The organism is Blautia hominis, assembly GCA_002270465.1.
GTDB classification, from domain to species: Bacteria; Bacillota; Clostridia; order Lachnospirales; family Lachnospiraceae; genus Blautia; species Blautia hominis.
Genome location: NQOF01000005.1, coordinates 346,028 through 403,698, shown reverse-complemented (window position 1 = coordinate 403,698; position 57,671 = coordinate 346,028). Strand labels below are relative to the sequence as shown.

The window sequence follows — 57,671 nt, the reverse complement described above, 5'->3', positions numbered from 1 at the left end:
GAACCGGACTTCACTTTAAGTTCCCGTTTGTGGACCGTATTGCAAAACGTGTGAATTTAAAAGAGCAGGTGGTGGACTTTGCGCCCCAGCCGGTTATCACAAAAGATAATGTTACAATGAGGATTGATACGGTTGTATTCTTCCAGATCACAGACCCGCGTCTCTTTGCTTACGGCGTCGAGAATCCGATCATGGCTATTGAGAATCTGACTGCCACCACACTGCGTAATATCATTGGTGATATGGAACTGGATTCCACCCTGACATCAAGGGAGATCATCAATACAAAGATGCGTGCATCACTTGACGTGGCAACAGACCCGTGGGGGATCAAAGTAAACCGTGTGGAACTGAAGAACATCATTCCTCCGGCAGCCATCCAGGAAGCCATGGAGAAACAGATGAAGGCAGAGCGTGAGCGCCGTGAATCCATTCTGAGGGCAGAAGGTGAGAAGAAATCAACCATTCTGGTAGCAGAAGGTAAGAAAGCATCCATGATCCTGGATGCAGAAGGTGAGAAGCAGGCGGCTATCCTCCGTGCAGAGGCGGAGAAGGAGAAGATGATCAGGGAAGCGGAAGGACAGTCCCAGGCAATCCTGAAGGTGCAGCAGGCGAAGGCAGACGGTATCCGTTTCATCAAAGATGCCGGTGCGGATGAGAGTGTACTTACCATCAAGAGCCTGGAGGCATTTGAACAGGCTGCTGACGGCAAGGCAACGAAGATCATCATTCCGTCCAACATTCAGGGGATCGCAGGACTTGCAGCGTCTCTGAAAGAAATTGTTACGGACAAGGAAAACTGAAAATACCCGGGACAGTAGATGATTCAGGATGTACTTCTATTGACGGGAATTAATATGCAGAGGGGCGGTTGCAGTTATGTGACAGCCTCTCTGCGGCATTTTACCCGAAAGTAATTTGGAGCCTGAGGCTGTGCGCAGGCATACAGCAGCCGGTCATAGTGCCGGTCACTGGGGTTCATCACAGGTAAGAGGAGGCATCACTCATATGAAACCGGTAATTGACCTAACAAAAGAATATGGCCTGGTCCTGGAAGGCGGAGGCGCAAAAGGCGCGTATCAGATAGGTGCGTGGAAGGCCATGCGGGAAGCTGGCGTGAGGATAAAAGGTATTGCAGGCACCAGTGTGGGAGCATTGAACGGTGCCCTTATCTGTATGGATGATCTGGCTAACGCGGAAAAGGTCTGGGAAACGATCTCTTATTCCAGCATTATGTCCGTGGAGGATGAGAAGATGGAGCTTTTGTTCCAGCAGAAGAAGCTGGATGTGGATCTGCTGAAGAGTGCCTTTGATTTTATGAAGGAAGGCGGCATTGATGTGACGCCCCTGAAAGAACTCATAGCGGAATGTATTGACGAGGAAAAGATCATCAGCTCCCCCGTGGATCTGTATATCCTTACGTTTAATGTGGATGAGAAGAAGGAGCTTGATATTGATGTGAAACAGTGCAGGCCGGAGCTCATAAAGGACTTTTTACTGGCAAGCGCTTATATTTTTCCGCTGTTTAAGAATGAACGTCTTCACGGTAAACGGTATATTGACGGCGGAGCCATCAATAATGTGCCCCTGGGTTCTCTTGTGGACCGCGGATATGAGAACATTATTATGGTAAGGATTTTCGGGATCGGACGGGAGAAGAAGGTAAAGATTCCCGATGGGACCACAATTTATACAGTGGCTCCCAAGGTAAGCCTGGGAAGCATCATAGATTTTGACAGAAGAAAAAGCAGACGCCATATGAAACTCGGGTATTATGACACCATGCGGCTTATATATGGGCTGAAAGGAAAAATATATTATATTGATGAATCCGAAGAAGAGTGTTATTATTTAAAGCAACTGACAGATTTAGATGATTTGGTCTGTGAATATCTCATGGATACTTACCAGCTTTCCAGAGACCCCAAGCTGTTCCTGCGCAATATGACGGAGGTGATCCTTCCGGTTCTGGCGGAGGAGATGAAGCTTTCCAAGGAATGGGATTACCGGGAACTGTATCTGAGTATGCTGGAAGCCACTGCAAAGTTGTGCAGGGTGCCAAAATACAGGATATATACCTTGTCCCAGCTTCAGGATGCGGTATATGGGAAACTGTACCGGCTTCACGGTACGGATGTCCCTTCCTTTGTACAGGTGATCTCCAGGGATGTTCTGATCTGACAAAAGAGATGCGCGGCGGGACCGCGGCAAATGAGGAGGAAAAGTAAGATGGATTTAAAAGGACGCAGTTTTCTGACACTGAAAGATTTTACGGCAGAGGAAATTGAATATCTCATTGATCTGGCTGCTGAACTGAAAGAAAAGAAAAAACAGGGTGTTCCTGTAGATACCTTGAAGGGCAGAAATGTAGCGCTTATTTTTGAAAAGACCAGCACCAGGACCCGCTGCTCCTTTGAAGTGGCAGCTCATGATCTGGGTATGGGGACCACATATCTGGATCCCAAAGGTTCCCAGATCGGTAAAAAAGAAAGTACCCGGGATACAGCCAGGGTTCTGGGAAGGATCTATGACGGGATTGAATACCGCGGCTTCGGGCAGGAAATTGTGGAGGAGCTGGCAAAATACGCAGGTGTTCCTGTGTGGAACGGCCTGACAAACGAATATCATCCAACACAGATGCTGGCTGACCTTCTGACTATCCGTGAACATCTGGGCAGAGTGAAGGGGGTTAAGCTGGTATACATGGGAGATGCCCGCTACAACATGGGGAATTCCCTGATGATCCTCTGTGCCAAGATGGGTATGCACTTTGTTGCCTGTGCACCGAAAAAATATTTCCCCAATGAAGCTCTCGTAAAAGAATGTGAAGCATTTGCAGAGGTGTCAGGAGCCACCATCACGCTCACAGAGGATGTGGAGGCCGGTACCAAAGGCGCTGACGTTATTTACACAGATGTATGGGTATCCATGGGTGAGCCGGACGAAGTATGGGAGGAGCGTATCCGTGAGCTGACCCCTTACAAGGTGACAAAGAAAGTTATGGAGAATGCCGGAAGCCAGGCGATCTTCCTGCACTGTCTGCCGGCGTTCCATGACCTGGAGACTGTGATCGGTAAAGAGATGGGACAGCGTTTCGGCCTGACAGATATGGAAGTGACGGATGAGGTGTTTGAATCCGCCCAGTCCGTTGTCTTTGATGAGGCAGAGAACCGTATGCATACGATCAAGGCAGTTATGGCAGCAACGCTGGGGGCATAAGGAGCGATGGAATTAAAGACCAAATGGCTTGGAAAGCCGTGGAACTTTGCAGAGGAAACAGATTCCACCAATGACTGGGCAAAAAGAGAAGCCGGGAAAGGCGCGCCAAGCGGTGCGGTTTTCCTGGTGAGGAACCAGACAAAAGGAAAAGGAAGAAGGGGCAGGAGCTGGGCAGATCCCAAAGGGAGCGGCCTTGCCATGTCCCTGCTTCTGCGTCCGGATATGGCTCCGGAGCGCGCGCCCATGATGACAGTGCTCATGGGACTTTCCGCAGCCCAGGCGGTTGCGGATGTGACAGGTAAGACAGCGCTGATCAAGTGGCCCAATGATCTTGTCATGTCCGGAAAGAAGCTGTGCGGGATCCTGACAGAGATGTCCATGCAGGGGTCGAAGATCGCATATGTGGTCATAGGAATCGGCATTAATCTGACTGTGGAGAAGTTTCCGGAGGAGATAAAGGACAAGGCCACATCCCTGAAACTGGAATGCGGCGAGGCACCTCATGTGGAAAGGATGGCAGCAGCGGTCCTGGAACGTTTTGAACAGAATTATGAGCGCTTTCTGGCAGCCGGTGATCTGAGTCCTTTCAAGGAGGAATATGACAGCCTTCTTGCCAGCAGAGGACGTGAAGTGAAGGTTCTGGAAAAGGGACGGGAACTTGTGGGCACCTGTCTGGGGATTGATGAGGCAGGGGAGCTTCTTGTGCGGACACCCGGCGGGGAGTGTAAAACTGTTTTTGCCGGGGAGGTGTCTGTGCGGGGATTGTATGGATATGTGTAATAGTATAAGGAGAGTTTATGTATAAGGATAAAATTGTACTGTGCGGTGCCAATGCGTACGAGAAAAAATATTATTTTAATGAAGACTTTTCAGCACTTCCTCAGTCCATACAGGACGAGCTGCACATTATGTGCGTACTTTATACAGAGGAGATCAGCGGGGTCCTTACCCTGGAATATGATGAGGATGGCAGTCTGGAATTTAAGACAGAGGCTCTTGAATCAGATGCCATGTACGATGAGATTGGCAGTGTGCTGCGTATCAAGCAGCTGCGGGCAGAGAAACAGGAGCTTTTGGAATCCCTGGAACTGTATTACCGGGTATTTTTCCTGGGGGAAGATGCAGAGGAGACACGGAAGGAAGCGGAGGAATAGGACATGCTGTTAGTTATTGATGTGGGGAATACCAATATCACCCTGGGGGTGTTTGACGGCGAAGCGCTGAAGGGAACTTTCCGTATGACCACCAGACAGAACAGGACTTCGGATGAGTATGGGATCCTGATGTGCAACATGCTGGAATACAGAGGGATCCCCAAAGATGCAGTAAAAGATGCGATCATCAGCTCTGTTGTGCCGGATGTGATGCATTCTTTGGCAAGCGGTGTCATAAAATATTTTAACACCTATCCCATCCATGTGGGACCGGGATGTAAGACAGGCATCCGCATTACGTCTGTGAACCCAAAGGAGATTGGCGCGGACAGGATCGTGGATGCTGTGGCTGCCTATGAGCTGTACGGCGGGCCGGTCCTTGTACTGGACTTTGGGACAGCCACCACCTATGACCTGATCACAGAGGACGGCTGCTTTGCGGCAGGCATCACCTCCCCCGGTATTGAGATCAGTGCCAAAGCCCTGTGGCAGGATGCAGCCAAGCTGCCCAAGATCGCCATAGAGAAGCCGGAATCCATACTGGCAAAAGAGACCATCAGCAGTATGCAGGCAGGACTTGTGTACGGCTATATCGGGCAGGTAGAGTATATTATCAGAAAAGTCAAGGAAGAGTCAGGGATTGAGAACCTGAAAGTGGTGGCAACAGGAGGTCTGGGCAAGATCATTGCGGATGAGACAGAAATGATAGATGTGTACGATACACAGCTTACGCTCACCGGCCTCAGGATCATTTTTGAAAAAACGAAGAAGAGCAGAGGTTAATATGAAACTCACGATCGGAAATGTAACCCTTGAGAACAACCTGATACTCGCACCCATGGCAGGAGTCACGGACCTGCCATTTCGTTTGCTCTGCAAGGAGCAGGGTGCAGGGCTTCTGTGTACGGAGATGGTCAGTGCAAAAGCCATTTATTTTAAAAATAAGAATACCAGGAGCCTGATGCAGATCCTGCCTGAGGAGCGGCCTGTGTCCCTTCAGCTTTTTGGGTCGGAACCGGATCTGATGGGACTGATCGCCCGGCAGATCGAGGAGGAGCCATTTGACATTCTGGATATTAACATGGGCTGCCCGGTGCCGAAAGTGGTCAACAACGGAGAAGGCTCCGCACTGATGAAAAATCCAAAGCTTGTGGGGGAGATTGTACGGAAGGTATCCTCCTCTATCAAAAAGCCCCTGACTGTAAAGATCAGAAAAGGATTTACCGGGGAGACCGTCAATGCGGTGGAGATAGCAAAAATCATAGAGGATGCAGGCGCTTCCGCAGTTGCGGTCCACGGAAGGACCAGAGAACAGTATTATTCCGGCAAGGCGGATTGGGATATCATCCGCAGGGTGAAGGAGGCGGTATCCATTCCCGTGATCGGCAATGGGGATGTGGACTCGCCTGAGAGTGCCCGGCGCCTTCTGGAGAAAACGGGATGTGACGGTATCATGGTAGGCCGTGCGGCCAGGGGGAATCCCTGGATCTTTGGCAGGATATCCTCTTATCTGGAGAATGGTACAATGCCTCCGGAGCCATCCATCCCGGAGGTCCGTGATATGATCTTGAGACATGCACAGCTTCAGATCGAATACAAAGGGGAATATACCGGTATGCGGGAGATGAGGAAGCATGTTGCATGGTATACAGCAGGAATGCCCCACTCAGCAGCAGTCAGGCGTCAGGTCAATGAAGTGGAGACTTATGAGCAGCTGGAGCGGCTGGTGGAGACTTTTTACTGAGAAAAGTAACCGGAAATCTGCGCACAGCAGGCTTTTTTACGGGAAACAGAAGATATTTGCCGGGAATGGCAGATTGTTCTTGACATTCTGATAGCTTTTTCTTATAATATTATGACTGTTAAGGTTTATGGAACCTGAAAAAGATGGATTATACTGGGAGAAGAATCTGGGACGCTGTCGGGCCTTTGGTCATGACAGGCCCTCTTCTTACTTTATAATATAGAAGAAAGGGTGTATAAAAAATGGAAGAGAAGAAAAATATTCTAACGTATGCGGGACTGAAAAAATTAGAGGATGAGCTTCATGATCTGAAGGTAAACAGAAGGAAAGAAGTAGCCGGAAAGATCAAAGAAGCCAGAGAGCAGGGAGACCTGTCCGAAAATGCAGAGTACGATGCTGCAAAAGATGAGCAGCGTGATATTGAAGCAAGGATAGAAGAAATTGAGAAAATCTTGAAAAATGCTGAGGTCGTAGTGGAGGATGAAGTGGACCTGGAGGCTATCAGCGTTGGATGTAAGGTAAAAGTATTTGATGTGGAATTTGATGAGGAAATAGAGTTTAAGATTGTAGGTTCCACAGAGGCAAACAGTCTGGAAGGCAAGATCTCCAATGAATCTCCGGTAGGCAAAGCGTTGATCGGAGCAGGCAAAGGACAGACTGTACAGGTGGAAATGCCATCCGGAACTATGGAATATAAAGTTTTAGAGATTGAAAGAAATATTTAACAGCAGTATCATCCGCCTTAAGTTTGTGCGCGGAATGACGGTTAAAAAATAAGGAGAGTGTGAAAAGTGGCAGAGCAGTCAAAGAATGTACAGGAGCAGGACATCAACCAGTTATTGAAGGTCCGCCGTGAAAAATTAGCTGATTTACAGGCAAACGGAAAAGATCCGTTTCAGATCGTCAAATTTGATGTGACCCATCACAGCCAGGAAATCAAAGATGCTTTTGAGGAACTGGAAGGAAAATCTGTAACTATGGCAGGGCGCATGATGTCCAAACGTGTTATGGGCAAAGCATCCTTCTGCAATGTTCAGGATTTACAGGGTAACATCCAGTCTTATGTTGCACGTGACAGTATCGGACAGGAGTTCTACCAGGATTTCAAGAAAATGGACATCGGTGATATTGTGGGCATCACAGGCGAAGTCTTCAAGACTAAGACAGGTGAGATCTCCATCCATGCTTCAGCGGTGACACTGCTCTCCAAGAGCCTTCAGGTTCTTCCGGAGAAGTTCCACGGCCTGACCAACACAGATTTGCGTTACCGTCAGAGATATGTGGACCTGATCATGAACCCGGAAGTGAAGGACACTTTCATCAAACGTTCCAAGATCATCAGCAGTATCCGTAAATACCTGGACGGACAGGGATTTATGGAGGTGGAGACACCTATGCTGGTGGCAAACGCAGGCGGTGCTGCGGCAAGACCTTTTGAGACGCATTTTAATGCGCTGGATGAGGATTTCAAGCTGCGTATTTCCCTGGAGCTGTACCTGAAGAGACTGATCGTAGGCGGCATGGAGCGGGTATATGAGATCGGACGAGTATTCCGCAATGAGGGCCTGGATACCAGGCATAACCCGGAGTTTACGCTGATGGAGCTGTATCAGGCTTTCACAGACTACAAGGGAATGATGGACCTAACAGAGAACCTGTACCGCCATGTGGCACAGGAAGTCCTGGGAACCACCACCATTACTTATAATGGTGTGGAGATGGACCTGGGCAAACCTTTTGAGAGGATCACTATGCTGGATGCTGTCAAGAAGTATGCCGGTGTTGACTTCAATGAGATCCATACACTGGAAGAGGCCAGAGCCGCTGCAAAAGAGCACCATGTAGAGTTTGAGGAGAGACATCAGAAGGGTGATATTCTGAGTCTGTTCTTTGAGGAGTTTGCAGAGGAACATCTGATCCAGCCTACGTTTGTTTGTGACCATCCTATTGAGATCTCTCCGCTGACCAAAAAGAAACCGGAGGATCCGGAGTATACGGAGCGGTTTGAATTCTTCATGAACGGCTGGGAGATGGCAAATGCTTACTCTGAGCTGAACGACCCCATTGACCAGAGGGAGAGGTTTAAAGCCCAGGAAGCACTGCTGGCACAGGGTGATGAAGAGGCCAATACAACGGACGAGGATTTCCTCAATGCCCTGGAGATTGGTATGCCTCCTACCGGCGGTATCGGATTCGGAATTGACAGGATGGTCATGCTGCTCACGGATTCGGCTGCGATCAGGGATGTGTTGTGCTTCCCGACGATGAAGAGCATTGGCGGTTCTGACGCTTCTAAAAAAGCTGCTGCATCGGAAAGAACAGTGGCTGCCGAGGCTGAGAAAGCGCCGGAAAAGATTGATTTTTCTAATGTAAAAATCGAGCCACTTTTTGAAGAGATGGTAGATTTTGAGACATTCAGTAAGTCTGATTTCAGAGCTGTTAAGGTAAAAGCTTGCGAGGCTGTACCGAAGAGCAAGAAGCTTCTGAAGTTTATTCTTGATGACGGAACAGATGCTGAACGCGTGATTTTAAGTGGTATTCACGAATATTACGAGCCGGAAGAGCTGGTTGGTAAAACTTGTATCGCAATCACAAACCTGCCTCCAAGGCCGATGATGGGAATTGCTTCTTGTGGAATGCTGATTTCAGCAGTACATGAGGAAGATGGCAGAGAAGGTCTGAATTTATTGATGGTAGATGACAGGATTCCGGCAGGAGCGAAGCTGTACTAAGAGGCTTTGAAAATAAGTATCTGAGTGGTGAAAAGTGTACCATTGTACCAACCAGAACAGAAAATATGTAAAGTTATGTAGATTTAGGGAAATAGAAACGATTTTTTATTCAATCCTCAGAGGTATAGTGCTTCTGAGGATTTTTTAATGTTAGGGGAATAAAAGCAGAGCTTTAGAATATTTAAAAAACCCCTGTTTTCATGCGCTGACGGAAAGGTTTGTGTATACTCAGACGCAGAGCGGGGTCGGGCTGAGAAAGTCCTGCAAGGAGGAGGACTGCCCGGTCACGGGAGTCCTGGGCAATCTCACTTATATAATCGAATAAGATCCTTCACAAATATTTCTCCATTAGTAAATTGAATTTTGTTATTACTTAAAAATCCCTCCAATGATTGAATTGTTTTTTCCATAATAGAAATTTTCCATTTTTTCTTTAGATCTTTTTTAAAACTGATATAAATTTCATTTTTTGATGGATCATACACGATTGAACACAAAGTATTTTCCTGACTAGTTTGACTTAAAACTTCAAAGGCTTCATTTATTCCAAACCTATGAATATTATTGTCGATATATTCATGAGCACAGATATATCTGTCAGCACCTATACCATATACTTTATTATAATTCGCTTCCTTAAAATCCCCATTAGGAAAATTTGTCATAATAATAAAATCATTATGGATAGGGGTTACTATATTTGTGTCATTTCCTTCTTCCAGAATGACTGCATCACCGGTTTTATCAGCGATTATAGTATGTAACCCTAAATCCGGGTATAATGGGTTTCTGGGATATGAGAGTACTCGATTATTAAGAACTCCGGAAAATTCAGATGTTCTTCTTGTTTTCTTTAGTGCTTCATCAAAAATATCAAAAGCAGTCCAATCATTTTCGTCACAACTTGATCTAAAACCTGAGCCGTATTTTACTGCTTGCGTACAGATAAAAAGACCCTCACTGTTAAATCCGGCGATATCCCTGTATTGATTACCTGCTAAGGCTGCAAAGTAAAATAAGGTCATATCATTATAACCATTGACTTTTAGCTGTAGATCAATTTCCTCAGTATCAAAATTCATACCGTAAATAGCTTTTTCTTGACTGTATACTGCAAAACATGTGCACATTTTGAAACCTCCCTTTAATAAATGGCCCGGACTGATATGATTTGCATTCATACAGTGACACATTAGGCCATTCTTCACAAATTTAAAATTGCTTAATTATATCATAGTTAAGAGTATAAATAAAGCACTGTATATTACTCCCTGCAATTATAGTGGACGGCCCGTCACTATTCACGGCCACTGTCCCGGGAAGCGTTTTCATGCCGGAAGCAAGAAAATCCCGAGGCGGCCGGCGCGCTATGGGGCAGAATGCTCAATATCTGTGCATTGCAAAGCGTATTACTGGACACGGAGTGAGCAGTAACGACGGCCCTTGCCGGAGATGATACTTGCTTCACGACAAAGCGATGCAAGGGTTCGGACGTTATGGCTTGAATACGGTGTTGTCAAGTGTTATACTTATATTACACTAAACGTAATAAAGAGGGAAAGAGGATGCGCGAATGCGGAAATGAAACATTAACAGAGATCTCATATTTAGTGCTGTTAGCCTTCTACAGACCAAATCACGGGTATGGAGTCATGCAGTTTCTGGAAGAGTGCACGCATGGCAGGGTGAGGCCTGGAGCGGGGACCTTATACGGGGCGGTCAATACTCTGATAAAGAAGGGATGGATCGCATTATATGACCGGGATGAGAGAAGAAAGACATATTTGATCACAGATAAGGGAAAAGAGATCCTGGAAAAAGAGGTGGGGAGGTTAAAGCAGAATTTAATATTGGGACAGCAGATCATGAAAGGCGGAAGAGGATGAAGGACAACAAAACAATTGACTATTACGACCAAAATGCACAGTCTTTTGTGGAAAACACCATAAATGTGGACTTTAAAGATCTCCAGGACGATTTCCTGTCGTGGCTGCCAAAGGCGGGGGCGATTTTGGATTTTGGCTGTGGTTCAGGGAGAGATACCAAATATTTTCTTGAAAAGGGATACAGAGTAACCGCCATTGACGGTTCTGCCGTATTATGCAGGATGGCATCAGAATTTACAGGGATTGAAGTAAAGCAGATGATGTTTGATGAGCTTAATGAGCAGGAGGCTTATGACGGTATCTGGGCTTGCTCCTCTCTGCTTCACGTCCCGGCAGATGAGCTGAGGGATGTATTGTTAAAAATGGCGGCAGCTCTGAAAGATTCCGGTATTGCCTATATATCTTTTAAATATGGCGAATATGAGGGGGAGCGCAGCGGCCGTTTTTTCCTGGATATGACGGAGAATAGTTTCCGGGAATTACTTGCGGAGATTCCGGCATTCAAAATAGAACAGCAGAAGATTACCACAGATACCCGCCCTGACAGGGATGAGAAGTGGTTGAATCTGGTTTTACGGAAAGTGTGAGCAGGTAAGTAAAACACAGATCACATAGCCCGTTAGATAATTCGGACAGCAGACAGAAACCAGGGAGGGATTGCTAAATGACAGAAAAAGTTTTGTACGAGGAATTATGCCCCGCGGAATTTCAGGAGCGGCTGCAGGCCTGTCCTGTGGCTTATCTGCCGCTGGGGACTTTGGAATGGCATGGGCCTCATCTGCCCCTGGGAGCGGATGGGATCCAGTCACAGGAATTGTTTATGCGGGCGGCACGTAGAATTGGCGGGATTGTTCTTCCAAAGCTTTTTCTGGGGCCGGACCGGTTTTACAGGGACCCGGAGAGGGAACTGTATGGGATGGATATCTGTACAGGGGGCACCATCGTGCCTTATGAAATGCAGCAGCTTCCGGGAAGTGCGTACTGGATGCCGGATGAAGAATACCGCCGTATGATCCTGCGCATTGGAGCCAATCTGTCCAGAGCCGGATTCACCATTCTGGCAGCCCACGGCCATGGGCCGTCTATCCGGCAGTTTGCGGCACTCAAAGAGGAGCTGCGGGATACGTGCGGCTTGATCGGGGTGACTGCCTTTGACTTCGTGGAGGATGACAGACTGAGGTTTCAAAATGACCATGCGGCAGCCAATGAAACGTCCATTACCATGGCGGTAAGGCCGGAACTGGTGCAGCTTGAGCGGATCCGGGACGGCGGGGAGCAGCCTGTCGCTGTGGCAGGAGCGGACCCGAGAACAGATGCTTCCGTGGAGTATGGAGCGGAAATACTGGAGGCAAACGTGGATGCTCTGTGCCGGGGCATTGAACAGCTTTTGAAATAAGAACAAATATCCTGCCGCACAGTCCGCTGGGACGGTCTGTACGGCAGGATATATCCCTATCTCATTGTGATCTTAAACACCACAGGTTTATCGGTTCTGACATTCCGGGTTTCAATCTCCAGTCCGTTTTCCGTACGTTTCCATACCGGATTCTCCTCAAACCCCAGCACATCCACAGCGTCGATGATGCCGTGGAATTTCGGAAGACAGGAGGCATCCTGCTCTGCCAATGATTTTATGGATATGTGCCCGTCATGGGGATAGTTCAGGCAGATGGCATACAGGTGAGATCCGTTCACGGTGAAGCGGAAATCCTCTTTTGTAAAAACCTTATCCTTTCCATCCGTGAACTGCCCTTCCTCCACCACAGTGGGACCTTCCGCCGCGGTGCGCCAGACATGGGAGCCATAGATCGCTTCCCCGTTGGCTTCCAGCCATTCCCCAATCTCAAGAAGGATAGCCGTATCTTCCGCCGATATGGTCCCGTCCGCTTTGGGACCCACATTCAGAAGTAGGTTTCCGTTTTTGCTGACCACGTCTGCCAGGTCACAGATAATATCCTTTGCCTTTTTGAAATCATTGTTTTCTGTATAACACCAGGAATTTTTCGCAATAGCCGTGTCGGTCTGCCAGTAAAACGGCTGGACATTTGCAAATTGTCCCCGTTCAATATCTACAAGGGCGGTGCCGAACATAAAGGCATCATGTTTGTAGGCAATGAGGACTTCCTCGTTCCATTCCACTGCCCGGTTGTAGTAATAAGCCGCTATTTTTTGGAGATATGGTTTGGCGCTGCTGTGCTGGATCCACCAGTCAAAATACAGCTCTTTTATTTGATAGCGGTCGATCAGTTCACAAGTCCGGACCATCCAGTCCTCCAGGAAGTCTTTTGTGGGAACCGGTTCACTGAACAGGTCCTGATGGTCACCCTCCGGCATGGCGGGCCAGTAAAAGTCCCCTTCTTTTTCCGCTTCTGTGATATCACTCTCAAAATCCTTCCCGTGTCCCATAAAGAACCAGTGCTCTATGCGGTGGGTAGAAGCGCCGTTTATAAGCCCTTTCTTCTCCATTTCCTGAGTCAGTTCCCCGAGTACATCGCGTTTCGGTCCCATTTCGTAAGCGTTCCAATGGGAAATGTCACTGCGGTACATCTGAAAGCCGTCATGATGTTCTGCCACAGGGACAACATATCTGGCGCCTGCTTTCCGAAACAGGTCAGTCCATGCGGAGGCGTCAAAATTTTCGGCTTTGAACATGGGGATAAAATCTTTGTAGCCAAAATCTTTCTGGCTGCCATATACTTGCTGGTGATGGCGGAATTCAGGACTTCCCTGAATATACATATTTCTGGAATACCATTCATTTCCAAAGGCGGGAACACTGTACACACCCCAATGGATAAAAATACCGAATTTGGCATCTCTGAACCACTTGGGAGTCCGGTGCTGTGACAGAGAATCCCAGTTGTCCCGGTAAGGTCCTCCGGCGATGACATCTTCAATCTGCTGTAAATAAGCTTTTTTACTGTACATAGGCAATTCTCCTTTAGATGGCCATATTTTACTGTCGCCGCGTGTGCAGCTATCTGTCATTATTGTAAAACAGTGATAAGCAAATAAGAAGACAGAGCAGCGTCAAGTTCTATAGCGAAATGTCGTTATTTCCAGGTGACAGTTCAGCCTTCCACTGTCCCGCGAGGCGTTGTCTTGCAATTGCAAGGCAATCCCGAGGCAGTCACGCGCCAGACTGCGGTTTGTGGAGTCTGTACCCTGAAGGGCAGAACTGTGCATGCTTTTGCTGCGGTGAAGCCGGAAGGCTGAATAGTAACATTTCCAGAAAAACTGTCCTATAAACAGAGAAACAGTTTCCATATCTCTGTCAATTCGGTATAATATAGGGAACGTAACTGCTCAGCATCTCGGGCCAGCGCAGCAGAAGCCCGGTCTTAATGGATACTTAGCAGCGCTTGCCGAGAGCAAGTCCAGATACACTCCGGGAAATATCCCAAAAGGAGAAGAACAATGGCGGATGTAAATTATAAACTCAGCCTAGAGGGCATCCAATTCCATATAGTGTCCGTTGGAAGAGGAAACACCGGACATATCAAAATGCATTCCCACAGTATTGCCAGTTATGAGATCCATTATATAGAATCAGGACAGGGCGTGCTGCGTCTTCGCAGAGATGAATATACGCTGAAAAAAGGGACTTTTTATCTGACAGGACCGGGTATTGCCCATGAACAGATCACAATATCCGAGGAACCTATGAGGGAGATCGTAATGTATTATACGGTTCCCCTGGTCTGCGGGGGCGGGGAGAACCGTAAAAGCCATATAAAGAGAGAGGCATGGCTGGAACAGCTTCTCAGCCAGCGGTTCTGGATCGGTGAGGGGCCACGGGAGGTTTGGGAGCCGTTTAAGCGGATCATCAGCGAGATACAGGAAAAACCGCCGGGGTACCGGACACTGGTGCCATTTTTGGCCGGCGAGCTGTTCATTTCTCTGGGAAGGCTGTATCAGACAGGGACCATGGATACCGGTGATACCTATGTTCCCTGCTCGGATGAGGTAAAGTACCTGCAGATAGAGCGGATCTTTCTGGATGACCCGGTGCATATCACGATCCAGAAGCTGGCAAAGGAGCTGGGGCTGAGTGTGCGCCAGGTACAGCGCCTGATGAAAAGCCATTACGGCATGACTTTCCGCCAGATGCAGATGGAAAATAAACTTGAACTTGTATGCCGCATGCTTGAGGAGAAGGAAAATTCCCTGGAGAAGATAGCAGAGCGGTCCGGGTTTTCTTCGGCGGATTATCTTGGATACTGTTTCAAACAGAAATACGGTATACCGCCCGGAAAATACCGGAGGAAAGAGGAGGATAGTGTTTCGTGGCAAAAATACTGATCATTGAAGACGATACAAATATAAATAATATGGTCTCAGAATATCTGAGCGGCAATGGATATGCGTGTACACAGGCATTTTCAGGGAGTGAAGGTTCTCTCAGATTCTCCATGGAAGAGTTTGATCTGATCCTTCTGGATCTTATGCTCCCTGGTATGACAGGTGAGGAGCTGATCAGAATGTTTGCGGGAAAGGTCCCGGTCATTGTCCTTTCCGCGAAAAATGAGCTGGACAGCAAAGTGGAACTGCTCACCGCAGGGGCTAATGACTATATCTGCAAGCCCTTCGATCTAAAAGAACTGCTTGTGCGGGTCCAGGTACAGCTCCGCTCCCTGCCTGCCTCAAAACTGCCGGATGCCCAGACAGAACTGCACTATAAAGACTGGATACTTGACCCGGAGACCCGGGAAATGACGGCAGCTGGTCAGCCCGTGGAACTGACACTGCACGAATTCCGCATACTTGAACTACTGATGAAGCATCCGAAGAAGGTATTTACAAAACAGCTCATATATGAATATGCCTGGGAGGAGGAGTATTTTGTGGAGGACAAGACCATCAATGTCCATATCAGTAATATCCGCTCCAAGCTGAAACCGAGCGGGACGGATTCGTATATACAGACTGTCTGGGGAATGGGCTTTAAACTTTCTTAACCTTTTCTTTTCGTTTTTTACAATCTATGCCTTTATACTTGAGTTTGTAAAGAGGAACTGCTTTTGCAAGACAAAATGCAGGGAAAGAAGAGAGAAGGTAACTATTCAGCAGGTCTGCGCATTCACTGCGCTGACTGTAAGAAAGTGTACCACGGCCAAGCAAAAATCCCATCGCCAAAGGCGATTCTGCATGGGTTTTTGCCTGTAACCGTGAGGGTGCTGAACAGTTAAGAGAGGAGACAGAATGAATACAGATTATGCGGTAAGAACCCACGGCTTAACAAAATTTTACGGGCAGAAGCCGGCTGTGGACCATATTGATATGAATGTAAAGAAGGGGGAGATCTATGGATTTATCGGACGAAACGGAGCCGGAAAATCCACAACGCTGAAAATGCTCTGCGGCCTGGCACATCCCACGGAGGGAGAAATTTCATTATTCGGCTCTCCGGTATCTGACCAGACTGCCAGACGCCGTGTAGGAATGCTCATAGAGAATGCGGGCCTTTATCCAAACTGCACAGCCAGGGAGAATATGATACTGAAGGCCCAATGCCTGGGACTGGTGAATATGGACAGCGTGGACCGTTTTTTGAAGCTCATAAATATGGCGGATGCGGGAAATAAAAAGGTTAAACAGTTTTCCATGGGCATGAAACAGAGACTGGGGATCGCAATGGCCCTTCTTGGCAATCCGGACCTTTTGATCCTGGATGAGCCAATCAACGGTCTGGACCCGGAGGGGATCCGCGAAATAAGGGAATGCCTGCTGAAACTAAATAAGGAAGAAGGAAAGACCATCCTCATCAGCTCCCATATCCTGGGAGAACTGAGCAAAATAGCCACCCAATATGGGATCATCAAGGACGGGCAGCTCATTCGGCAGATGACAAAAGAGGATCTGGAAGAGCAGTGCCGTGATTACCTTCTTGTTGAGGTAGAACACGCAGAGCGTGCAGCCGCAGTGCTGGCGGAGAACATTCCGGATGCTTCCTATGAGGTATTTGCGCAGGGGAGGATCCATATCTATGATTATCTGGACAGCGGTAAAGTTACCACACTTCTTGTGCAGAACGGGGTCACAGTGTTTTCCTGCGGGCTTCATCAGATAGACCTGGAACAATATTTTCTTGAACTTATGGACGGAGGTGCAAAAAATGCTTAATTTACTCAGAATGGATCTCAGAAGGATGTTCCGGGGGAAGGCGGCCTATGTGTGCCTTGGTATCCTGGTATTTACAACGGTGTTCACCTACACACTTATGTATGTGATCCAGGACCCGGGGATGCGGGAATTTCTAATAAAACATGGCATGACCATCACGGCCACATCGGGAAATATCAAAGAGTCTTTGAATTCCACGTCCCTTGTGGAACTGTTTCACCAGACCAATGTCAGCGGCGGATTACTGCCGGTTATATCAGGAACCGTGGCTGCGCTGTTTATCTGTACGGATTTTGACAGTGGATTTATTAAGAATATCCTGTCTGTACATGAGAATAAATGGGATTATATACTGAGCAAAAGTGTCTGCCTTTTCCTTGTAAACCTGTTCTTCATCACAGTGACATTTCTGACAGCACTGGGTCTTAACGCTGTATTTGGTGGGTTCTTTTTCTATAACAAGGCAGTTGATATGCTGTTTTATGTTTTTTGCATCTGGATGGTCTCTAATGGATTCAGCGCGCTTATACTGATGATCTGTATGATCACCAGGAGTAAGGCGGCCGGAGTGGCCGGGGCTTTTATACTGTGCAGCGGGCTGGTCGTGCTGCTGGTCAGCTCTCTTCTGAACCTTTTCGGTGCGGGGGAGATCATGAACTATACGCTGTATATGAATCTTGCAGAATGTCCGCTGGGATATGATGGGTTATCTACACTTCGTCCGGTTATTGTTGGAGCGGTCTTCTGTATCATCTATGCTGCAGCCGGAAAAGTGATTTTATCAAAAAAGGATATCTGATTCCTGATAGGAGGGTTTTATGCTTCTGCTGATCGTGGTGCTCATAATATTACTTATTATAATGTTTCTGACATTGCTGCATTATCGCCGGGAGATTGTGCGGCTTACGAGACAGCTTGACGTTATTGAGGACGGAAGCCAGATCGAGTTGTCTGCCTCGGTCCGGTCTAAGGAATTTATGGCGCTTTATCAGAAGCTTGAGACCCTTCTCGGGACCTTCCGTGCCAGCCGTTTCCGGTATGAAAAATCTCAGAAACAGTTAAAGAAGACCATATCCAACATTGCGCATGATATCCGTACTCCCCTCACCAGCGCTGCGGGGTACCTGCAGATGCTGGAGGAGTGCCGGGACATGGATACCCAGAAGCGGTATATCTCCATTGTCCAAAGCCGTCTTGATGAGCTGAAAGAGATGCTGGAAGAATTGTTTCTATACACAAAGCTCACAAATGAGGATTTTGTCTTAGAGTGCAGCCCTACCCCGGTATATCCTGTGCTGTGTGACGCTATGGTGGGTCTGTATCATGTGTTTGATGAGCAGGGGGTGGAGCCGGAGATCCAATTCGATGACGAATCGCTCCTTGTTTTGGCTTCACCGGAAAGTCTGGGACGGATATTCCGCAATCTGATCAATAATGCCCTCCTGCATGGCGCAGGGGGACTTTGTGTTGTCCAGAAAGGGGACCGGATCACCTTCTCAAATCCTGTGGAGAACCCTTCCGCCATTGACCCGGATCAGATGTTTGAACGGTTCTACAAGGCTGACAGTTCCAGAAAAAAAGGGTCTTCCGGTCTGGGACTGGCTATAGTCAGTGAGTTGATGCGGAGGATGGGCGGAGTTGTAAAAGCTGAGATCCATGGAAACTTTCTGGATATAGAATTGACGTTTTCCCTGGCGGACAAAGAGGTTTGACGCCCGGGGCATGGCTCCGTATGTAATTTGCAATATTTTGTATAAGAAATAAAATAAATTAAAATTGGTTTGGTGTTATTATCTTAGAGCAGACAATAAAGGAACCGGGGCAGCTGGCCGCGGCCCCGGTTTGGCAAGGAGGACAACGTGAGATTTAAGATCAATACACCAGATCATGAGAAGAGTCCCTACACAGGAATGACGAAAAGGCATTGGGTAGATGCCGCACAGTTTCTGCTGGATGGGATATTTTCAAATATTACGGATTTTGACACGCCTGTGTACTGTCCGAGGACGGAGTTTACAGTCAGCTATCCCAATGAGGGAAGCCCGGAGTGGAAAAAGTATGCGGCGGGATTTGAAGGGCTGGCCCGGAGCTTTCTGATAGCTGCTCCCCTTCTTCACAACAGACCGGATGCGGTTACAGCAGGGTATTCCGTTAAGGATTATTACAGAGAACATATCCTTCGTGCAGTGACAAAAGGAACCGGGGATTATATGCTTTCTTACAGGGAGCTGGAAGCATTGTCAGGTGAAAAGGAACACTGTTTCCAGCACACCTGTGAGTGCGCGTCCCTGGTGATCGGGCTGTGGCAGTGCAAAGAGATTATATGGGATACCTATACCCGGCAGGAAAGGGATAGGATAGCAGGGTATCTGCTGGAATTTGGAAATGCCAGGACGGTTCCCCACAACTGGCGCCTGTTCAATATGCTGATCCTGGGTTTTCTTTGGAGCCAGGGGTATGAGATAGATGAAAATAAGATGAAGGACCATGCGCAGGTCATCCTTTCCTACTATGCCGGAGACGGGTGGTACAGAGACGGGCACCGGTTTGACTACTACAGCCCCTGGGCGTTCCATGTGTATTCAGCGATCTGGAATGTGTGGTATGGGTATGAAAAGGAACCGGAAACAGCGGAGCGATTTGAGACCTATTCAAACAGCTTACTGGAAACATACGAGGGGATGTTTGACAGAGATGCCCATGTGACTATGTGGGGGAGGAGCGGAATCTACCGCAATGCGGCATCCGCCCCGTTTGCCTCCGTCTTCTTTTTGAGGGAACACCGGGTCGCGCCGGGATTGGCAAGGCGGATCAATTCCGGTGCGCTGCTCCAGTTCATTGAAAATGAGAAGGTATTTGAAAATGGCGTGCCCGTCCTGGGATTTTACGGGCAATTCCCGCCTATGCTCCAGGATTACAGTTGTGCGGAAAGTCCATTTTGGATGGCAAATCCCTTTCTCTGCCTGAATCTTCCGGATGCGCATCCCTTCTGGACGGAAACGGAGAGCAATGGGGACTGGGAAAACCTTTCGGAAGATTCCTATGCTTCCTATATCATGGACGGCCCCGGAATCGCGGCGTTCCATCAGGGGGCCAACGGGGCCGCGGAGTTCTGTACGGCAAAAAATGTCTTTCACCCTGAGGATGATTATATCAAAGCATACATCCGTCTGGCATTCCACAGCCGCTATCCATGGGAGGACTTTGACTACCGGGGAGCGGAGGCCATGCAGTACAGTCTGAGATATGACCGGGAGGAGCAGGTGCAGATCCCCAATATCATGCTGTACGCAGGAGAAAAAGGCGGGGTGCTTTACCGCCAGGAATATTTTGGGTTCCGGTATAATTTCCAGGGGCTGGCCTCCATGGATCTGGCGGATATTCCCCTGGCAAACGGCATCCTGCATGCAGACCGGATGAGGATACATGAAAAGCCGTTTACCCTTACCGTGGGAGCCTATGGATTTCCCGTGGAGGGAAAGACCGTGACAGAGAGAAGAACGGATGAAAATGCTGAGGCGCTGATCGTGAAAAATCAGGACAGGAGCCTGGCCTTTGTAAGTTATTGGGGATTTGACAGTATTGAGAGGAAAGAAAGAGTGGGAGTCAATGCTGTTTCAAAAAAGAGTGTCCTGCTGTACGGAAGGTGCAGGAGAGAAGAATACTACGAGTACAGACCTTACATGATGATCTATGCTGTCCTGACCGTGGAGGGGAGAGACTTCACACAGGAAGAGCTGTTTCCCATTGAGCGGATTGGGTTTGCCGACACAGGGAAATGCGGGGGCACAGGTCCGGTGGAGATCACCTTACGATCCGGCAGAGTGTTGCAGGTGGATTATGAGGGCATGGAAGGCAGACTGCGTTTATAAAAAGGACCGCTGTACAGCAGCCACAGATAGGGGCTGCTGTACAGCGGTTTATTTTTTCTCCATCACATATTCCGCATATTTCTGGGGTGTCAGTCCCGTGTATTTGCTGAATACCCGGATGAAGGTATTGGAACTGTTGAATCCGGTCATGGCGCTCAGGTCTTTTGTCTTGAGGGAAGGGTCTTTTTCCAGCAGGGCTTTTGCCTGGTTGATGCGGTAATTGTTCAGGTAGTCCTTAAAGTTGTTGTCACTGAGCTGCTTAAAAAGGATCCCGCAGTATTTGGGCGATATATTAAACTGGTCTGCCAGGTCGTTGAGCATGATGTTGTCCCGATAGTTCCGGTGTATATAGTCCAGCATACGGGAGAGGACAGCTTTATCCTGGGTATGGGTGCGGCGGTTCTTTTCCCTGATGATCTCCGAAAGGACTGTTTTGATACCGGTTATGGTCACGGAGTCTGCCCAGTGGGTGTACCAGTGCTCATAATCAATGGGGCGGCCGATAAACTCCTCCGGGGTGGTCTTCAACTCCTGGAAGACGCGGTTCACGGTGCCTATGAGGGCATAGACAAAGTTCTGCAGAACCTCCATGGACAGACGTTTATGCACCAGATTCTCACGGATCAGATCATCAAACAGCCCAAGGGCCTGCTCTTGTCCGTCTGTCACTTCCTGGATCAGTCTATTCTCCATAGAGAGAGGGTAGGAGTAGGTGGAAGAATCCAAGTCCGCGATCTGTGCGTGTGTGATGATCTTGTCGTGAGGAAGTGTGGGCAGGTATTCCGCTATTTTCAGGGTTTCCTGGTAGCAGCGGTGCAGGTTTTCAAAGCCCTGCTTCACAGAGCTGAGGACAATCTGCTCCTCCCAGTATTTGCCTTCCTCCTCCGCATCCGGATAAACGGACATTACCTGGGCAGCCAGGGATTTGGCATGTTCGGGGCTGTCTGACATGAGGATAAGCGCGCACCGGTACATGGAGAGCTTTACGAACACCACATCCTTCCTCTTCACACAGCTTTGGAAAATAAGGTTTTTGTAGAGTTCAAGCTGGCAGAAGCTGCTGTCATCCGGGGCATGGGCGGAGTCGGGGGAAAAGCAGATAAGCCCCACGCAGAAACGGCTGCTGTCAGGAAAATAGGGTTTCTCCTTAGGTGCCAGATAACCATTGGGATCTGTGAGCAGATTCTGATAATACTGCTGTGCAAGTAAGGCGTTTGTGGTCTTCTTGGTTGCCAGCAGGCTATGGTTCAGGCTCTGCATCTTTGCCAGGTTGTCATTTAGGATCTCAAATTCATCGTAGCGCTGTGCCTCCTCTTTGATATGGGGCTGCAGGACCTGATAAAGGGGCCGGTACAGAAGATTTGCCACATAGTAAAATACAGCGCAGAGGAGCACAAAAATAATAAGGACGCAGAGCAGATACAGGAAGATATTTGCCGCGTTCAGGCTGTACCGGTCATAGAGGTATGAAATATCCCAGTTCATGGACAAAAGGCGGGTATTTGCCACATAGTAACCTGACTTTTTAACCACCTTCCTGTTTCGGTCCATCTCTTTCTGCAGGGATTTAAACAGGGAAACATCCGTCTCATCCAGGGAACTGGGGATGAAAAGCCCGTCTGTGTTGGATATCCAGTAATTCTTGGGTGTGGCGGTGCCAACAAGAGAGCTTATAGGGATATCTGCCATGTAAATGCATGTGCGGGGCTGTTTATATCCTTTGATCAAATAATAGAGGGAGTCCAGTGCCCCCTTCTCATCATAGTGGGGAATCACGTAGGGGAACATCTTTTTATCAAAATAGTCCTGTATATCGGTCATGTCTTTCTCAGCCAGGTCCTTTTTCTCCAGGAATTCGGACATGGAGAAGGAACCCTCCGGGGACAGGACGGTGGAGTGTGTATGGTCATCAAAATCAATCTGTCCGTTGTTGAGGATCAGATATACCTGAAAGCGGGTGTCCACGGCGCCGGCATATTTCAGCAGTGCTTTCTGTGCCTGGGAGGACAGGAGATAAAAGTCCTGTGTGCCCTCTGAGACAGACCAGTCTTTTATGAGGGAGTCATTCACGATGTCTGTCATGGTGTTGGAGATCTCCTTCAGGGAGGCTGCACTCTTCTCCTCCAGAATGGTCCTGGACAAAGTGATGGAGCTTATGTAAGACTCCTCCCAATGCTGCGACAGGAAAATTCCGGAGACAGATGCAAGAACCAGCGTTACCACGGCGGCTAAGAGCATGAATATAAATTTTAATTTTTGGTGGTATATACCGGAAGGCTGTTTCAGCATTTGCGGGACCTCCTTTTCATGGGGATTGTTGTGGATCATGTATGCCTCAGGCAAAGAAGCTGTGCCTCTCAAGGTATAGATTATAATTGCATTTTGATGATTATTCAAGTGAAAGCGCCTGATTTTATGAGGGTTCGGATAAAATGGTGATGTTTTGAAAAATGGTGATATAGCAAAAACGGAGGGATGATTGAAAAACAGGGATTGGAAGAAAACTGTGTATTCCAAAAAACAGGCGAAAAAGAGGCCGGAAAATTTGATGATTTACTTTTAAAAGATTATCCGTTAAGGTTGGTCTATCGACTCGAAGCGCTTCGATATGGAAGAAAGGAGAGAGAAGAGGACATTGGCAAAACAACAAATAAAAACACAGAAGAAAAGAAATTTTTCTGATGTCATAAAGAAAATGGTTTCCGGCAAAGAATTATACCTTTTGCTGCTTCCCGGCATTATCTGGTACCTTCTGTTTGCATACCGGCCTATGACGGAGCTGAAGATTGCATTTTATGATTACAATGTATTCCAGGGAATCAAGGGCAGTACCTTTGTGGGACTGCAGAACTTCATTGAATTTTTTAAGGGGAAGGATTTTCCAAGGGTACTGAAAAATACCCTGATGATCTCTTTCTGGCAGTTACTGATCTGCTTTCCGCTGCCCATCGCGCTGGCTGTCTGTGTGACGGAGATGAAGAATAAGTTCGTCAGCAGGATGACCCAGATGTCCACCCTGCTGACACACTTTATATCTGTGGTGGTAGTCTGCGGTATTGTGATCAACTTCCTGTCACCCAGTACAGGCGTCATCAATCTGGTGCTGCAGAAAATGGGTGTAGACCCGGTTTACTTTATGACAAAGCCGGAATACTTTAAAGGGATATACACATTGATGACCTTGTGGCAGAATGCGGGATTCGATGCGCTTGTGTACATAGCGGCCATCATGGGGATTGACCCGCAGCTTTATGAGGCAGCCACTGTGGACGGGGCTGGGAAGATGAAGAAAATCACCCATGTGACCATTCCGGCCATTGTACCTACCATAGTGACCATGCTGATCCTGAAGCTGGGAGGCATCATCAAGGTGGGATATGAGGCGATCCTGCTTCTGTACCAGCCGGCAACTTATTCGGCAGCGGATGTTATCTCTACCTATTCTTACCGCCTGGCATTTGAAAACGGAAACTACGGGCTGTCTGTGGCTGCAGGGCTGTTTGAATCCGTGGTGGCATTCGTCATGGTCATTCTTGCAAACCGATTCAGCAAGAAGATTTCCGACAACGCATTATGGTAAGGGGGAAGTAAGATGGCAGGAAATAAAATAAAACAAGGGCAGGTTATCGGGCTGGGAGAGAAGATATTCAACGCTGTGATGGTCATTCTCGGTGTTCTGATTACCTTTATTGCCCTTTATCCCATATATTATGTACTCATTTCTTCTTTCAGCAAGCCGTTTTTTGTGGAAAACGGGAATGTGCTGCTGAAGATCAAGGAGTTCACCACAGCCAGCTACGAGGCAGTATTTAAGAGGGACGGGCTGTGGACCTCCTACGGAAATGCGATCTTTTACACCGTCTTCGGACTGATGGCAAATATGTTCTTTACCACCACCATGGCGTACGCTCTGTCCAGGAAGTATCTGATCGGAAGAAAGATACTGACGTTGTTCACGGTTTTTACCATGTGGTTTAGTGCTGGGATCATTCCTACTTATATGAATTTCAACAATCTGGGACTGCTGAATACCAGGACAGCGATCATCTTTGGATTTGCCATTGAGACCTATAACCTGATCATCATGAAGAGCTTTTTTGAGCAGGTCCCGGAGGCTTTGGAGGAGGCTGCATTTATTGACGGCGCGGGGCATTTCAGGGTATTCTGGAACATATATCTGCCGCTGTCAAAACCGGCACTTGCCACCGTGGGATTATTTTACGGAATCAGCAGATGGAACGGATACTTCTGGGCCATGCAGCTTTTAAAAGATGACAGCAAGATACCTCTGCAGGTATTCCTGAAAAAACTGATCGTGGAGCGGGTATCCAATCCGTCTGACGCTGCGATCGTGACAAAAGCATCCCTGACGTCACCCACGACTCAGGTATATGCATTGATCATACTGGCGATTGTGCCCATGATCATAGTATTCCCTTTCATTCAAAAATATTTTAAATCAGGCCTCACCGTGGGCGGTGTCAAAGGCTGATCATAAACGGAGGATTATCAGATATGAAAAGAAAACAAATAACAGCATTATTACTGACAGCAGTTCTGGGCGTATCCCTGGCATTTGGGACAACAGGATGCGGAAAAGAGGAGACCGGGAAGGCGGCCGCTTCAAAAGAGGATGGAAGTAAAGAATTCTCGGCCTTCATGTTCCTGTCAGGTACACCTTTTAATTCAGACTGGGAAGTGTGGAAAGAGGTGGAGAAAAAGACAGGCGTGAAGTTGAAGGGCGTGGTTGCCTCCTCCAACTCTGACTATGCCACAGCGTTCCAGAATATGGTGGCATCGGGGCAGCTGGCAGATATCATCGCGTGTGACCTGACAACAGATATCGAGAAACTGGGCAAAGACGGCGGCGTGATTCCCCTGAACGACCTGATCGAGGAACATGCGCCGAATATCAAAAAAGCGCTGGATAATGACCCGAATCTGAAATACCAGGCAACTGCAGAGGACGGAAATATCTACAATATCCCACTGGGAAAAGAGCTGAAGTCCTCTCAGTTCTATTGGATCCGCCAGGACTGGCTGGATAAACTGGGGCTGGAGGTTCCTACAACAGTGGATGAACTCCATGATGTACTTACCGCATTCAAGAATGAGGATCCCAACGGCAATGGACAGGCAGATGAGATCCCTCTGTTTGACCGTTCCGCTACCGCTGAGACAGAGATGGGTGAGTACCTGGCTTTGTGGGATTCCAGTGCATCCTTCTATCCCCGTGACGGAAAGATCACGTACGAACCTCTGACAGACAATTATAAAACAGCAGTGAAGAACCTGGCCCAGTGGTATAAAGAGGGCCTGATCGATCCGGAGATCTTCACGAGAGGCATGTCAGCAAGGGATACACTGCTCAGCAACAATACAGGGGGCTTCACCCATGACTGGGTCAGCACAGGCAATTATAATGATTCTCTGGGCGCGGATATACCGGGATTCAATATGGTGGCGATCGCGCCTTTAAAGGACCAGAACGGAAATGTGAAGGAACGTGACTACCGCTATGCAGAGTGCGGATGGGGCATCTCCTCCCAGTGCAAAGACCCGGAGGGTGCGATCGAATTCATGGATTTTATGTTCACGGAAGAAGGTTCAGACCTGATGAACTGGGGAATCGAGGGCAAGACTTACACTGTAAACGATAACGGGGAGAAGGCCTTTACAGAGGAAGTATTTAACTCCGGGCTGGCACCGGTAGAGTATCTGCGTTCCCTGGGTTCCCAGTACCGTGCGGGATATATCCAGGCAGCAGACTATGAGTATGCAACTATGAATGACGCAGGAAAGGCTGCAAATGAACTGTACGATGCACATGATGAGTGGTTCAGCGCGCCGAAACTGCCGGAACTGAAGCTGAGCACAGACGGTATGGATGAATATAAGAGCATCATGTCCGGAATCCAGCCCATTGTATATGAGAAGCTTCAGAGCTGGATCCTAGGTTCCAGTAATATAGATGATGAATATGATGCGTTTATTCAGGAACTGAGGGATAGGGATATTGAAAAAGCGATTGAGATCCAGCAGACAGCATATGACAATTATGTGAAAGTAACAAAATAGGAAACTGCGGAGGCAGTGGATACGGATACAAATGAATAGATGAGGATGCTGCCGCAGAATAGTTCATTCCGTGGGATGTGGTCTCTGGCTGTGCAGCCGGAACCGTATCCTGCAGAGGTGAGCTGTTCTGCGGCAGTTTTATGAAAGGATGACCAGAAGGAGGATATATGAGGCAGGAAAAATTACAGAATGCAGCCATGAGGGCAGTGGATATATTGAAAGGGAATCTGAAGGAGTATACATACAAATTTCCCGGTTCCAACAGTGAGAAACTTTTTTATCCAATCACAGAAAATGTAGAATGGACCACTGGTTTCTGCACAGGGACTTACTGGCTGGCCTATGAACTGACAGGGGATGAGAGCTTCAGGAGGTCAGCGGAGATACAGGTCAATAGTTTTTATGACAGGATAAAAAAGAAGATAGATGTGGAACATCATGACATGGGATTTTTGTACACCCCTTCCTGTGTGGCAGCCTATCAGCTTACGGGAAATGAGAGGGCAAAAGAGGCAGCCATCCTGGCCGCAGACCAGCTCATCAGCCGTTTTCAGGAGAAAGGGGAGTTTATCCAGGCTTGGGGAGAACTGGGTGCTGAGGATAACTACCGCCTGATCATAGATTGTCTGCTCAATCTGCCTTTATTGTACTGGGCTTTTGAGGTGACGGGGAAAGAGACGTACAGAGATATTGCCATCCGGCATACAAGGACCAGTATCAGGAATCTTGTGAGACCGGATTATTCTACTTACCACACCTACTTCTTTTGTCCTGAGACCGGGGAACCTGTGCGCGGTGTCACCGCACAGGGATACAGGGACGATTCCGCCTGGGCCAGGGGACAGGCATGGGGAATATACGGTACAGCGCTGGCTTACCGGTATACCGGGGACGAGTTGTGCAGGGAATTATTTAGGAAGGTGACAGATTTTTATCTTGAACACCTGCCCGAAGATATGGTTCCCTATTGGGACCTGAGCTTTTGGCAGGGCAGCAGTGAGCCGAGAGATTCCTCTGCCGCCGCAGCTGCAGCCTGCGGGATAATGGAAATGTGTGAAAATGGGGGGCTGAAGGGGGAAGAACAGTTTTTCTATGGAGATAAGGCAGAGGGGATGCTGGAGAGCCTGATCGACAATTACGCAGTCCTGTCGGACAAGGATGCAAACGGGCTGCTCCTCCACGGTGTTTACGCAAAGAGCAGCCCCTTCAACAGCGTGGCGGACAGGGGCGTTGATGAATGCAATCTGTGGGGGGACTATTTTTATCTGGAGGCATTGACCAGGAAGATAAAACAGTGGAAGACGTACTGGTAGGATGAGAAAAGGGCAAGGATAATCAAAATGGAGGAGAATGTTGTGGTATAAGAAGAGTAGCCAAGGAAAGGCAGGGTATCGGTCATGGATGCCCTGCCTTTGAACAGAGTTCATGTAAGCAAAATTTATGTAACAGTTCAGGCAGGTCTGCGCATTTACTGCGCTGACCCATTCTGCACCATATCGTGCTGGCTGCCTCGGGATTTTCATGCTTCCGGCATGAAAACGCCTCCCGGTACAGCGGCCTGTGTACAGTAACAATTTATGTGTCTGCGAGGTATGCAGGAAGTATATTGTGGTTGACATTAGAAACAGAAGATAGTATACTCTTGTCATCTGGATAACATTTCATTTTATCTGCGGCGGTTCAGCCGGAAATTCCAGAATGTGTAAAATTAAATATATGGGAATGAAAGGCTGTCTTTTATCAGGTGTTTTTTATTTTGTGCAAATTAACAATTGATATAATAAGCTGAATATTTTATATTTGAGATATAAGACCACTGCTTTTCCATTCCGGAAGGAGTGTTGATGAATAAAGGCAACGTAAAGCTGGAGTCAAAGGATGATGATATCTGTCAGGTGCTGTCTGATGAGGAGGTGTTTGCTGACTTATTTAACGGTGCGTTATTTAATGGACTCCAGGTGATCAGGCCGGAGATGCTACGCTGATGAAGGATAAGGAGGGCATGAAGGCTGCGCTTGAGGAAAATAAAGAGTATTACAGCCATATGGACAAAAAAAGGGGATGGGTACTGTCAAAGTTTTTAAACATCCCTGAATTAAAAACTGAAGATCAGGAAGGGGAAGTGGTAGATATGTGTACTGCAATTGAAGAAATGATCAGGGATGGAAGGGACGAGGGAATCACACAGGGAGAACGGAAGGTAAACCGTCTGATACAGATCTTACTGGAAGAATCTAAGCAGGATGAAATTACCAGGGCAGTCTATGATCAGCATTATCAGAAAAAGCTCTTTGAAAAATACGGTATATAGATACTTCGCTTTCAAGTTCCCTGTGGGCAGAAGTACTTTATGGGAGCGGAATCCCGTTTTCTTTGATTCAGGGATAGGATTTACAAAGAGATAATGATATACTATATTTCATAAAATCCTAAAAAGAGAGAGTATTGATCAATGAAGAGAATACTACTGATAGAAGATAACAAAGATTTAAATACAGGACTTACATATGACCTGGAATCAGAAAACTACAAAGTGTTTTCCGCCCTGACACTTGGTGATGGAATGTCCATACTCAGTGAAAAGGAAGTGGATCTGATCCTACTGGACGGAAACCTGCCCGATGGTGACGGATTTGACTTCTGCAGGTCAGTGAAGTCGGAGCGTGACATCCCTATTATTTTCCTTACAGCCAGGGACATGGACCGGGATGAAATGCAGGGATTTGACTGTGGTGCGGACGACTATATCACAAAGCCGTTTAATATGCCCATACTCCACAGAAGGATCAAAGCAGCCCTGCGGAAGGCTGCTGCGGACGGCGGCGAGCGGATCCAATATGATGACGGGCATCTGAAGATAGATTTCGATGCCATGGCAGCATCCCTGGGCGGGGAGCCTCTGACCATGACGCCCACAGAGTTTAAGATCCTGCGTCTTCTCATTGCCAATGCAGAGAGGGTAATGACAAAGACCCTTCTTTTGGAAAAAGTATGGGACAGTACCGGGAATTTTGTGGATGAACATGCCGTGGCTGTGAATATCAACAGACTGCGCAAGAAGATTGAATCCGAAGAACACCCATATATTAAGACCCTGTACGGTATGGGATATCAGTGGAAGGGGAAGAAAACAGAATGGAAAAATTGATCCTGCTCTTTTCCCTCATCTGCCTTTTGATCTCCATACTTATTATGATCAAAGTGAGAAAAAGGCTTGTTGAGTACACAAGCCAAATGAGTGACTGCCTGGATGCCATGATCGCAGGCCGTACGGACCTTGTATTTCAGGAGGAGAAGGACACTCTGACAGGTAAGCTGCATTCCAAGATGCACCGCCTGTATGAGATACTGGACCAGAAGTCCCGGGAAAATAAAATACAGCGCCAGCAGCTTGAAACCATAGTTGCAGATATTTCCCATCAGGTAAAAACGCCCATTGCGAATGTGAGGATGTATCACAGCCTTTTGCAGAAAAAGAATCTGGATGAGGAGAAAAAAGAACAGTTTCTGGGTGCGGCCCAGAGGCAGACAGACAAGCTGGAATTTCTCATGAAGAGTATGATCAAGATGTCCAGGCTGGAGACGGGTATTGTGGAAGTCCGGCCAAAAGAAAATCCCATCCGTGTGCTGCTGGAACAGGCAGTCTGTGACATTGCCCTGAAGGCGGAGGCTAAACAGATTGAAATAGAGATGGAATGTGCCGAAGGTCTGAGGGCAGTATTTGATAAGAAGTGGACGCTGGAAGCAGTCTTTAATATTTTGGACAATGCGGTAAAGTATACCGGACAGGGAGGGAAAATACAGATCAAAGCGCAGATAACCGATTTTTTTGTCCGCATAGGCATAAGGGATAACGGAAAAGGGATTGAGGAAGCGCGGCTGACGGAGATATTTAAGCGCTTTTACCGCGAGCCGGAAGTGGCAGACCAGGACGGTGTGGGGATCGGTCTGTACCTGGCACGGGAGATTGTCATGAAGGAAAGAGGATTTATAGAGGTGCGGTCAAAAACAGGGAAAGGCACAACATTTTATGTCAACCTGCCCACGGCACAGTAGAGAGATTATCTCAAACTTGTTACTTTTTTGAGAAGAGTTTGAGATAATCTTTTTGTATGCTATATTCATCAAAGGAAAGGCAGGAAAAAAGAATGGAATATATTTTAGAGACAAAAAATCTGAAGAAATACTACGGACAGGAGCCGAATATCACGAAAGCGCTGGACGGCATAGATGTGAAAGTGGAACGGGGAGAATTCGTATCAATCATAGGAACAAGCGGAAGCGGAAAATCCACACTGCTGAATATGCTGGGCGGATTGGACATTCCCAGTTCCGGAAGTGTAAAGATCAGGGGCAAGGAAATCGGCAGAATGAACGATGAACAGCTCACAGTATTCCGCAGAAGAAATATTGGGTTTGTGTTTCAGAATTATAATCTGGTACCGATCTTGAATGTGTATCAGAATATCGTGCTTCCCATAGAGCTGGACGGCAGTACGGTTGACAAGACTTATGTAGAGGAGATCATACATCTGCTCCACCTGGAGGAAAAGCTGGATAATCTTCCAAACAACCTCTCCGGAGGCCAGCAGCAGAGGGTAGCCATTGCAAGGGCGCTGGCAAGCAAGCCGGCTATCATCCTGGCAGATGAACCAACGGGAAATCTGGATTCCAAAACATCCCTGGAGGTTATGCAGCTTTTGAAAATGACCAGCACAGAGTTTGGCCAGACACTGGTTATGATCACCCACAACCCGGAACTGGCCCAGATCGCGGACCGTATGATCCATATCGAAGATGGAAAAATTGTAGAAAGAAAAGAAGATATTTAGGAGGATAGGGCTATGATGCTGAATAATAATAACAGAAAATTTATCAAGACCCTGTCCAATAACTGTCTGAAAGCCAATAGAAACAGGAATGTCATAGCTGTTCTGGCTATTATCCTCACGGCAGTATTGTTTACGGCACTTGCCACAGTGGCACAGGGAACGCAGGTATCCATGAAGGAGCAGATGCTGCGCCAGGCCGGGACGCGGTTCATGGTGTCCATCAAAAATCTGTCCCAGGAGGAAGCAGAAAGTCTGGTGCAGGATTCTGCTTTTTCAACGGCAGGTATGGAGAGATATGTTGCAAACGCTGTTAATAAGGAATTAAATAGTATAATGGTCTCCATCGGATGGCTTGACCGGACAAATGTAGAAAATAGTTTTATGGATCTGGAAAAGGGGCATTACCCGGAGAAAGATAATGAAATAGCCTGTGATTCTGTGGTCCTGGAACTTCTGGGACTTCCAAATGAAACCGGCACATCCTTCACATTGGAATATGAGACGATGGAAGGAATAAAAGAAGCAGAGATGACTGTGTGCGGAATCTGGAAAGGCATGAAACACGAACAGCGCTCCGTCATGATGGTTACGGAAGGTTTTGTGGAGAAAACCGTAAAGGATCTCAGCCCGGAATATGCGGAGCTGGAGAAAAACGCATATGCAGTCAGGGGAACCTTTCCGTCAGAAAAGGATATAAAGGAAAATCTGGACAAATTAGTAGAGAAAATGGGTTACGATCCTGAGGCCCAGCGCGGGGAAGAGGGATTTATAATACACAATACCAACCCGGTCTATGAGACAAAGTCAATGGATTCCGGGCAGACAATGATCACAATGGCTTTAGGGGTCATTCTTATTCTGCTGGCAGGATATCTTATCATCTATAATATTTTTAAGATCTCTATTGAAAAAGATATCCGTTTATACGGGCAGCTTAAGACCATCGGTACCTCACCGAAACAAATCCGGTATATGGTAAACCGTCAGGGAATGATGCTTTCTTTGGTAGGCGTTCCTGTGGGCCTCATTCTGGGATGGCTGCTGGGAAATGCCCTTCTTCCCCTGGTCATGGCAAGTACGTCTTACAGTGATACCATCTTTATTAAGCCGAATCTATGGGTATGGTTATTTGCGGCGGCATTTACACTCCTCACGGTGAGGATAAGCTGCAGCAGACCCGGAAAGATCGCAGGAAAGATCTCTCCGGTGGAGGCTTTAAAATATCACGGTGCCAAAAGCGGAAAGAAGAAACAGAAGAAAGGCATGGATTCCAAAAACCGCATTCTGCAGATGGCAGGCGCTAATCTTGGGAGAAATAAAGGCAAAACAGTATTGGTTATTTTATCCATATGCCTGAGTGTGATTCTGCTGAACAGTGTCTTAAACTTTACAGAAAGTATGGATAAAGAGGCGTATGTGCAGCATGAGACAGCAGCGGATTTTGATGTGCGGAGCGGAAATTTTCTGAAATCCGTGACAGAGGATTATCTGAAGGTGGTTCCTCAGAAGGAAGCGCAGGAACTGAAAGCGCTGGAGGGAATAAAAGATTTTACACAGGTATATGTAAGGATGCTTCCGGAGCAGCAGCTCACAGAGGGCAGAGAGGATTGCGGGAAATTAGTAAAGATAAATGGAGAGACCACACCTGATGACATAATGGAATTTGACAGAAACAGAATGTTATATGGATTTGATGAAAATGCCTTTAAAAGAGCAAAGCTCATAGAGGGGACCATTGACTATGAAAAGCTTTGTACAGGGGATTACGTTGTTGCAAACGGATCTTTGAGTGACAGGGGCGAATATGGGTATGAGATACAGGAGCTTCACGCTGGGGATGTCATAGAGGTGGAAATAGAGGGGGAGATGAAAGAATATACAGTGATGGCTGTCATCGGTACGTTAAACTCTCTGAACATGTCCTACAGCGCAGGCGGTTATGAGGCTATTACCTTTTCAGAATCCGTTTTCCGGGAGATGTTCCCGGAGAACCAGGACCCAATACACTGTCTGTTTGATGTTGAGGACGGTTACTTTGACAGTATCAATTCCTATATGGAGGATTTTACACAGGACAGCGGGCTGGCCCTGCAGTCAAGGCTCACTGCGGAGGAGGAGTTCGCGGAGATGCAGGGGACATACAATGCGGTGGGGATGATCGTAGCATTGATCCTGGGGATCATCGGTGTCCTGAACCTGATCAATGTGATCTTTACAGGAGCTATCGCAAGACAGCGGGAATTCGCATCCATGAGAAGCATCGGAATGACCAGGAAACAGCTCAAGAAGTTATTTGTGTATGAAGGGATCATATATGCAGTCCTGGCAGGGATGGCAGGAGTTGCCATCAGTGCCGTAGTATCGCTGACGCTGGTGAAAAGTTTTGCAAGTGGGTTCTGGTTTGCAAAATATCATTTTATCATCCTTCCTGCTATTGTTACCGCTCTGATCTGTCTTCTGCTGTCAGTGATCATCTCTGCGGTTGTGGATAAGGTTTGGAACAAGGGAAGTGTTGTGGAACAGCTTAGGGAAGTTGAGTAAATAGGACAGCCGGAGGACCCATGAGGGACTCCGGCTGTCTTTTCATTCCGGCTGGGAATCATTTGGAAGGGAAAAAGAATTGATTTTGCGTGCAGCAGCCTCTAAAATATTAAGGAGAAAGCGAGATATTGGATAATATGCATTGGGGTGATGAGCATGGGGGCTGAGGGTATCTGTCAGATTGTGGATTACAGGAGTAATCGACCGTACAAGGTGGAAGTGATAGAGGGTGGAAAGCCGGGCACGGGCATTATACTTGAACATTGGCATCCGGAGGTTGAGATCGTCTGTAAGATCAGTGGTACAGCAGAGCATTATGTGGATGGAAAGAGGTTCTTCTCGCATCCGGGTGATATTACCGTTGTAAACTCCCAGAGCCTTCACAAGGTTTATCCCGGACAGGAGGAGGAGGGGAAAAGGCAGGCCATTGTACTTCTGCTTAGAAGGGAGCTGGTGGACGCTATGATACCGGATTATCAGGATAAATATTTCTGCGTCACAGAGTCCCTGGACAGAGAAAAGATCATAAGCCTCATGACAGAGACGGCAGAGCTTTACAGCAGGCCTGAGCAGATAAACAGCCTGCTCATATCCAGCCGGATCTACGAGATCATGTATCTTCTGGCAAGGGACGGACTGGCGCCGAAAGAGGAAGCCATGCCAATCAACAAACAGAAGAACCAGGAACGTCTGAGGGGGATCATGAATTATGTGTCGGCCCATTACACAGAGCGTATCAGGCAGAAGGATGTGGCGCAGCGTTTTTATTTTACAAAGGAGTACTTTGCCAGATTTTTCAGGGAAAATACAGGCCTCACTTTTCAGGAGTACGTGCGCAGATTCAGGGTCAAAATGGCATACGAAGAGTTGGTCAATACAGACAAAACCATTATGGAGATCGCCCTGGGGCATGGATTCGGGGACGCAAGAGGATTTATCAATACCTTCAAGCAATATTACGGCACCACTCCCAAGCAATACCGCCAGTACAGTAAGAAACAGGATAATTTAACGTAATTTTTAAGATAACTGAGGCAATGAGAGTGTCTTTTATCTGTGATAAATTAATCTTATCAAAACGAAGGAGGAGTTTTTATCATGGATGAGAACAGAAAGACACCTATGATAACGAAAATTTTGTATGGGTGTGGAGCCGGGGGCGGCAATGTGATGAGTACCATTCTTGCCAGTTTTCTGCTGTCCTACTACACCGATACTGCGCTTATGGGCGCTGCGGCAGTCAGCACAATGTTTCTGATCAGCCGGGTGCTTGACGGGATCACGGATATTATAATGGGGGGTATTGTGGATAAGACCAATACCAGATGGGGAAAAGCAAGGCCATGGCTGCTTCTCGCAGGTCCTCTTATGGCAGTTGGCATGATCCTGATCCTGAATATGCCTATGGGATTTTCTGATACAGGGAAACTGGTGTATGCATACCTTACTTATATTTTCCTGAACTGTATTGTCTATACTATTTTCGGTATTGCGCACTCTGCACTGCTGGCACGGATGACTTTGGACTATGAGGACCGTACAACCACCAGCGCCGTAAGCTCCATTATGAACAATCTGGCAGGTATAGTGGTTGGTTCCGTGACCACAGGGCTTGTCCTGAAATACGGGTGGTCTGTGACGTCGGTTATCCTGGGAATCGCGGCCTGCATCCTGATACTGATCACATTTTTCGGTGTAAAAGAACACGTTGGCATTGACGCCGCCACCGGTAAAGTGAAGACAAAAGAAGTGCCTTTTAAGGATGCGGTTCCTGTGATCCTGAAAAACAAGTATTTCTTTATCATTATCTTTGTGGGTATCCTTACACTGGTTGTAAATGCCAACGCTATTGCTTCCATGATATTCTATTGTAATAATGTAGTGGGAGACCCTATGTTTATGACAACGCTTATGAGTATCGGACAGATTCCCGGTCTGGCCATTCTGCTGTTCATGCCGGCCCTGTCTAAAAAGTTCGGAAAGCGTCAGTTTATGCTGGCAGGAATTGTATTGATGATCATTGGTTTTGTGGTGCTTGGGCTGGCAGATGGGAACCGGAGCCTGGTACTGGCGGGGACTATTTTGAGGTCTATCGGCATCAGCCCTATTTTTGCGGGCATCTATGCTTTTATTGCAGACATTACAGATTACGGTGAGTGGAAATTCGGCATCCGTACAGAAGGACTGATCAGCTCCAGCCAGAGTGTGGGGTCTAAGATCGGTATTGGCCTTGGCTCCGGTCTTACCGGATGGATACTGGCGGCATTTGGATATAATGGGGCAGCGGCGGTTCAGTCTGCGGCAGCGGTATCCGGGATCAAATTTGCGTTTGGATGGCTGGGGGCTATTTTGAGCGTTTGCCTTCTGGTGGCAGTTCTTTTGATGGATGTGGAGAAATACATGCCGGAAATCAGGACAGCGCTGGAGAAAAAACATGGGCAGGCAGTCCATGAGTAAAAGAAAGGGGAACAGAACATGCAGTTTGACAAAGAAAAATTTACGGTGGAGGAGATAACTTTAGGGGAGGAGACAATTCGATTCCGGGCATTCCGAAACTTGGTATATGTAGACAGGCCGGTCAATAAGGCGTATCAATCTATGAACATCTTTGTGCCGGAGGACCTGTATGAGGGGAAAGAGATCAATGGATACAGCCTGGAAACCGCTCCGGTATTTATGCCTAATACAGTCGGCGGCTATATGCCGGGGGATCTGGATGAGCCGGGGTATGACAAATTTAAGCCGGGTATCCCCAATACGATATTTAAAGCCCTTCTGCATGGATATGTGACGGCAGCGCCGGCAGTCCGGGGACGTGTGCAGAGGGATGAAGAGGGGAGATACACAGGAAAAGCCCCTGCATGTGTGGTGGATCATAAGGCGGCTGTCAGGTATCTGCATTACTTTAGCAGTGAGCTGCCGGGGGATGAAGGTAAGATCATCACCAACGGGACCAGTGCAGGAGGTGCCCTGTCCTCCCTTATGGGCAGTACGGGGAACCATCCCGACTATGAACCTTATTTGGGGGAACTGGGGGCTGCTAAGGCCGGGGATGAAATTTTTGCGGCATCCTGCTATTGCCCTATTACCAATCTGGACCATGGGGATATGGCCTATGAATGGCAGTTCTGCGGGGTAAATGATTACCACCGGATGAATATGAAGATGGAGGAGGGCGGACGCCCATCGTTTACGCCGGAGGATGGTGTCATGTCGGAGGAACAGATTCAGGTGTCAAAGGAACTGGCAGAACAGTTTCCGAGTTATGTAAACTCTATTGGGCTGAAGGATGAAGAGGGCAACCCGTTGACTCTGGAACCTGACGGCAGTGGAAGTTTTAAGCGGTTTGTGGAGAAGATGGTGTTAGGATCTGCCCAAAAGGCGGTCAATGCAGGTATGGACCTATCTGATAAGAGCTGGCTTGCCATAGAGAACGGAAAGGCAGTGTCTATGGATTTTTCCGGATACGTGAAGGATATCACCAGAATGAAGACAGCACCGGCATTTGATGACCTGTCACTTTGCAGCCCCGAGAACGATCTGTTTGGAAATGGGGAAGTGAACTGCCGCCATTTCACAAAATATGCAGAAGAAAACAGCAAGGCTGGTGGGCAAATGGCGGAAGACACAGTGATCAGAATGATGAATCCCATGTATTATATAGAAGATGACAGGGCCGAAAAGGCAAAGTATTTCCGGATCCGCCACGGTGAATGTGACAGAGATACTTCTCTGGCAGTCTCTGCGATCTTATTTGCAAAACTAAGGGAAAAGGGATGTCAGGCAGACTATCATTCCCCCTGGGGGATCCCTCATGCAGGGGATTATGATCTGGATGAGCTGTTTGCATGGATTGACGGAATTTGTAAGAAATAAAGAAGTGAACAAAAAACAGCAGGCGGCTTTTACGGCTTTCCTGCTGTTTATTGATTCCTGTGTATTTTTATTTGGTTATCTGTCATGGCGGTCATATTATTTTTTAGTCGGAACGTAGTATCCGCCGTTCATCATGATGATACCAGGTGCGATAATGTCTACATTTTCAATCAAATAATTTTTAAAACGCTCCCATAAAGTAGCTTTTTTCTCGTTTTTTACTTCCGCTGTCTGCATAGCGCCTGCGGTTCCTGCATATAATGTGTATTTGTTCATAATGGTTTCCCCTTTCATTTTTTGCTTTTCTTTATTACGTGTATTATGTTATCATGAGTTTACGGCAGATTTTAGATATTTTTTTAGCTATTTATTAGGGCGATATTGACACGGATACTTTTAAATATGCCTAAAGTGCTGATATGAGCGGTAACATGTTGACATTTAGGAGGTGCATTATTGCAGAAAATGATTTATGAGCCACTGTTTGAGCTGGAGAAGACAGGGATCAATATAGCTTATCATACGAAAAAGGGAAGGTACAGCCCCACCCATTGGCATTCCGCTATTGAACTGATTTATGTGCTGAATGGAACAGCCACGATTTCTATAGAAGGAAAAGATCACAAACTGGTGGCAGGGGAGTTTATCGTGGTGGACTCTAACCGGATCCATGAGGCACAGTGTACCAGGGTATCCATGATGGTTGTGATCCATTATTCCAGGGCCAGTATGCAAAATTATATGACTAAGATTGATGAATACCGCATCTACTGCTCCCGGCAGACTTTAAAAAAAGAGAAACTGGACAAATATCTGGAGATCTGCAGCCTTTTGAAACGTCTGCCGCCATTGTATGTGACCCGGCCACCCGGATACCGTCTGCAGAGTCAGGCTGTGGCCATGGAGGTGCTTTTTGAGCTGGTTAATCACTTTTCTGTTTCCACAGATCCCGCGGGACTGGTGAACGATGACACGGTACTGGAGCGTCTGGCGGAGATAACTGCGTATATAGAAGCGCATCACAGGGAGAAGATCGTGCTGGAAGATATTGCATCCCGTTTTTATCTGAGCAGGGAGTATTTCAGCCGGTTTTTCAGGCAGAATATGGGAGTGACGTTTTCTCGTTATGTAAACCAAGTGAGGTTGATGCATATTTATCATGACCTTTGCAGTACGGGGGAGGGCGTTATGGAACTGGCGGAAAAGCACGGGTTTGCAAATTATAAGCTGTTTAACAGAATGTTTTGGGAGATCTATGGGTGTAAGCCCAGTGATGTGAGGAAAAAGTGAAAGAAGAGGTGCTGACATGGATGTAAGGCTGGCTGACCGGAAGGATTTGCCGGAATTGAAATCAATGTATAAAAGGATCGTTGATAATATGAACAGGAATCAGATTCCCATCTGGGATGAAATATATCCCTGTGAATTTTTGGAGGGGGATATTAGGGAAGGCCGTCTGTATGTCTCGGAAAAGGATGGTGACATAGCAGCAGCGTTCGCCTTATGCGAATCCAATGACGGGGAGAGTTCCGTGAAATGGGAAAGTATGAACAGCAAGTCACTCTATATAGACCGCTTAGGTGTGAATGTAAAGTTTCTGCATCAGGGAACTAGCGGGCAGATGCTGCATGAGGCAGCAAAGCTGGCTGCGGAGAAAAACGCGGAGTATCTTCGTTTGTTTGTTGTGGATATAAATGTGCCTGCGGTGAACTTATACTTAAAGAACGGATTCAGGCAGGTGGAAGGTGTATACGAGGAAAAATTTGATGACTTTGTACTGCGGGAATATGGCTTTGAAAAAAAGTTATAGACTATAGGATACCGCTTTGTTACGAAGCAGTGCTGCTTTTCTTCTTCTGCATGAACAGTGGGGAGGGGGATTTTATGCCCTTTTACACTCCAAAAATGTATAAAATACAATAAAAGACCATCGACTATGCCGATGGCCTTATAAAAGGGGCTTTTTTCACAGCCCTTTTTTAATATATACGGAAAAATTCCTTTATTGTGATCAGTACCAGAGCACTGCACAGAACAGCGGACAGGATATTCCGGTATTTCGCCCTGGGGATAAAGCGTTCGGCCAGATAGGTGACGCCGCATACCGTGAAATACATCATGGGCACAAGTCCCGGCAGGATATAGCGTCCCTGAGGCTGGAAATCCACACAGTAAGAGTGGTAAAAGTTCAGGATAAACGGGGTAAGAGCTGCGATCAGCATTCCCCAGTTGAACACGGCTTTTCTTTGGATCTCCCCGTTTTTGCGGAGCCGGAACATCTTTTTTAGCTGCATCAGACATCCCAGCAGTCCGCCCAGGAATAGGATGTAATAGAGGATTATGATCCAAGGCTCCACCCAGTATTGGAGCTGGCCGAATACCCCCACAAAGCCGCAGAGGACCCTGACCATCCAGGGGCCGGTGAGCATGGAAAAGACCGAGTAGCCCTGTGCTCTTCCGGAGGAGAGGGCTGTGGAGGGCCGGAACTGCTCCTGCGCATAGCGGTCTGCAAAATCATTGCTGGTGGCAAGTCCCAGCCAGTCACCGTCGTAGATCATATAGTTGCGTACAAACCACCAGCCGCAGACAAGAAGGCCGGCTGCGGCAACCAGAATACCCCGTTTCAGCCAGTATTTCCAGTCAATCTGTTTCTTATCGGTGGTCAGGCAGCTCAGGGTAAAGACAAAGATGCTGCAGAGCAGGAACCCGTAAGCATTCAGGTAGGACATGGCGCAAAGTCCGAGCCAGAGGCCAAGAAGGATGCAGCTGGGCACGTCCCAATTCCGCTCCATGCCCACCAGCCAATAATATATAATGGCAGCACCGCAGCAGATAGCCATGGCATCATTATTTACATAAACACCCATGAACAAAGCCTCAGGAAGAACGGCTACCAGGCAGACAAAGAACCATTTGCTGTATCCGTCAAACAGTTTTTTGCCGGCGCGGAAGACGAAAAATACGGCTCCGGTGGTAAAGCAGGCAGAGACAAGTCTGGCAGCCCACAGAAGCTGCTGCGGTTCTGTGGAAAAAATACTCATTATCTTCATGAACAGGGCTGATATTATGTAGGATAATATAGGAAGAAACGCGTAGGAGGTTCCCCATACGGGATTTCGTATGGATGGGTCACCGCCGTGGGGGAGTCTGCCGTGTTCGTAGATGTACAAGGGAATATCATAGCGCATTTTTTCATCGGGGCCTGCATCCAGAGGCAGCAAGTGCGCCCAGTATGCACAAAAGATAAATATTCCTGCAAGAAATGCGAATTCGCAGAGAATATAAATACGCGAACGGTTAGAAAGTAAGTTTTTAATTTGTAACTGCATTGGAAATCCTTTCTATCGTATATTGTCAACAGGTCAGTCCTATAGTAACGCATCTTTCCTGAAATGGCAACGATTAATCGTCGACAATTTCTGAAGATTGGTAAAGAATTACATTTATATAAGAAGAAAAAGAGTCGTTTTCAGGTATAAAAAACCATATTTTAGACAATGGGACTTTGCGATTTTTAAAAGACATGTTATAGTGTAACCAGTAACAAGTTAACAGCGGCACAGCCGCGGACAGGAGGAGTATAATGAGAAAAAAAACATTGGTAATTTTAATGGCAGCAGCCGTATTTGCGCTGGCGGGCTGCGGGGACAAAACTGACAACAAGGATACCGGTAAAGAAGATAAAAAGCAGGAGGAGACTTCTGCAGAGACAGAGACACCGGAGACACCGGGTGAGGCAGAGCCGGAAGTTGATATGGAAGGACCTGCAGCAGAGACGGAGCAGATTTCTGAGAGTGATGGAAGGAAACTCATGGAGACTGCCGTTGCATTTACGGAGGACCTGATCGCTGCAAACCATGATAACCTTGTGAATAACTATGAGTATGAAGAGGGGGATATGAAGACGTCTGTGGAGAATGGAGAACTGGAGCAGGCGATCAGTTCCGCTGCGGCGTCATCCGGAGAATTTAAAGGTACAAAGGCAGCATGGCTGGGAGACCAGGCAGGAGATTACACCAATGTGCAGGTACCGTGTGAGTTTACGGAACAACCCTGGAATATGTTCATATCGTTTGCCGCTGACGGCAAGATTGGCGGCGTACATACGGATGTGTATAAAGAGACACCGTAATCAGCTTTACAGTTACTGTTCACAGTATACTAAAAACGCAGCTCTTTGCACAGTAACGCTTTACAGGCCTGTATTATTGTATCGTAATATCTTGTCTGACAGCAGGATTTGCAGTATGATATCATAAGAGAACATTAATACGGAGGATAAGATTATGTTATGCATTAAAAATGGTCTGGTTTACACGATTGCAGAAAAGGAACCTTTTAAAGGAGATGTCCTGATCGAGGATGGAAAAATCCGTGCCGTGGGTGCGGATCTGGAGATCCCGGAGGGGACAGAAGTCATTGACGCGGAGGGGCTGGAGGTCTATCCGGGGTTCGTGGAGGCCCACTGCCATACAGGGTTGGATGGTTACGGGATTGGCTATGAGGGAAGAGATTACTGTGAACTCAACGATCTGGTGACACCCCAGCTTCGCGCCATTGACGGGATCAACCCTCTGGACCCGTGCTTTCAGCATGCAAGAGAGGCCGGTGTAACTTGCATCGGAACAGGCCCTGGCAGCGCAGATGTGCTGGGCGGAACTTTTGCTGCAGTGAAGACTGTGGGGAAACGGATCGACAAGATGGTAGTGAAATATCCGGTTGCCATGAAGTGTGCGTTTGGGGAGAATCCTAAGAACTGTTATCAGGACAAGGGGGATACTTCCAGGATGACCACTGCGGCACTTTTGAGGAATGAGCTGTTTAAGGCAAAGGCTTATATGGAGAAGAAAGAGGCAGCAGGGGATGATGTCCGGAAGCAGCCGGAATTTAACCTGAAGCTGGAATCCCTGATACCGGTATTGAAGAAGGAAATACCGCTGAAGGCTCATGCACATCAGGCTAATGATATATTTACAGCCCTGCGCATTGCAAAAGAGTTTGGGCTGGATATTACATTGGAGCATGTGACGGAGGGACATCTGATCGCGGATGAGCTGGCTGGGGAGCATGTGCCTATGGCAGTAGGTCCTACACTGACCCATGCCACAAAGTTCGAGCTGCAGAATAAGAGCTGGACTACGCCGGGCGTTTTAGCGTCTATGGGATGCCAGGTGTCTATCATAACGGATGCGCCGGTGATACCGCAGGAATTTCTGCCGCTTTGTGCGGGACTTGCGGTGAAAGCCGGGATGGATGAATTTGATGCTTTGAAGGCGATCACGATCAATCCTGCAAAACATTTGGGAGTTGAGGATAGAGTCGGGTCCCTGGAAGTGGGGAAGGATGCGGATGTTGTTGTGATGAGCGGGAGTCCTTTGAAGGTGGAATCTTTGGTGAAGTATGTGTTTATTGATGGGGTGTTGGTTCATCAGAATTAAGGGGATTTGCAGATTGCGGTGGGGTGGCTCACGGACGGCATGTGTGAAGGGAGGACAGGCCGGCCCCATCGGTTCCCTTTCACGGGCAGCCTCCGCGGGCAAGTCCTGCTAAGTCAAAACGAGGCCCCGGTCAAGGCACCGGGCAGAACCGCCATCCAGCCTTTATGGCTGAATGGCTCAACTGCCCTGAAATTTCGGATGGTAACCGAAATTTCTCCTTGACCGGGGCCTCGTTTTGCCTAAGCAGGACTAAGCCCGCTCCGGTATGCCCGTGAAAGGGAACCGATGGGGCCTGCCCGCCCTCCCTTCACACATGCCTGGTTGTGGGGATCGGAAGAAGGTGGAATGAGGGGTGGAAAGCTGTGGTTGTGGGGATGGCAGTAGGTGATATGAGGGTAGTGACTGGAAATGTCAGGATGTGGGGGATAGATTGAGGCGGCTCCTGAGGGTCAGGAGCCGAAGAGTTCGTTTAGGAGGGTGGCTATGAAGGTGCGGGGGAGGAGGATTGGGATGGGGAGGTGGTGTTCCAGTTCTTTTTTTAGGGCGATGCTGTAGCCCATGCAGTCGGGGAGGATCAGGGATAGGTTTTCATTTTGCAGGGATTGGGCTTTTTCCTGCAGGAGGGAGCTTTTTAGGTAGGGGGAGAGGGCACGGACACGGACCTGGATGTCGCTCTCTGAAAACCAGCTTTGAGCCTGGGGGATTTGGGATTCGTCCGGGACCAGGAGGCCGATGGGACGGTCGTCCGCCAGTTTTTGCAGGAGGCTGTGGATGAGGGGCTGAGGGATGATCAGCATCCTTTCGTGGCGGAGTTTGGGGAATTTGCCGGTGCAGAGGAGGACGGTGGCCTGACAGCCGTCGGCTTCTGCCCGGGTGATGCAGGACTGGACCAGGGGAAGGATGTGTTCCTCACCGATGATGACCTGGGAGGCGTCGCGCATACGGGTGACCAGTACGGAGCTGTCCGGGCCGGGGGCGAAGTTTTGGTTGATGTAGTCTTTGTCAAAGGGGTCCAGGGCACCGTATTCCTCAAGGGTTATGTTGGGAGCCAATAAAGGACAGATGTCCCCGGTAATATCGGTCCGGGGACTCTGTCCTATAGTGACGGCTCCTATTTTTATCTGGGTCCGGGATGCCGGAGTTTGAATTGTATCAGATTTTTTCATAGTGAGCACCTTGTCTTTTTCTGTTGTGGAGCCGTACTGGCTGCATAACAGTATTTTTTGTTCATGATGGCAGAAAGTCTGCCAAGTGGTCTTTTATTATTTGCCGAAGGTCTGGAAGACTTTCATTTCGCCGTAGAGTTCCAGAAGGTGAGCGTATTCCTGTTCGTTGTAGAAGGAGATCTTGCCTTCCCCGTATCCTTTGGCTACCTCCACTGCAAATCTTGCTGCGGATTCAACATCCAGGGGATGGCTGGCGCCTGTGGCACAGCCGGCTACCGGCTGTTCGGTGGTGATGGCTACGCCTACAACCGGTGCGTCTGTAGCTGTTGCAGGCTGCAGGATGCTGTTTAAGTGGTGCAGGTCATTGCCGTAAGGGGTGATGTCCTGCTGGGAAACCGGGAATACGTGAGGCAGTTTTCCGGTCACGCGGGTCATTACGTCTAAGAGGTCATCGCTGACTTCCAGAATGTAGCCGCTCTTAATGGTGGGGGAAATGGCAAAGCCGTTGGTGTTGATGACTTTGTTGCCTTTTGTGGTGTCAATGGAAATAATGGCATCCATGCGGGGGTCCACTTCTTTTTCATTGTTGGTCTGCATGTCGATCGGAGAGTCCATAAATGGAACAGGGTAATGTTCCTGTGTAGGGGCATCCGGGCAGATGTGGGTGGCTACAAGAATGTCGCCTTTCAGCACATCGCCGTTTTTGTTCATCTCAGCAAGCTTCAAGCCTGCGGAGAGTGCTGCCAGGGCACCGTCGCCGTCGGAGACGAAGCCTGTCAGTTCCGGGCGTGCGCCCAGACCGCCCAGACGTCCGATAATGCCCAGAGTCGGGGTGCTGCCGCCGCTTGATCTGCCATCACTGCCTTTGATCAATACAGTGATGCAGTCTGTGCTGCCTTTTTCGCTGGTTACGGTCTCCACGGTCACTTCATGTGCGCCGCGCTCTTTTAATAACTCTGTGATCTGTTTTCCGTTTGCTGACGGTGTGTCAAGCATGTCAAATAATTCCAAAACCTGTCTTAAGATCATTACAAATTCCTCCCATAAATGTGCGTTTTTATCCAGTCTATAACAATGACTGTCGAAAATCAATAGGTTTTTTGCTTATTATGTCGAAAAAGGAGTTGCAATTTAAAGCACTAAAAGGTATAATACCTATAAAATTTGTCCCAGGTTATTTTTTGTTGAGGAAAAATTGATATAAATGGGGCAGATAAATAGCTTTATCCTAGTAAAGTGTTACAACGAAGCAGTAAAAGGAGGAAAATTATGAAAAGAAAGAGTTTAGCATTAGCTCTTGCCGCAGTGCTCTGCGTATCCTCCCTGACAGCGTGTGGAAGCTCAGGAAACGACAGCAAAAAAGACACGACTGATAAGGGAACCGAAGCAGGAACAGAATCCGGCGGCGAAACTGAACAGGTGGAAAAAGAACAGATTGAAGTGCCTGACGAACCTACCAAGGGAGGAACCCTTACCGTATCCTTATCCTCTTCACCGAGGAATCTGGACCCGGCGAAATATACAGGTTCTTATGAGGGCCAGGTGATCAACAACGTATGTGACAGAGTTGTTGAGTACAACAAAGATTTATCAGAGATCGTACCTTCACTGGCAGAGGACTGGACAGTGAGCGATGACGGACTTACATACGTGTTCAAGATCCGCCAGGGTGTAAAATTCCAGAAAGGTGAATACCAGGACGGACGTGAGATGACAGCAGAAGATATCGCTTACTCCTTAAACCGTTCCGCAAAAGATTCATCCCTGAATCGTCTGGATATGCTGGAGAACGCAGAAGTGACAGGTGACTGGGAAGTGACATGTACACTGGCTGAGCCAAACGCAGCATTCCTGACAGCTCTTACCGACGCAGGAAACTCCATTGTCCCGAAAGAGGAAGTTGAGGGATGGGGAGATGATTTCGGTGCACATCTGGTAGGTACAGGCCCGTTTGCAATGGAGTCCTTTGAGCTTGACCAGCAGTCTGTACTGGTGAAAAACCCGGATTACTGGGTAGCAGAACCAAACCTGGACAAACTGGTATTCAAAGTGATCACAGATTCCAACCAGGCAGCCAATGCCCTGAAGACAGGTGAAATTGATATAGCATCCAGTATCACAGGTGAGGCAGTTAAGTCCGTACGTGACGACTCCAAACTGCAGTTAATGGAGATGCCGGGCCTGCATGTGGCTTACATTTACTTCAACCAGGTAAATGGACCTACAGCTGACAAAAAAGTAAGAGAAGCATTGATCAAGGCCATCAACGTGGAAGAAATGACAGCCAGCATCTACCAGTACGGGGAAGCTGTTCCGGCTAAATTATCTCTGCCGCCGGGATCCTGGGGATATGATGCATCCTGTGAAGAACTGGTACCGGATTATGATCCGGAAGGAGCTAAGAAGCTCCTTACAGAAGCAGGATATCCGGATGGATTTGAATGTGACCTTTATATTTCCAATACAGCATTACGTGAGAAAATGGCTACTCTGGTACAGGCATACTTAAAGACAAACCTGAATGTTACAGTAAACATCAACAAGAGCGAGTGGGGCACCTTCAGTGAGTCTGCAGCTTCAGGAAACGCTGATATGTACGGCATGTCCTGGACCTGGTATCCGGATCCTTACTTCTTCCTGAACAAGCTGTTCTCCAGCAAAGAGATCGGTGCTCTCGGCAATGGACAGGGATTCTCCAACGCAGAAGTTGATCAGCTGCTTGACGACGCATTGAAAGCGACAGACCAGAACGAACGTGCAGAAATGTATAAAAAAGCACTGAGGATCGTGACAGAAGAACTGCCGGGTATCTTCTACTCTAACGAGAATGTTATCCACGGCCTGAATCCGGAAGTACAGGATTTTGTACAGAAGGCAGACAACCAGATGTTCTTTGTGACACCGTGGACAAATGTCTGGAAAGTACAGTAATCAGTTAAGTTAAGAGTAAATGAGGTTGCAGGGGGTATTGCTGTTCGCGATGCCCCCTGCTTGTCAGATTAAAATGAAAAGGGCGGTAGAAATTCGTGTTAAAAACCATTTTGAAGAGAATCTTACAAAGTATTCCAACCCTCTTGATCGTAGTGACGGTAACCTTTATTCTGACCAGAATGATTCCAGGTAACCCAGCCCGAAGCTTACTCGGGCCTCAGGCATCTCCGGACGCTATTGAGGAACTGGAAGAGGAGATGGGACTGAATAAGAGTAAGGGAGAACAGTATGTGGATTATATGTTCAATGTCCTGAAAGGGGATTTCGGAAAATCCTATGTATACAACAAATCGGTGACAAGCCTGATCGCGGAGAGGATTCCGAATACACTTGTCATCACCCTTACAAGTCTTGTAATTGCATTGATCATCGGACTTGCCATAGGTGTTTTTTCTGCACTGCACCAGTATTCTATCCTGGATTATGTGTTCATGATCCTGGCTCTGGTGGGTGTGTCTATGCCTATCTTCTGGTTAGGTATGATGCTGGTTATGACGTTCAGCGTAAATCTGGGCTGGTTCCCGGCTCTGGGTATGGGTGATATGAGTCAGGGACTGGGGAATTTTATCAGTCATATGATCCTGCCCTGTTTCTGTCTGGCAACAATACCTACAGCTACATTTGCAAGGATCACCCGTTCCAGTATGCTGGAAGTTGTGAATAATGACTCTATAAAATCCCTCCGTGCAAGAGGTATCAAAGAGAGCGTAGTCATCTGGAAGCATGCACTGAAAAATGCACTGCCGCCAATCGTTACGGTTCTGGGTCTTCAGCTTGCCCAGGCATTTACCGGGGCTATCCTGACAGAGAGTATTTTCTCCTGGCCGGGAATGGGCACCATGATCGTAAGTGCCATTGACAACCGTGATTATCAGCTTATCCAGGGAACCGTCCTGTTCATTGCAGTGGTGTTCGTTGTGGTCAATTTGCTGGTGGACGTGGTCTACATGCTGATCAACCCGAGAGTAAGCTACGAAAGCGGAAAAGGAGGAAACTAAATGAGCGCACAGAATACAGAAGCCTTAGGCGTAAAAGCTCAGGAGGACATGCTGAAAAAAGAGCGCCGGGCCAATAATGTCTGGAATAAACTGAAAAGAAATAAGACTGCTATGATCGGTCTTTTCATCGTGCTGTTTATGGTGTTCATTGCCATTTTCGCTCCCATCATAACAAATGTGGACCCGGATGAGATCCATCCTCTGGACACCTTTCTGACTCCGGGGCAGAACGGTCATATCTTCGGAACAGATGAGTTCGGAAGGGACCTGTTTGCCAGGGTACTCTATGGTTCACGTGTTTCCATCATCGTTGCAGTGGGCGGCACCATTGTTGCAGGTATCATCGGGATCCTGCTGGGGCTGGTAGCCGGTTACATGGGCGGATTTATGGATGCTTTTATCATGCGTATTATGGATGGCCTTCTGGCTTTCCCGTTTGTCCTGCTGTCTATTATCCTGATGACAGTCCTGGGGCCGGGAATTGTCAACGTGATCATAGCCATCGGTGTGGGTAATGTGCCCAGTTTTGCCAGGGTTGTGCGCGGTGAAGTGCATATCGTGAAAAATGAAGAATATTGCAACGCGGGAAGAGTTATCGGTGTTTCCAATATGAGAATGCTGTTTTCACACATTCTGCCGAACATCCTCTCCCCGGTTATCGTTTACGCCACACTGGGCGTTGCAGGTGCCATTATTTCTGAGGCTGCCCTGAGCTTTTTAGGACTTGGTATCTCCACACCGACTTCATCTTGGGGAAGTATTCTGCGCCAGGGTAAGGACTGCCTGAACACGGCTCCTCATGTAGCCATGATCTCCGGTCTGTTCATCCTTGTCACAGTTCTTGGATTTAACCTTCTAGGTGATGGTATCCGTGACGTACTTGACCCGAAGATGAAGAAATAAGCAGGAGGTGCCAGATGAGCGATTTTAAAGAAAGAGTACAAAAGAGGGTGGAGGAGATTCTGCCTGAGTTGATCGGACTTTCCAACACGGTTTGGGAACATCCGGAATATAATTTTAATGAATTTCATGCCTGCAGATCCATGTCTGAACTTCTTAAGAAATTCGGCTTTCAGGTGACAACAGGTGTGGGCGGTGTTGAAACTTCCGTGAGAGCTGTGTATGACACAGGAAAGGAAGGACCAAATATCGGTATTTTCGGCGAATTTGACGCGGTTCCGGGAATGGGACATTCCTGCGGACATAATCTGATGTGTGCTATGGCAGTTGGAGCAGGCGAAGCGGTCCATTCTGTCATTGATGAGATTGGCGGTAAAGTCACCGTATTCGGAACCCCTGCAGAGGAAGGCGGCGGCGGAAAGATCATTATGCTCAACAACGGTGCCTTCAAGGGGCTGGATATTGCCATGATCCTTCACTCTGCCAGCGATACGGTGGTGAATGATATCTCTTATTCCAGGACAGATGTGATTGTGGATTACTATGGAAAAACATCCCACGCAGCCACATGGCCGGAGGAGGGGATCAGTGCCCTGAATCCTGTGCTGGACCTGTTCCAGATCGTAAACTCCATGCGTCTGGAGCTGGCTGACAAAGGCAAGATCCTTGGTGTCATCTCCAAAGGCGGAGAGGAGCCGATCTATATACCGGATCACTGTCAGGCCAAGTTTACCATTCGTTCCTTCAGCATGAAGTATAAGCTGGAGCTGCTGGAGCGTTTCAAGAAAATATGTGAGCACGTAGCTGCCATTACCAATACGAGACTGGAGTTTTCTTTTGACGGACTTTCCTATGAGGACATCCGCAACAACCAGTCTCTGGAAAATGCCCTGGAAAAGAATTTTACAGATCTGGGTGAGATTGTGAAGCCCAGGGAGAAAGCGCTGGGCATCGGCTGTACGGATATGGGAAATGTGACCCATGAGATACCGGGACTGCAGTCTTACGTGCTGGTAGTGCCGGAGACCAGAGGCCATACAAAAGAGTTTGAGGACGCCTGCTACAGCGAAGCCGGACACAAGACCATTGCAGTAGGTTCCAAAGCCATGGCTATGACGGCCGTGGATGTTCTGACAGATCCGGAGCTTTTGGAGGCGATCAGAAGAGACTTTAAGGAAATGAAGGAAAAATACGAATAGATGAGGAGTTATTATGAGTGATACCTTACTGACAGTAAAAGATTTAAAGACTTATTTTTTCCTTGCAAGCGGCGTGTCAAAAGCAGTGGATGGTGTCAGTTTTGAGTTGAAAAAGGGAGAGACCATGGGAATTGTGGGAGAATCCGGCTCAGGCAAGAGCGTAAGCTCCTCCTCCATTATACGTCTGCTTCCGCCGCGTACCGGAAAGATCGTAGGCGGCGAGATCGACTTTGACGGCAAAGATGTGCTGAAGCTTACCAAGAAAGAGCTTTTGGACTTCCGCGGCAAGGATATAGCGGTTATTTTCCAGGACCCCATGACAAGCCTGGACCCGGTATTTAAGATCGGAAACCAGATGGTTGAGATGATCTGCGCCCATCAGGATGTGGATAAGAAGACAGCCTGGAATATGGCAGTGGAAGCGCTGAAAAAGGTAGGGATCCCCCAGCCGGAAAAACGTATGGAGGCATATCCGTATGAGTTGTCCGGCGGTATGTGCCAGCGTGTTATCATAGCTATGGCAGTATGCTGTAAGCCCAAACTGGTCATTGCCGATGAACCGACAACCGCTCTTGACGTTACCGTTCAGGCCCAGGTGCTGGCACTTCTGCAGGAACTGCAGGACGAGTATAATACGTCTATCCTGCTGATCACCCATAACCTGGGTGTTGTGTGGGAAATGTGTGATACCGTTATGGTACTCTATGCGGGCAATACGGTTGAGTATGCGACTACCAAAGAGCTGTATTCCAAACCTATGCATCCGTATACCTGGGGGCTTTTGGATTCCATGCCAAAGCTCTCTGATGAGAATAAAGGGATTCTGAACACCATACCCGGTACACCGCCTGACCTGCGTTTGACAGGAAAATGCTGTAACTTTTACAACCGCTGTCCTTATGTGACAGACAAATGCAGGGATGAAGTTCCGCCTCTGGTAGAAGTGGAGCCGGGACATTTTGTAGCCTGTCACAGGCAGAATCTGGAGAATAAATTAGTCAGAGGGGAAGTGAACGAAGAAAATGAAGGATGAGAAGAAAGTTCTTATGAAGGTCAGGAACCTGACCAAGGAATTTAAGATCAAAGCCAGCAAATTCGGTGAGCAGCCCCAGGTTCTCCATGCAGTAAACGATGTTTCCGTGGATATCTATGAGGGTGAGACATTGGGTATTATCGGTGAATCAGGATGCGGTAAATCCACATTTGGAAAAACTCTCATCCAGCTTCATAAGGCCACTTCCGGAAGTGTGGAGTACAACGGCAGGGATATTTTTTCCTTACAGGGAAAGGAACTGAAGGACTTAAAGAGGGATATCCAGATGGTATTCCAGGATCCATACTCCTCCCTGGACCCCAGAAAAACAGCGGCAAAGATCATCGCTGAACCTTTGGTGGTGCACAAACTGGAGCCTGACAAGAAGAAAAGAGATGACAAAGTGCTGGGACTCATGCGTGAGGTTGGCCTTGACGTACAGCATGTGAACCGTTTCCCTCATGAGTTTTCAGGGGGACAGAGACAGCGTATCAATGTTGCCCGGGCGCTTGCCTTGAATCCCAAGCTGATCATCTGTGATGAGCCGGTTTCCGCGCTGGACGTATCCATCCAGGCGCAGGTACTGAACCTGTTTAACCGTCTGCAGAAGGAGTATAACCTGACTTATGTATTTATTTCCCATGACCTGGGCGTTATCAAACATGTAAGTGACAGGATCGCGATCATGTATCTGGGCAGGATCGTGGAGCTGTGTGATGCGGATAAGCTGTATGATAATCCGCTTCATCCATACACAAAGGCACTGCTGTCCGCGATCCCAACGGAATCTCCTTTTGTAAAGAAAGAGAGAATCATCTTAAAAGGGGATATTCCCAGTCCTATCGGGGACCAGACAGGCTGTCCGCTGGCAGGAAGATGTCCGCAGTGCATGGAGCGCTGCCGTAAAGAAATGCCTAAGCTTATGAAGCAGGAGGAGGGTCATCAGGTGGCCTGCTTCCTGTATGATGAGAAATAAAAAATAACGGCTGCCGCCGGGTGCTGCAAAATGCATATCCGGCGGCTGTGTATTTATTCTATTAAGAAAGTGTGAGCGAAAATGAGTAATGTGACAAGAGAAGAAATCCTGAAACTGGCTGAGAGTCAGACAGAAGACTTTATTAAACTGGTATCTGATCTGATCAGGATCCCAAGTGAAAATCCTACCGGAACCCAGAGGGAAGTGGTGGATTTTGTTAAGAATTATCTGAAGGAGGCTGGCATTGCCAGTGAGGAAGTTGCGGCACATCCTGATTTCCCCTGTGTACTTGCAAAGATCGGTAAAGAGGATGGATTCAGTGTTATCTTAAACGGTCATGTGGACGTTGTCCCGGCCGGTGACAGAGAGCAGTGGGAGTTTGACCCGTTCTCCGGGGAAGTGACAGACAAACTGATCCTGGGAAGAGGAACTTCCGATATGAAAGCCGGCGTAGCCGGGCTTCTGTTCGCCATGAAGATCCTCACAGAGTCAAAAGCAGAGTTGAACGGCAATATCCGTCTCCACATTGTTTCCGATGAGGAGAGCGGCGGGGAATACGGTTCCAGATGGCTGTGTGACAATGGGTATGCCAAGGAGGCAAATGCCTGCCTGATCGCAGAGCCAACATCCAACAATACCATCGAGATCGGCCAGAAAGGCGGCCTGACTTTGATCATGAAAGCCAACGGTAAATCCGCACATGGAAGTCTGGGCGGATTTAAAGGGGAAAATGCCATCATTAAGCTTTCCAAGGTACTGGATAAGCTGCAGGGCCTGACAAAGATCGAAGGCCATTTTAAGGACAGCCAGGCTCATGCACTGGAGAATTCCAAGCTCATTGCACAGCAGGAGATTGGTGAACCGGGAATCGGTGAGGTTATCAGCCATGTTTCCGCCAATGTTGGTGTGATCCAGGGCGGAACACGTCCCAATATGGTGCCGGATTACTGTGAGGCGATTGTGGATGTACGTCTTCCGATCGGTGTGGACCATGAGGAGATTGAGGAGATGGTGCGCACCATAATCCGTGAGAGCGGTGAGACAGGCATTGAGTACGAAGCGCAGTGGAAGAGCGAAGGCAACTACACAGACGAGGATGCAGCGATCGTGCAGACCGTGAAGAAGAATGCAGAGGCGTTGTGGGGCATTGATGTGATTCCCGCTTACCAGTGGGCATCCAGTGATGCAAGAGAGTACCGCGCACAGGGTATTCCTACCATTCAGTACGGCCCTTCTAATACGGAGGGAATTCACTCTTATAATGAAAATGTGGATATTGAGGATGCAGTGAATGCGGGCAGGATTTATATTCTGTCACTGTGTGATCTGATGGGGATTGAGTAAGAGTATAAAGAGGATATAGAAGACCGGAAGAGAGATGTGGAATCTTTCTTCTGGTTTTTTTTGTGCAATATTACAGATTGCTTATGCTCTGCGTGAGGGTTATAATATAAAGACGGATAGCCGTGTTGCGGGGTGGGCTGGCCTCTATTCTTTAGAATGGGGGTGATGCTATGAAAAATCATTTCGATTTTCAGGATATAATGACCTTTGGTCTGTTCCTTTTGGCGTTGCTTACATTCATTTTTATGTTTTGTAAGTAAGTCTACATAGAAAAACCACCCTGAAACTTTGACCGGTGGACGGGTGGTCTTTCTGCTCATTATAACGGTCAACTCACCTTGTGGGCGGCTATCCCTTTATATTTTTAATATACCACTTGTTTGCAAAATTGTAAAGAGTAAGTTTGCAAAAATGTTTATCCGGGAAAATGGTCAAACATCTTCCGAAACTGCGACGGCGTACAGTTATTAATCTGCTTAAAGGTCCTGTTAAAGGACGGCAGGCTGGAGAATCCGGACTGGAGGGCTACATCCATAATGGAAAGTTCCGGATTCTCCAGCAGCTCCGTTGCGCGTGATACCCGCAGGGATGTAATATATTCCGGCAGGGACATCTGGTAGTACTCCTTGAAGATCCTGGAGAAATGATACTTGCTGAAACCGGCAAAGGCTGCCAGCTCCTCCAGGCTTATCTGTTCTGTATAATGTTCTTTTATGTATTCTGTAACCCCATCAAATTTTCTGTCATAAGCTTTCTGCTGAGGCGTCTTCTGAGCGGAAAGTGAATTTTCAATCTGATAATTATGTTCCCCTATCACAATAAAAAAATGAAGCAGTTCTTCATACATACGCATTTCCTTAAAGCTGATATCACTGTAAAACAAACCCTTGATCTTTATAAGGATATCCAGTGGGTTGTCTGTAAATGATACCGTATCCGTCACATCAATGACAGGCTGGCAGCAGAGGAGCTGCCTGTGGGTGATAAAATCATGAAGCTGGGGCAGCAGCATGTTGGAAAACTGCAGGACCAGGCAGGGTGCCGTGCTGTTTTTAGTCAGTGCGTGCAGGCTGCGGGGCGGTATGATCACCAGTTGGTTTTCTGTGAGCGGATATGTTTCATTTCCAAGGGTGACAGCCATATCGTTGGACAGCGGCGCAACGATTTCCATAAAACTATGCCAATGCATAGGAAAATGTGAGTAGTAATGCCCAAATGATACATTAATGGACATATCATGCTCAAAGTACATTGGTTCTGACAAATCTGCCTTAATCATAATGAATTACTCCTTTGATTTAATGGTAAAAAGCATAATAATATATTGCATATGATAAATGAATCGACAAAATTTAACAAAGTAAGACAAAAAACATCTATACTGGATATTATAAGTTAAATATTGCGATAAATAAATGTATAAAATGCACAAAAATTATGCTGTAAAAATGTAAATATGTGCCAATAGCATATTAATAATTTGCACTTGCTCAAAATATAAGGCAATAAATGGATTATATATAGCAATTATTTAATAGAAAATCCTTTATTGCGATGCTATAGTAAATATATCAAAACCGAAGCGCGTGTAGGTAAGAGCAAGACATAATCATGACAGAAAATAAATGAGTGCAGAACAGAAAGGAAAATAAAATGGGAATTATTGATGGAAAGACCATTTGCCAGGTGGCATTGGTGGTAAAGGACCTGGACAAAACGGTAGAAGAGTATGCAAAACTGTTCGGGGTTCCAAAGCCGGAGGCATTCCGTGTGCCGGAAGAATCTATGGCACATACACAGTTTAAGGGGGTGCCCAGCAAGACAAGGGCCAGACTGGCGGTTTTCGATTTGGGACAGGTGGTTCTGGAGATTACGGAACCCGATGAGGAGCCCAGTTCCTGGAAAGATTTTCTGGAAAAGAATGGAGACGGTATCCACCACATTGCATTTATGACAGACGACAGGGATGCGGCAGTAAGATACTTTGAGGAAAATGATATGCCGGTCCGCCATTACGGGGAATACGAGGGCGGAAACTACACAGTATTTGACAGCAAGGAAAAACTGGGGACATTTGTACAGGTAAAATACGAACCGAAAAAGTAACGGTACGCAGGTCTGCGTATTCACTGCGCAGACCGTGTGAATGCATTCCGCAGCCAAGTGAAAATCCCGGCGCAGCGGTTCTGCATGGATTTTCACTTGTGACTGTGAGGGGTACGGAACAGTTACCCTCAAAATAAGGTGAATGGGGTAACGCAGGAAAGGAGAAACGTATGAAGAAAAAATTAGCAGCAGCATTATTAACGTTATCTATGGCAGCAGGTACACTGGCCGGATGCGGCGATTCAGCAAGTACATCGGCGGACGGAGGAACACAGCAGCCGGAGGAAAAGACAGAACTGAGCGACGAGGCAAAGAAAGCACAGGAATCTGTGAAGACGAATGCGGAAGAACTGAAAGCATTGGGGCTTGAAGTGGAAGATACAGATTTGACCGGAGAATTTACATACTGGTCTGCGTTTACGGGGGATTCTCAGGTGTGGGACCAGAGCCGTGTAGATGCATTCAACGAATTATATAAAGATAAAGGCATTAAGTGTAACGTACAGTTTGTACCGGACGGAGCAGGTATCAACAACGGAAAACTGCTGTCAGCCATTGCGGGCGGTCAGGCACCGGATCTGGTTATCTGTGACAATGCGGTTTCTGCTTATTCCTACGCGGCAAACGGGAGTTTTGAAATGCTGGAGCCGTATCTGGAGCAGGTAGACCTGAATGTGGACAGCTTTTTCAATGGGTGTAAGGATGTTATATATTATAAGGATGAACCGTATCTGATCCCTCAGGACACCAATGTCATGCTGCTGTATTACAATCCAGATATCGCGAAAGAGGCCGGGCTGGATCCGGAGAATCCGCCAAAAACATTAGAAGAACTGGATCAGTGGGCAGAGGCCATGACCATTCAGAAGGATGACGGGACATATGAAAGATTTGGTCTTATCCCATGGCTGGACTTAAAAGATGACGCTTTTACACTTCCATTTTTCTTTGGTGCAGACGTATATGATTCTGAGACCAACAAACTGAATCTGACATCCCCGGAAGTGGTTTCCTGTATGGAATGGCTGCAGTCCTACGGACAGAAATATGACCCGGAGAGAATCCAGTCCTTTACCTCAGGACTTGGCGGAATGTTTTCACCGGACCATGCATTTATGACAGGTAAGGTAGGCATGACCATCACCGGAAACTGGTTCTCCAATGCGCTGCGTGTATATGCGCCGGATGTAAATTATAAAGCCTGCGCGGTACCGGTCCCGGAGGGCGGAAGGGCTAACAGCACTACGTTCCAAACCAATGTATTTGCAATACCGAAGGGTTCAGAGAATCCCGAACTGGCTGCACTGTTCATTAAATTCTGTATGTCAGGTGCCGTTAATGAGGATAACTTTGCACAGTGGAGAAGTATCCCTACAAGTGACGCGGAGTTTGACAACGTCAGCCTGACAAAAGAAGGCGATGAAATGTATCTGATGGAGAGAGAACTTGCCAACTCACCGGAA

53 protein-coding genes (2 of these 53 running past the window's edge) are annotated in these 57,671 nt (G+C 47.6%); 45 read left to right on the top strand and 8 right to left on the bottom strand.

Features of this window, described 5'->3' with window-relative positions; all coding sequences use genetic code 11:
• From CI595_RS18240 to lysS, 9 genes are all read left to right on the top strand, one after another.
• Positions 1-803: the 3' portion of an SPFH domain-containing protein gene (locus tag CI595_RS18240; protein WP_095175050.1), read on the top strand. Its footprint begins 133 nt before the window's first position; the window shows 803 of its 936 coding nt (coding positions 134-936); the start codon falls outside the window, past its left edge; its stop codon occupies positions 801-803.
• A gap of 205 nt (positions 804-1,008) precedes the next feature.
• Positions 1,009-2,181, top strand: coding sequence for a patatin-like phospholipase family protein (locus CI595_RS26700; protein WP_104803729.1), 1,173 nt, complete (start codon positions 1,009-1,011; stop codon positions 2,179-2,181).
• Between the two features lie 48 nt (positions 2,182-2,229).
• On the top strand, positions 2,230-3,219 hold the full coding sequence (gene argF, locus CI595_RS26695) for an ornithine carbamoyltransferase (RefSeq protein WP_104803730.1): 990 nt from the start codon (positions 2,230-2,232) through the stop codon (positions 3,217-3,219).
• A 6-nt stretch (positions 3,220-3,225) separates the two neighbouring features.
• A complete protein-coding gene (locus tag CI595_RS18230) occupies positions 3,226-3,999 on the top strand; it encodes a biotin--[acetyl-CoA-carboxylase] ligase (RefSeq protein WP_095175049.1) in 774 nt (257 codons plus the stop codon).
• Positions 4,000-4,016: 17 nt separating this feature from the next.
• Positions 4,017-4,373: a DUF6145 family protein gene (locus CI595_RS18225; RefSeq protein ID WP_095175048.1), complete on the top strand. Its 357-nt coding sequence runs from the start codon at positions 4,017-4,019 to the stop codon at positions 4,371-4,373.
• 3 nt (positions 4,374-4,376) lie between these two features.
• Positions 4,377-5,156 (top strand): type III pantothenate kinase, encoded by a 780-nt coding sequence (locus CI595_RS18220; protein ID WP_095175047.1) that lies wholly within the window; start codon positions 4,377-4,379, stop codon positions 5,154-5,156.
• Between the two features lies 1 nt (position 5,157).
• Positions 5,158-6,117, top strand: coding sequence for a tRNA dihydrouridine synthase DusB (dusB, locus tag CI595_RS18215; protein WP_095175046.1), 960 nt, complete (start codon positions 5,158-5,160; stop codon positions 6,115-6,117).
• Positions 6,118-6,359: 242 nt separating this feature from the next.
• Complete coding sequence (gene greA, locus CI595_RS18210) at positions 6,360-6,842, top strand: transcription elongation factor GreA (RefSeq protein WP_095175045.1); 483 nt, start codon at positions 6,360-6,362, stop codon at positions 6,840-6,842.
• Positions 6,843-6,908: 66 nt separating this feature from the next.
• On the top strand, positions 6,909-8,849 hold the full coding sequence (lysS, locus tag CI595_RS18205) for a lysine--tRNA ligase (RefSeq protein WP_095175044.1): 1,941 nt from the start codon (positions 6,909-6,911) through the stop codon (positions 8,847-8,849).
• Between the two features lie 305 nt (positions 8,850-9,154).
• On the opposite strand, the gene CI595_RS18200 is transcribed toward lysS, so the two are convergent.
• Positions 9,155-9,979, bottom strand: a complete 825-nt coding sequence (locus CI595_RS18200; RefSeq protein WP_095175043.1) for a C45 family peptidase — start codon at positions 9,977-9,979, stop codon at positions 9,155-9,157.
• 435 nt (positions 9,980-10,414) lie between these two features.
• Between CI595_RS18200 and CI595_RS18195 the strand changes: the two genes are divergently transcribed.
• From CI595_RS18195 to CI595_RS18185, 3 genes are all read left to right on the top strand, one after another.
• Entirely contained in the window at positions 10,415-10,735 is a 321-nt protein-coding gene (locus tag CI595_RS18195) for a PadR family transcriptional regulator (RefSeq protein ID WP_095175042.1), read from the top strand.
• A complete protein-coding gene (locus CI595_RS18190; RefSeq protein WP_095175041.1) occupies positions 10,732-11,322 on the top strand; it encodes a class I SAM-dependent methyltransferase in 591 nt (196 codons plus the stop codon). Before CI595_RS18195 ends, CI595_RS18190 begins: the two co-directional genes overlap by 4 nt.
• Positions 11,323-11,399: 77 nt before the next feature.
• Positions 11,400-12,131, top strand: coding sequence for a creatininase family protein (locus CI595_RS18185; RefSeq protein ID WP_095175040.1), 732 nt, complete (start codon positions 11,400-11,402; stop codon positions 12,129-12,131).
• Positions 12,132-12,187: 56 nt separating this feature from the next.
• Here CI595_RS18185 and CI595_RS18180 read toward each other — a convergent pair whose 3' ends face one another.
• Entirely contained in the window at positions 12,188-13,663 is a 1,476-nt protein-coding gene (locus CI595_RS18180; RefSeq protein ID WP_095175039.1) for an alpha-L-fucosidase, read from the bottom strand.
• A gap of 489 nt (positions 13,664-14,152) precedes the next feature.
• Between CI595_RS18180 and CI595_RS18175 the strand changes: the two genes are divergently transcribed.
• The 6 genes from CI595_RS18175 (at position 14,153) to CI595_RS18150 (ending at position 20,730) form a co-directional block, all read left to right on the top strand.
• Positions 14,153-15,037, top strand: a complete 885-nt coding sequence (locus tag CI595_RS18175) for an AraC family transcriptional regulator (protein ID WP_095175038.1) — start codon at positions 14,153-14,155, stop codon at positions 15,035-15,037.
• Complete coding sequence (locus tag CI595_RS18170) at positions 15,022-15,693, top strand: response regulator transcription factor (protein WP_095175037.1); 672 nt, start codon at positions 15,022-15,024, stop codon at positions 15,691-15,693. Before CI595_RS18175 ends, CI595_RS18170 begins: the two co-directional genes overlap by 16 nt.
• Before the next feature lie 244 nt (positions 15,694-15,937).
• Positions 15,938-16,858, top strand: coding sequence for an ABC transporter ATP-binding protein (locus CI595_RS18165; protein WP_095175036.1), 921 nt, complete (start codon positions 15,938-15,940; stop codon positions 16,856-16,858).
• Entirely contained in the window at positions 16,851-17,657 is an 807-nt protein-coding gene (locus CI595_RS18160) for an ABC-2 transporter permease (RefSeq protein WP_095175035.1), read from the top strand. The genes CI595_RS18165 and CI595_RS18160 overlap by 8 nt, the downstream gene beginning before the upstream one ends.
• Before the next feature lie 19 nt (positions 17,658-17,676).
• A complete protein-coding gene (locus tag CI595_RS18155) occupies positions 17,677-18,570 on the top strand; it encodes a sensor histidine kinase (protein WP_095175034.1) in 894 nt (297 codons plus the stop codon).
• 147 nt (positions 18,571-18,717) lie between these two features.
• Entirely contained in the window at positions 18,718-20,730 is a 2,013-nt protein-coding gene (locus CI595_RS18150) for a DUF2264 domain-containing protein (protein ID WP_095175033.1), read from the top strand.
• 48 nt (positions 20,731-20,778) lie between these two features.
• On the opposite strand, the gene CI595_RS18145 is transcribed toward CI595_RS18150, so the two are convergent.
• Positions 20,779-23,019: a helix-turn-helix transcriptional regulator gene (locus tag CI595_RS18145; protein ID WP_095175032.1), complete on the bottom strand. Its 2,241-nt coding sequence runs from the start codon at positions 23,017-23,019 to the stop codon at positions 20,779-20,781.
• A gap of 186 nt (positions 23,020-23,205) precedes the next feature.
• Here CI595_RS18145 and CI595_RS26260 point away from each other — a divergent pair, with 186 nt between their 5' ends.
• From CI595_RS26260 to CI595_RS18085, 14 genes are all read left to right on the top strand, one after another.
• On the top strand, positions 23,206-23,412 hold the full coding sequence (locus CI595_RS26260) for a hypothetical protein (protein ID WP_162291917.1): 207 nt from the start codon (positions 23,206-23,208) through the stop codon (positions 23,410-23,412).
• The gene (locus tag CI595_RS18140; protein WP_242987008.1) at positions 23,366-24,310 is read left to right on the top strand and encodes an ABC transporter permease; all 945 of its coding nucleotides are present in this window, start codon (positions 23,366-23,368) and stop codon (positions 24,308-24,310) included. Before CI595_RS26260 ends, CI595_RS18140 begins: the two co-directional genes overlap by 47 nt.
• 12 nt (positions 24,311-24,322) lie before the next feature.
• Complete coding sequence (locus tag CI595_RS18135) at positions 24,323-25,222, top strand: carbohydrate ABC transporter permease (RefSeq protein ID WP_095175030.1); 900 nt, start codon at positions 24,323-24,325, stop codon at positions 25,220-25,222.
• A 23-nt stretch (positions 25,223-25,245) separates the two neighbouring features.
• Positions 25,246-26,808 (top strand): extracellular solute-binding protein, encoded by a 1,563-nt coding sequence (locus CI595_RS18130; RefSeq protein ID WP_095175029.1) that lies wholly within the window; start codon positions 25,246-25,248, stop codon positions 26,806-26,808.
• 167 nt (positions 26,809-26,975) lie between these two features.
• Positions 26,976-28,121, top strand: coding sequence for a glycoside hydrolase family 88 protein (locus tag CI595_RS18125; protein WP_095175028.1), 1,146 nt, complete (start codon positions 26,976-26,978; stop codon positions 28,119-28,121).
• A 531-nt stretch (positions 28,122-28,652) separates the two neighbouring features.
• On the top strand, positions 28,653-28,793 hold the full coding sequence (locus tag CI595_RS26690) for a hypothetical protein (RefSeq protein WP_243135204.1): 141 nt from the start codon (positions 28,653-28,655) through the stop codon (positions 28,791-28,793).
• Positions 28,793-29,119, top strand: coding sequence for a hypothetical protein (locus tag CI595_RS18120; protein ID WP_243135203.1), 327 nt, complete (start codon positions 28,793-28,795; stop codon positions 29,117-29,119). The genes CI595_RS26690 and CI595_RS18120 overlap by 1 nt, the downstream gene beginning before the upstream one ends.
• Positions 29,120-29,260: 141 nt before the next feature.
• Complete coding sequence (locus tag CI595_RS18115; RefSeq protein ID WP_095175027.1) at positions 29,261-29,956, top strand: response regulator transcription factor; 696 nt, start codon at positions 29,261-29,263, stop codon at positions 29,954-29,956.
• Entirely contained in the window at positions 29,944-30,864 is a 921-nt protein-coding gene (locus CI595_RS18110) for a sensor histidine kinase (RefSeq protein ID WP_095175026.1), read from the top strand. The genes CI595_RS18115 and CI595_RS18110 overlap by 13 nt, the downstream gene beginning before the upstream one ends.
• A gap of 92 nt (positions 30,865-30,956) precedes the next feature.
• Positions 30,957-31,640, top strand: coding sequence for an ABC transporter ATP-binding protein (locus tag CI595_RS18105; protein ID WP_095175025.1), 684 nt, complete (start codon positions 30,957-30,959; stop codon positions 31,638-31,640).
• 12 nt (positions 31,641-31,652) lie between these two features.
• Positions 31,653-34,181, top strand: a complete 2,529-nt coding sequence (locus tag CI595_RS18100) for an ABC transporter permease (RefSeq protein ID WP_095175024.1) — start codon at positions 31,653-31,655, stop codon at positions 34,179-34,181.
• Between the two features lie 156 nt (positions 34,182-34,337).
• Positions 34,338-35,198, top strand: a complete 861-nt coding sequence (locus CI595_RS18095; RefSeq protein WP_162291916.1) for an AraC family transcriptional regulator — start codon at positions 34,338-34,340, stop codon at positions 35,196-35,198.
• An 81-nt stretch (positions 35,199-35,279) separates the two neighbouring features.
• Complete coding sequence (locus CI595_RS18090; protein WP_095175022.1) at positions 35,280-36,638, top strand: MFS transporter; 1,359 nt, start codon at positions 35,280-35,282, stop codon at positions 36,636-36,638.
• 18 nt (positions 36,639-36,656) lie between these two features.
• A complete protein-coding gene (locus CI595_RS18085) occupies positions 36,657-38,057 on the top strand; it encodes a subtype B tannase (protein WP_095175021.1) in 1,401 nt (466 codons plus the stop codon).
• A gap of 96 nt (positions 38,058-38,153) precedes the next feature.
• Here the strand turns inward: CI595_RS18085 and CI595_RS18080 are convergent, their stop codons facing one another.
• A complete protein-coding gene (locus CI595_RS18080) occupies positions 38,154-38,333 on the bottom strand; it encodes a hypothetical protein (protein ID WP_147737745.1) in 180 nt (59 codons plus the stop codon).
• A gap of 189 nt (positions 38,334-38,522) precedes the next feature.
• Between CI595_RS18080 and CI595_RS18075 the strand changes: the two genes are divergently transcribed.
• Both CI595_RS18075 and CI595_RS18070 read left to right on the top strand, forming a co-directional pair.
• Positions 38,523-39,347 carry an AraC family transcriptional regulator gene (locus CI595_RS18075; RefSeq protein ID WP_095175076.1) on the top strand — a complete coding sequence of 275 codons (825 nt, stop codon included), beginning with the start codon at positions 38,523-38,525 and terminating at the stop codon, positions 39,345-39,347.
• A gap of 16 nt (positions 39,348-39,363) precedes the next feature.
• A complete protein-coding gene (locus tag CI595_RS18070) occupies positions 39,364-39,867 on the top strand; it encodes a GNAT family N-acetyltransferase (RefSeq protein WP_095175019.1) in 504 nt (167 codons plus the stop codon).
• A gap of 169 nt (positions 39,868-40,036) precedes the next feature.
• Here the strand turns inward: CI595_RS18070 and CI595_RS18065 are convergent, their stop codons facing one another.
• Positions 40,037-41,386, bottom strand: a complete 1,350-nt coding sequence (locus CI595_RS18065) for an ArnT family glycosyltransferase (protein ID WP_095175018.1) — start codon at positions 41,384-41,386, stop codon at positions 40,037-40,039.
• 254 nt (positions 41,387-41,640) lie between these two features.
• On the opposite strand from CI595_RS18065, the gene CI595_RS18060 reads away from it, so the two are divergent.
• Complete coding sequence (locus CI595_RS18060) at positions 41,641-42,189, top strand: hypothetical protein (RefSeq protein WP_095175017.1); 549 nt, start codon at positions 41,641-41,643, stop codon at positions 42,187-42,189.
• Positions 42,190-42,343: 154 nt separating this feature from the next.
• The gene (locus CI595_RS18055; protein ID WP_095175016.1) at positions 42,344-43,495 is read left to right on the top strand and encodes an amidohydrolase; all 1,152 of its coding nucleotides are present in this window, start codon (positions 42,344-42,346) and stop codon (positions 43,493-43,495) included.
• A 449-nt stretch (positions 43,496-43,944) separates the two neighbouring features.
• Here the strand turns inward: CI595_RS18055 and CI595_RS18050 are convergent, their stop codons facing one another.
• Together CI595_RS18050 and CI595_RS18045 are read right to left on the bottom strand one after the other, a co-directional pair.
• A complete protein-coding gene (locus CI595_RS18050; RefSeq protein WP_095175015.1) occupies positions 43,945-44,661 on the bottom strand; it encodes an AroM family protein in 717 nt (238 codons plus the stop codon).
• Between the two features lie 96 nt (positions 44,662-44,757).
• Positions 44,758-45,690: a DUF1177 domain-containing protein gene (locus CI595_RS18045; protein ID WP_095175014.1), complete on the bottom strand. Its 933-nt coding sequence runs from the start codon at positions 45,688-45,690 to the stop codon at positions 44,758-44,760.
• 240 nt (positions 45,691-45,930) lie between these two features.
• Between CI595_RS18045 and CI595_RS18040 the strand changes: the two genes are divergently transcribed.
• The 7 genes from CI595_RS18040 (at position 45,931) to CI595_RS18010 (ending at position 54,102) form a co-directional block, all read left to right on the top strand.
• Positions 45,931-47,592, top strand: a complete 1,662-nt coding sequence (locus CI595_RS18040; RefSeq protein ID WP_095175013.1) for an ABC transporter substrate-binding protein — start codon at positions 45,931-45,933, stop codon at positions 47,590-47,592.
• A gap of 95 nt (positions 47,593-47,687) precedes the next feature.
• Positions 47,688-48,650 (top strand): ABC transporter permease, encoded by a 963-nt coding sequence (locus CI595_RS18035; RefSeq protein WP_065543601.1) that lies wholly within the window; start codon positions 47,688-47,690, stop codon positions 48,648-48,650.
• Positions 48,651-49,553 (top strand): ABC transporter permease, encoded by a 903-nt coding sequence (locus CI595_RS18030; RefSeq protein WP_065543600.1) that lies wholly within the window; start codon positions 48,651-48,653, stop codon positions 49,551-49,553.
• 14 nt (positions 49,554-49,567) lie between these two features.
• Entirely contained in the window at positions 49,568-50,749 is a 1,182-nt protein-coding gene (locus tag CI595_RS18025) for a M20 family metallopeptidase (RefSeq protein WP_095175012.1), read from the top strand.
• A 13-nt stretch (positions 50,750-50,762) separates the two neighbouring features.
• Positions 50,763-51,782: an ABC transporter ATP-binding protein gene (locus tag CI595_RS18020; protein ID WP_095175011.1), complete on the top strand. Its 1,020-nt coding sequence runs from the start codon at positions 50,763-50,765 to the stop codon at positions 51,780-51,782.
• A complete protein-coding gene (locus CI595_RS18015; RefSeq protein ID WP_095175010.1) occupies positions 51,772-52,758 on the top strand; it encodes an ABC transporter ATP-binding protein in 987 nt (328 codons plus the stop codon). Before CI595_RS18020 ends, CI595_RS18015 begins: the two co-directional genes overlap by 11 nt.
• Before the next feature lie 81 nt (positions 52,759-52,839).
• Positions 52,840-54,102: a M20 family metallopeptidase gene (locus tag CI595_RS18010; protein WP_187144039.1), complete on the top strand. Its 1,263-nt coding sequence runs from the start codon at positions 52,840-52,842 to the stop codon at positions 54,100-54,102.
• 415 nt (positions 54,103-54,517) lie between these two features.
• Here CI595_RS18010 and CI595_RS18005 read toward each other — a convergent pair whose 3' ends face one another.
• Positions 54,518-55,381: an AraC family transcriptional regulator gene (locus CI595_RS18005; protein WP_095175009.1), complete on the bottom strand. Its 864-nt coding sequence runs from the start codon at positions 55,379-55,381 to the stop codon at positions 54,518-54,520.
• Between the two features lie 374 nt (positions 55,382-55,755).
• Between CI595_RS18005 and CI595_RS18000 the strand changes: the two genes are divergently transcribed.
• Positions 55,756-56,208 carry a VOC family protein gene (locus CI595_RS18000; protein WP_095175008.1) on the top strand — a complete coding sequence of 151 codons (453 nt, stop codon included), beginning with the start codon at positions 55,756-55,758 and terminating at the stop codon, positions 56,206-56,208.
• A 170-nt stretch (positions 56,209-56,378) separates the two neighbouring features.
• Positions 56,379-57,671, top strand: partial view of an extracellular solute-binding protein gene (locus CI595_RS17995; protein WP_095175007.1) — the 5' portion only. 156 nt of this gene lie beyond the right edge of the window; the window shows 1,293 of its 1,449 coding nt (coding positions 1-1,293); its start codon is at positions 56,379-56,381; its stop codon lies off the right edge, out of view.

What these genes read in the sequence shown, in the direction of transcription:
- CI595_RS18090 (WP_095175022.1), top strand. Translation starts at nt 35,280, where the DNA reads ATGGATGAGAACAGAAAGACACCTATGATAACGAAAATTTTGTATGGG.
- CI595_RS18110 (WP_095175026.1), top strand. Translation starts at nt 29,944, where the DNA reads ATGGAAAAATTGATCCTGCTCTTTTCCCTCATCTGCCTTTTGATCTCC.
- CI595_RS18080 (WP_147737745.1), bottom strand. Translation starts at nt 38,333, where the DNA reads ATGAACAAATACACATTATATGCAGGAACCGCAGGCGCTATGCAGACA.
- greA (WP_095175045.1), top strand. Translation starts at nt 6,360, where the DNA reads ATGGAAGAGAAGAAAAATATTCTAACGTATGCGGGACTGAAAAAATTA.
- CI595_RS18000 (WP_095175008.1), top strand. Translation starts at nt 55,756, where the DNA reads ATGGGAATTATTGATGGAAAGACCATTTGCCAGGTGGCATTGGTGGTA.
- CI595_RS18190 (WP_095175041.1), top strand. Translation starts at nt 10,732, where the DNA reads ATGAAGGACAACAAAACAATTGACTATTACGACCAAAATGCACAGTCT.
- CI595_RS18115 (WP_095175027.1), top strand. Translation starts at nt 29,261, where the DNA reads ATGAAGAGAATACTACTGATAGAAGATAACAAAGATTTAAATACAGGA.
- CI595_RS18040 (WP_095175013.1), top strand. Translation starts at nt 45,931, where the DNA reads ATGAAAAGAAAGAGTTTAGCATTAGCTCTTGCCGCAGTGCTCTGCGTA.
- CI595_RS18220 (WP_095175047.1), top strand. Translation starts at nt 4,377, where the DNA reads ATGCTGTTAGTTATTGATGTGGGGAATACCAATATCACCCTGGGGGTG.
- CI595_RS18175 (WP_095175038.1), top strand. Translation starts at nt 14,153, where the DNA reads ATGGCGGATGTAAATTATAAACTCAGCCTAGAGGGCATCCAATTCCAT.
- CI595_RS18200 (WP_095175043.1), bottom strand. Translation starts at nt 9,979, where the DNA reads ATGTGCACATGTTTTGCAGTATACAGTCAAGAAAAAGCTATTTACGGT.
- CI595_RS18030 (WP_065543600.1), top strand. Translation starts at nt 48,651, where the DNA reads ATGAGCGCACAGAATACAGAAGCCTTAGGCGTAAAAGCTCAGGAGGAC.
- CI595_RS18145 (WP_095175032.1), bottom strand. Translation starts at nt 23,019, where the DNA reads ATGCTGAAACAGCCTTCCGGTATATACCACCAAAAATTAAAATTTATA.
- CI595_RS18185 (WP_095175040.1), top strand. Translation starts at nt 11,400, where the DNA reads ATGACAGAAAAAGTTTTGTACGAGGAATTATGCCCCGCGGAATTTCAG.
- CI595_RS18100 (WP_095175024.1), top strand. Translation starts at nt 31,653, where the DNA reads ATGATGCTGAATAATAATAACAGAAAATTTATCAAGACCCTGTCCAAT.
- CI595_RS26260 (WP_162291917.1), top strand. Translation starts at nt 23,206, where the DNA reads ATGATTGAAAAACAGGGATTGGAAGAAAACTGTGTATTCCAAAAAACA.
- CI595_RS18130 (WP_095175029.1), top strand. Translation starts at nt 25,246, where the DNA reads ATGAAAAGAAAACAAATAACAGCATTATTACTGACAGCAGTTCTGGGC.
- CI595_RS18070 (WP_095175019.1), top strand. Translation starts at nt 39,364, where the DNA reads ATGGATGTAAGGCTGGCTGACCGGAAGGATTTGCCGGAATTGAAATCA.
- CI595_RS18105 (WP_095175025.1), top strand. Translation starts at nt 30,957, where the DNA reads ATGGAATATATTTTAGAGACAAAAAATCTGAAGAAATACTACGGACAG.
- CI595_RS18120 (WP_243135203.1), top strand. Translation starts at nt 28,793, where the DNA reads ATGAAGGATAAGGAGGGCATGAAGGCTGCGCTTGAGGAAAATAAAGAG.
- CI595_RS18065 (WP_095175018.1), bottom strand. Translation starts at nt 41,386, where the DNA reads ATGCAGTTACAAATTAAAAACTTACTTTCTAACCGTTCGCGTATTTAT.
- CI595_RS18165 (WP_095175036.1), top strand. Translation starts at nt 15,938, where the DNA reads ATGAATACAGATTATGCGGTAAGAACCCACGGCTTAACAAAATTTTAC.
- CI595_RS26700 (WP_104803729.1), top strand. Translation starts at nt 1,009, where the DNA reads ATGAAACCGGTAATTGACCTAACAAAAGAATATGGCCTGGTCCTGGAA.
- CI595_RS18010 (WP_187144039.1), top strand. Translation starts at nt 52,840, where the DNA reads ATGAGTAATGTGACAAGAGAAGAAATCCTGAAACTGGCTGAGAGTCAG.
- CI595_RS18055 (WP_095175016.1), top strand. Translation starts at nt 42,344, where the DNA reads ATGTTATGCATTAAAAATGGTCTGGTTTACACGATTGCAGAAAAGGAA.
- CI595_RS18060 (WP_095175017.1), top strand. Translation starts at nt 41,641, where the DNA reads ATGAGAAAAAAAACATTGGTAATTTTAATGGCAGCAGCCGTATTTGCG.
- CI595_RS18020 (WP_095175011.1), top strand. Translation starts at nt 50,763, where the DNA reads ATGAGTGATACCTTACTGACAGTAAAAGATTTAAAGACTTATTTTTTC.
- CI595_RS18045 (WP_095175014.1), bottom strand. Translation starts at nt 45,690, where the DNA reads ATGATCTTAAGACAGGTTTTGGAATTATTTGACATGCTTGACACACCG.
- CI595_RS18050 (WP_095175015.1), bottom strand. Translation starts at nt 44,661, where the DNA reads ATGAAAAAATCTGATACAATTCAAACTCCGGCATCCCGGACCCAGATA.
- CI595_RS26690 (WP_243135204.1), top strand. Translation starts at nt 28,653, where the DNA reads ATGAATAAAGGCAACGTAAAGCTGGAGTCAAAGGATGATGATATCTGT.
- CI595_RS18225 (WP_095175048.1), top strand. Translation starts at nt 4,017, where the DNA reads ATGTATAAGGATAAAATTGTACTGTGCGGTGCCAATGCGTACGAGAAA.
- CI595_RS18005 (WP_095175009.1), bottom strand. Translation starts at nt 55,381, where the DNA reads ATGATTAAGGCAGATTTGTCAGAACCAATGTACTTTGAGCATGATATG.
- CI595_RS18095 (WP_162291916.1), top strand. Translation starts at nt 34,338, where the DNA reads ATGGGGGCTGAGGGTATCTGTCAGATTGTGGATTACAGGAGTAATCGA.
- CI595_RS18155 (WP_095175034.1), top strand. Translation starts at nt 17,677, where the DNA reads ATGCTTCTGCTGATCGTGGTGCTCATAATATTACTTATTATAATGTTT.
- CI595_RS18195 (WP_095175042.1), top strand. Translation starts at nt 10,415, where the DNA reads ATGCGCGAATGCGGAAATGAAACATTAACAGAGATCTCATATTTAGTG.
- CI595_RS18075 (WP_095175076.1), top strand. Translation starts at nt 38,523, where the DNA reads ATGATTTATGAGCCACTGTTTGAGCTGGAGAAGACAGGGATCAATATA.
- CI595_RS18125 (WP_095175028.1), top strand. Translation starts at nt 26,976, where the DNA reads ATGAGGCAGGAAAAATTACAGAATGCAGCCATGAGGGCAGTGGATATA.
- CI595_RS18015 (WP_095175010.1), top strand. Translation starts at nt 51,772, where the DNA reads ATGAAGGATGAGAAGAAAGTTCTTATGAAGGTCAGGAACCTGACCAAG.
- dusB (WP_095175046.1), top strand. Translation starts at nt 5,158, where the DNA reads ATGAAACTCACGATCGGAAATGTAACCCTTGAGAACAACCTGATACTC.
- CI595_RS18025 (WP_095175012.1), top strand. Translation starts at nt 49,568, where the DNA reads ATGAGCGATTTTAAAGAAAGAGTACAAAAGAGGGTGGAGGAGATTCTG.
- CI595_RS18230 (WP_095175049.1), top strand. Translation starts at nt 3,226, where the DNA reads ATGGAATTAAAGACCAAATGGCTTGGAAAGCCGTGGAACTTTGCAGAG.
- CI595_RS18180 (WP_095175039.1), bottom strand. Translation starts at nt 13,663, where the DNA reads ATGTACAGTAAAAAAGCTTATTTACAGCAGATTGAAGATGTCATCGCC.
- CI595_RS18160 (WP_095175035.1), top strand. Translation starts at nt 16,851, where the DNA reads ATGCTTAATTTACTCAGAATGGATCTCAGAAGGATGTTCCGGGGGAAG.
- argF (WP_104803730.1), top strand. Translation starts at nt 2,230, where the DNA reads ATGGATTTAAAAGGACGCAGTTTTCTGACACTGAAAGATTTTACGGCA.
- CI595_RS18085 (WP_095175021.1), top strand. Translation starts at nt 36,657, where the DNA reads ATGCAGTTTGACAAAGAAAAATTTACGGTGGAGGAGATAACTTTAGGG.
- CI595_RS18135 (WP_095175030.1), top strand. Translation starts at nt 24,323, where the DNA reads ATGGCAGGAAATAAAATAAAACAAGGGCAGGTTATCGGGCTGGGAGAG.